This window comes from Rhodococcus sp. I2R, assembly GCF_020889545.1.
Lineage (GTDB): Bacteria > Actinomycetota > Actinomycetes > Mycobacteriales > Mycobacteriaceae > Rhodococcoides.
In genome coordinates this window covers 1-57,671 of record NZ_JAHUTG010000003.1, presented here as the reverse complement: position 1 = coordinate 57,671, position 57,671 = coordinate 1, and the positions used below count along the sequence as shown (strand labels likewise).

The 57,671-nt window shown below is 64.6% G+C and carries 40 protein-coding genes (1 of these 40 running past the window's edge); 30 read left to right on the top strand and 10 right to left on the bottom strand.

Features of this window, described 5'->3' with window-relative positions:
- The 4 genes in view from KVY23_RS03465 to KVY23_RS03450 are tightly spaced (at most 10 nt apart) and all read left to right on the top strand, a layout consistent with a single transcriptional unit that may run on beyond the window.
- Positions 1-384, top strand: partial view of an ABC transporter permease gene (locus KVY23_RS03465; protein ID WP_230555499.1) — the 3' end only. Its footprint begins 693 nt before the window's first position; the window shows 384 of its 1,077 coding nt (coding positions 694-1,077); its start codon lies beyond the left edge, outside the window; its stop codon occupies positions 382-384.
- Positions 377-1,198, top strand: coding sequence for an ABC transporter permease (locus KVY23_RS03460; RefSeq protein ID WP_206509603.1), 822 nt, complete (start codon positions 377-379; stop codon positions 1,196-1,198). Before KVY23_RS03465 ends, KVY23_RS03460 begins: the two co-directional genes overlap by 8 nt.
- Positions 1,199-1,208: 10 nt before the next feature.
- Positions 1,209-2,120, top strand: coding sequence for an ABC transporter ATP-binding protein (locus KVY23_RS03455; protein ID WP_230555307.1), 912 nt, complete (start codon positions 1,209-1,211; stop codon positions 2,118-2,120).
- Positions 2,117-2,758, top strand: a complete 642-nt coding sequence (locus tag KVY23_RS03450; RefSeq protein WP_230555306.1) for an ABC transporter ATP-binding protein — start codon at positions 2,117-2,119, stop codon at positions 2,756-2,758. The genes KVY23_RS03455 and KVY23_RS03450 overlap by 4 nt, the downstream gene beginning before the upstream one ends.
- A gap of 28 nt (positions 2,759-2,786) precedes the next feature.
- On the opposite strand, the gene KVY23_RS03445 is transcribed toward KVY23_RS03450, so the two are convergent.
- Positions 2,787-3,830, bottom strand: coding sequence for a ferredoxin--NADP reductase (locus KVY23_RS03445; protein ID WP_230555305.1), 1,044 nt, complete (start codon positions 3,828-3,830; stop codon positions 2,787-2,789).
- Between the two features lie 235 nt (positions 3,831-4,065).
- Between KVY23_RS03445 and KVY23_RS03440 the strand changes: the two genes are divergently transcribed.
- The 3 genes from KVY23_RS03440 to KVY23_RS03430 are packed head-to-tail and all read left to right on the top strand — an operon-like array spanning position 4,066 to position 7,264.
- A complete protein-coding gene (locus KVY23_RS03440) occupies positions 4,066-5,274 on the top strand; it encodes an iron-containing alcohol dehydrogenase (protein ID WP_230555498.1) in 1,209 nt (402 codons plus the stop codon).
- Complete coding sequence (locus tag KVY23_RS03435; RefSeq protein ID WP_269418561.1) at positions 5,271-6,617, top strand: histidine kinase; 1,347 nt, start codon at positions 5,271-5,273, stop codon at positions 6,615-6,617. Before KVY23_RS03440 ends, KVY23_RS03435 begins: the two co-directional genes overlap by 4 nt.
- Positions 6,614-7,264: a response regulator transcription factor gene (locus KVY23_RS03430; protein ID WP_075839696.1), complete on the top strand. Its 651-nt coding sequence runs from the start codon at positions 6,614-6,616 to the stop codon at positions 7,262-7,264. The genes KVY23_RS03435 and KVY23_RS03430 overlap by 4 nt, the downstream gene beginning before the upstream one ends.
- On the opposite strand, the gene mftM is transcribed toward KVY23_RS03430, so the two are convergent.
- Together mftM and mftR are read right to left on the bottom strand one after the other, a co-directional pair.
- Positions 7,257-8,081 (bottom strand): mycofactocin oligosaccharide methyltransferase MftM, encoded by an 825-nt coding sequence (gene mftM / locus KVY23_RS03425; protein ID WP_230555304.1) that lies wholly within the window; start codon positions 8,079-8,081, stop codon positions 7,257-7,259. The genes KVY23_RS03430 and mftM overlap by 8 nt on opposite strands.
- A 15-nt stretch (positions 8,082-8,096) precedes the next feature.
- Positions 8,097-8,717 (bottom strand): mycofactocin system transcriptional regulator, encoded by a 621-nt coding sequence (gene mftR / locus KVY23_RS03420; RefSeq protein ID WP_230555303.1) that lies wholly within the window; start codon positions 8,715-8,717, stop codon positions 8,097-8,099.
- Positions 8,718-8,831: 114 nt separating this feature from the next.
- Here mftR and mftA point away from each other — a divergent pair, with 114 nt between their 5' ends.
- The 5 genes from mftA to mftD (KVY23_RS03395) all read left to right on the top strand — a co-directional run bounded on the left by mftA (position 8,832) and on the right by mftD (KVY23_RS03395) (position 12,902).
- Positions 8,832-8,945 (top strand): mycofactocin precursor MftA, encoded by a 114-nt coding sequence (gene mftA, locus KVY23_RS03415; RefSeq protein ID WP_075839718.1) that lies wholly within the window; start codon positions 8,832-8,834, stop codon positions 8,943-8,945.
- Positions 8,946-8,947: 2 nt separating this feature from the next.
- Complete coding sequence (gene mftB / locus KVY23_RS03410) at positions 8,948-9,247, top strand: mycofactocin biosynthesis chaperone MftB (RefSeq protein ID WP_075839699.1); 300 nt, start codon at positions 8,948-8,950, stop codon at positions 9,245-9,247.
- A gap of 64 nt (positions 9,248-9,311) precedes the next feature.
- A complete protein-coding gene (gene mftC / locus KVY23_RS03405; RefSeq protein WP_230555302.1) occupies positions 9,312-10,544 on the top strand; it encodes a mycofactocin radical SAM maturase in 1,233 nt (410 codons plus the stop codon).
- Between the two features lie 13 nt (positions 10,545-10,557).
- Positions 10,558-11,736 (top strand): pre-mycofactocin synthase MftD, encoded by a 1,179-nt coding sequence (gene mftD / locus KVY23_RS03400; RefSeq protein ID WP_230555301.1) that lies wholly within the window; start codon positions 10,558-10,560, stop codon positions 11,734-11,736.
- Between the two features lie 17 nt (positions 11,737-11,753).
- Complete coding sequence (mftD, locus tag KVY23_RS03395) at positions 11,754-12,902, top strand: pre-mycofactocin synthase MftD (RefSeq protein WP_230555496.1); 1,149 nt, start codon at positions 11,754-11,756, stop codon at positions 12,900-12,902.
- Between the two features lie 29 nt (positions 12,903-12,931).
- On the opposite strand, the gene KVY23_RS03390 is transcribed toward mftD (KVY23_RS03395), so the two are convergent.
- Positions 12,932-13,693 carry an IclR family transcriptional regulator gene (locus KVY23_RS03390; RefSeq protein ID WP_230555300.1) on the bottom strand — a complete coding sequence of 254 codons (762 nt, stop codon included), beginning with the start codon at positions 13,691-13,693 and terminating at the stop codon, positions 12,932-12,934.
- The gene (locus KVY23_RS03385) at positions 13,693-15,198 is read right to left on the bottom strand and encodes an APC family permease (protein ID WP_230555495.1); all 1,506 of its coding nucleotides are present in this window, start codon (positions 15,196-15,198) and stop codon (positions 13,693-13,695) included. Before KVY23_RS03385 ends, KVY23_RS03390 begins: the two co-directional genes overlap by 1 nt.
- 260 nt (positions 15,199-15,458) lie before the next feature.
- Between KVY23_RS03385 and KVY23_RS03380 the strand changes: the two genes are divergently transcribed.
- Together KVY23_RS03380 and KVY23_RS03375 are read left to right on the top strand one after the other, a co-directional pair.
- Positions 15,459-17,036, top strand: a complete 1,578-nt coding sequence (locus tag KVY23_RS03380) for an FAD-dependent oxidoreductase (protein ID WP_230555494.1) — start codon at positions 15,459-15,461, stop codon at positions 17,034-17,036.
- Between the two features lie 29 nt (positions 17,037-17,065).
- Positions 17,066-17,716: a Rid family hydrolase gene (locus tag KVY23_RS03375; protein WP_371829864.1), complete on the top strand. Its 651-nt coding sequence runs from the start codon at positions 17,066-17,068 to the stop codon at positions 17,714-17,716.
- On the opposite strand, the gene KVY23_RS03370 is transcribed toward KVY23_RS03375, so the two are convergent.
- The 4 genes from KVY23_RS03370 to KVY23_RS03355 form a co-directional block, all read right to left on the bottom strand.
- Positions 17,639-18,334, bottom strand: coding sequence for a nucleoside/nucleotide kinase family protein (locus tag KVY23_RS03370; protein WP_230555299.1), 696 nt, complete (start codon positions 18,332-18,334; stop codon positions 17,639-17,641). The genes KVY23_RS03375 and KVY23_RS03370 overlap by 78 nt on opposite strands.
- Positions 18,335-18,379: 45 nt before the next feature.
- The gene (locus KVY23_RS03365) at positions 18,380-19,117 is read right to left on the bottom strand and encodes an aspartate/glutamate racemase family protein (protein ID WP_230555298.1); all 738 of its coding nucleotides are present in this window, start codon (positions 19,115-19,117) and stop codon (positions 18,380-18,382) included.
- Between the two features lie 9 nt (positions 19,118-19,126).
- Complete coding sequence (locus tag KVY23_RS03360; RefSeq protein ID WP_230555297.1) at positions 19,127-20,686, bottom strand: NCS1 family nucleobase:cation symporter-1; 1,560 nt, start codon at positions 20,684-20,686, stop codon at positions 19,127-19,129.
- 123 nt (positions 20,687-20,809) lie between these two features.
- The gene (locus KVY23_RS03355; protein ID WP_206509613.1) at positions 20,810-21,526 is read right to left on the bottom strand and encodes a GntR family transcriptional regulator; all 717 of its coding nucleotides are present in this window, start codon (positions 21,524-21,526) and stop codon (positions 20,810-20,812) included.
- Between the two features lie 111 nt (positions 21,527-21,637).
- On the opposite strand from KVY23_RS03355, the gene mftE reads away from it, so the two are divergent.
- From mftE to KVY23_RS03295, 12 genes are all read left to right on the top strand, one after another.
- Positions 21,638-22,315, top strand: a complete 678-nt coding sequence (gene mftE / locus KVY23_RS03350) for a mycofactocin biosynthesis peptidyl-dipeptidase MftE (protein ID WP_230555492.1) — start codon at positions 21,638-21,640, stop codon at positions 22,313-22,315.
- 103 nt (positions 22,316-22,418) lie between these two features.
- On the top strand, positions 22,419-23,816 hold the full coding sequence (gene mftF, locus KVY23_RS03345; protein ID WP_230555296.1) for a mycofactocin biosynthesis glycosyltransferase MftF: 1,398 nt from the start codon (positions 22,419-22,421) through the stop codon (positions 23,814-23,816).
- Positions 23,813-25,273: a mycofactocin system GMC family oxidoreductase MftG gene (gene mftG / locus KVY23_RS03340; RefSeq protein ID WP_230555295.1), complete on the top strand. Its 1,461-nt coding sequence runs from the start codon at positions 23,813-23,815 to the stop codon at positions 25,271-25,273. Before mftF ends, mftG begins: the two co-directional genes overlap by 4 nt.
- 80 nt (positions 25,274-25,353) lie before the next feature.
- The gene (locus tag KVY23_RS03335; protein WP_230555491.1) at positions 25,354-26,646 is read left to right on the top strand and encodes a transcriptional regulator; all 1,293 of its coding nucleotides are present in this window, start codon (positions 25,354-25,356) and stop codon (positions 26,644-26,646) included.
- 109 nt (positions 26,647-26,755) lie between these two features.
- Positions 26,756-28,279, top strand: coding sequence for an aldehyde dehydrogenase family protein (locus tag KVY23_RS03330; protein WP_230555294.1), 1,524 nt, complete (start codon positions 26,756-26,758; stop codon positions 28,277-28,279).
- Positions 28,279-28,854: a DUF779 domain-containing protein gene (locus KVY23_RS03325; RefSeq protein WP_230555293.1), complete on the top strand. Its 576-nt coding sequence runs from the start codon at positions 28,279-28,281 to the stop codon at positions 28,852-28,854. Before KVY23_RS03330 ends, KVY23_RS03325 begins: the two co-directional genes overlap by 1 nt.
- A gap of 105 nt (positions 28,855-28,959) precedes the next feature.
- Positions 28,960-30,594 carry a GMC oxidoreductase gene (locus KVY23_RS03320; protein ID WP_230555292.1) on the top strand — a complete coding sequence of 545 codons (1,635 nt, stop codon included), beginning with the start codon at positions 28,960-28,962 and terminating at the stop codon, positions 30,592-30,594.
- Between the two features lie 218 nt (positions 30,595-30,812).
- Complete coding sequence (gene eat, locus KVY23_RS03315) at positions 30,813-32,252, top strand: ethanolamine permease (RefSeq protein WP_230555291.1); 1,440 nt, start codon at positions 30,813-30,815, stop codon at positions 32,250-32,252.
- Positions 32,249-33,661 (top strand): ethanolamine ammonia-lyase subunit EutB, encoded by a 1,413-nt coding sequence (locus tag KVY23_RS03310; protein ID WP_206509618.1) that lies wholly within the window; start codon positions 32,249-32,251, stop codon positions 33,659-33,661. The genes eat and KVY23_RS03310 overlap by 4 nt, the downstream gene beginning before the upstream one ends.
- Complete coding sequence (gene eutC, locus KVY23_RS03305; RefSeq protein WP_230555290.1) at positions 33,658-34,446, top strand: ethanolamine ammonia-lyase subunit EutC; 789 nt, start codon at positions 33,658-33,660, stop codon at positions 34,444-34,446. The genes KVY23_RS03310 and eutC overlap by 4 nt, the downstream gene beginning before the upstream one ends.
- Before the next feature lie 32 nt (positions 34,447-34,478).
- Positions 34,479-36,101 carry an AMP-binding protein gene (locus KVY23_RS03300; protein ID WP_230555289.1) on the top strand — a complete coding sequence of 541 codons (1,623 nt, stop codon included), beginning with the start codon at positions 34,479-34,481 and terminating at the stop codon, positions 36,099-36,101.
- A gap of 91 nt (positions 36,102-36,192) precedes the next feature.
- A complete protein-coding gene (locus KVY23_RS03295) occupies positions 36,193-38,181 on the top strand; it encodes an acetoacetate--CoA ligase (RefSeq protein WP_230555288.1) in 1,989 nt (662 codons plus the stop codon).
- Here the strand turns inward: KVY23_RS03295 and KVY23_RS03290 are convergent.
- On the bottom strand, positions 38,148-38,582 hold the full coding sequence (locus KVY23_RS03290; protein WP_269419126.1) for a thioesterase family protein: 435 nt from the start codon (positions 38,580-38,582) through the stop codon (positions 38,148-38,150). The genes KVY23_RS03295 and KVY23_RS03290 overlap by 34 nt on opposite strands.
- A gap of 57 nt (positions 38,583-38,639) precedes the next feature.
- On the opposite strand from KVY23_RS03290, the gene KVY23_RS03285 reads away from it, so the two are divergent.
- From KVY23_RS03285 to KVY23_RS03270, 4 genes are all read left to right on the top strand, one after another.
- Positions 38,640-40,088, top strand: coding sequence for an amidohydrolase (locus tag KVY23_RS03285; RefSeq protein ID WP_230555287.1), 1,449 nt, complete (start codon positions 38,640-38,642; stop codon positions 40,086-40,088).
- Positions 40,085-40,714 carry a TetR/AcrR family transcriptional regulator gene (locus KVY23_RS03280; protein WP_230555286.1) on the top strand — a complete coding sequence of 210 codons (630 nt, stop codon included), beginning with the start codon at positions 40,085-40,087 and terminating at the stop codon, positions 40,712-40,714. The genes KVY23_RS03285 and KVY23_RS03280 overlap by 4 nt, the downstream gene beginning before the upstream one ends.
- A gap of 11 nt (positions 40,715-40,725) precedes the next feature.
- Positions 40,726-41,151, top strand: a complete 426-nt coding sequence (locus KVY23_RS03275; protein ID WP_206511370.1) for a PPOX class F420-dependent oxidoreductase — start codon at positions 40,726-40,728, stop codon at positions 41,149-41,151.
- 441 nt (positions 41,152-41,592) lie between these two features.
- On the top strand, positions 41,593-57,671 hold a 16,079-nt coding region (locus KVY23_RS03270), incomplete at its 3' end, for a non-ribosomal peptide synthetase (protein ID WP_230555285.1).

Genomic DNA, 57,671 nt, shown 5'->3' with positions numbered 1-57,671 from the left:
GCGGTGTCGCAGGTGCCGTGGCTGTTGCTCGTTGTCCGCGAGTCGGTATCGGCCTCGCGGAGCGAGGACTACGTCGCAGGAGCGCTGGCGCGGGGTATCCCCGATTCCACGGTGACCCGCCGACACATCGTGCCGACATCGTTGGCTCCGTTCGTCAATGTCGTGGGAGTGCGGTTGCCCGAGCTCGTCGTGGGCGCGGTGCTGGTGGAAGAGGTGTTCTCCTGGCCCGGTATAGCGGGCGCAGTCGTCACCTCGGCCCGCGATCTCGATATGGCACTGCTGGCCGTGCTCACCGTGGGCACCACGCTGGCGGTGATGATCGGCTCTCTCTTCGCCGACGTCGTGGCGGCGATGCTGGATCCGCGGGTGGCCACCGATGGGTAGGCGCAGGCTCGTGGTGGCGGCGGTGCTTCTGGGTCTGTTGACGCTCTATGCGATCGCAGTTCCGTGGTTGTCCGGCGTCGACGATCGGATCACCGATTTCGCCTCCGCCCGGCAGGGGCCATCGGCCTCGCACTGGTTCGGTACCGACTCCGCAGGCCGAGATCTGTTCGTTCGCAGCGCCTCCGCCATCCGCACCTCGCTTCTGATCGCGGCGGCCTGTGCGGTGCTCGCGACCGTGCTGGGCACCGTGGTCGGAGTTTTCGCAGGCGTGTGGGGCGGATGGGTCGACCGGGTGGTCATGCGCTCGACCGACGCGATCAATGCGCTCCCACACCTGCTCCTCGGGATCGTCATCGTAGCGATGTTCCGCGGGAGCATCACGGCGATCGTGCTGTCGATAGCTCTGACGCATTGGACCCAGGTGGCGCGGATAGTCAGATCGGAAATCCTCGGCCTACGCGGGCGCCCCTTCGTCGACGCCGCCGTCGCTGCGGGTGCGAGCCGAGCGCACGTCATCGGACGCCACATGTTCCCGGCCGTGATGCCGCAGGCACTGATCGCCGTGGTACTGCTGCTGCCACATGCCATCTGGCACGAGTCGACGCTCTCGTTCCTGGGTTTCGGTTTGCCACCGCACGAACCGAGCCTGGGCACATTGCTGTCGGAGGCGCGCAGCTCGCTGCTTCTCGGTGGATGGTGGACCCTGGTCTTCCCGGCCGGCATCCTGGTGCTGGCCACGGTGTCGGTGGCTCTCGCCGGGTCCGCGCTGCGAACCGCCGTCGCACCGCCTGCCCCCGCCGAACTGCGATTGTGAGAACCCTGCTGTGACCGCGCTGCTGATCGAGAACCTGACGGTACGGATCCCGCTGCCCGGGGGCGCGAGCGTGCATGCGGCGAGCAATGTGGACCTGGCCGTCGACGCCGGCACAGTTACGGCGCTGGTGGGCGAATCGGGTTGCGGCAAATCGGTTCTCGCATCGGCGGTGTTGGGCATGCTGCCACCGGGGTCGAGCGTCACCGGCTCGGTCACCGTCGTCACCGCCGACCGACGCATCGACCCGTTCACCGACTCCTCGTTCCGTGGCCGCGACGTCGGACTCGTTCCGCAGTCCGCGTCCTCGTACCTGACGCCGGTGCGGACGGCTCGGTCTCAGCTCGAAGAAACGATTCGGGTACTCGGGTCCGGCCGCACCTCCGAGGAGTTGGCGCGCATGGTCGGTCTGGACCCCGCGCATCTGGACTGCTATCCGCACGAGTTGTCCGGCGGGATGGCTCAGCGGGTCGCTTTCGCGGGTGCGCTCGTCGGAGATCCCGCGGTGATCATCGCGGACGAGCCGACGGCCAACCTGGACCGCGAGCTCGCAGATCGCGTGCTGGGACTTCTCCGCCGATCCGCCGACGACGGTGCTGCCGTTCTGCTCGTCACCCACGATCTGGCGTCGCTGATGCGCTCGGAGGTAGCGGACAGGGTTGCGGTGATGTACGCCTCGCGGATCATGGAAACAGGACCGGCCTCACTCGTGTTCGAGGACCCACTGCATGACTACACACGAGATCTGCTGGGCGCATTGCCTTCTCGCGGATTGATACCGATTCCGGGGATGCCGCCGCAGTTGACCGATCTGCCGGACGAGTGCGTCTATCACCTCCGTCGTCCCACCTCCGTGCACTCCGGGGGGCGCACCGCTCTCGTCACGGTCGGGCAGCGGAGCTACCGGACCAGGGTGAGCGCGTGAGCCTCGAGGCCGTGGGAATCGCGGCGGGCTACCCCGGCCGAGCGGACGTTCTCCGCGGCCGCTGCTTGTCCGTTCCCGCCGGTGAGTTGGTGGGATTGACTGGGCCGTCGGGAACCGGCAAATCGACGATGGCCAGAGTGCTCGCGCTGCTACTCGAGCCCCGCGCCGGATCGGTGAGGATCGACGGGACGCTCGTGCGCGGTGCCGGGTATGCCGTTCCGTCACAGGTGCGACGGCAGGTGGCGTTGTTGTTCCAATCACCGCGGGCCGCGACGGACCCGCGAATGGCGCTGCGCACCATCATCGGACAACCTGCCGCGATCGCCCGCCGCGCCATCGACGTCGACGAGCTGGCGTCGCGGGTGGGGCTGACCCCCGATCTGCTCGGGCGTCGACCGCACCAAGTCAGCGACGGACAGTTGCAGCGCGCGTGCATTGCCCGCGCCCTCGCTCAGCAGCCGCGGTATCTCATCTGCGACGAGGCGACCGCGATGCTCGATGCCGCGACGACGGCGTCGATCATGCGGCTCGTTCTGCACGAGGCGAGCGAGGCTGGAATGGGTGTACTGATGATCAGCCATGACCTCGAGCTGCTCGATGCAGTCGGCGCGGCTTCGCCGCCCGTGTTCGCATGGTGACCGCCGATGGTAACCATGCGAACACGGGTCAGAACTCGATGCGCACAATGTCGCTGACGGGACGTGCCTGACATCCGAGAATCAGCCCGTCGGCGAGGTCTTCGTCGTCGAGGATCTCGGAGTTGTCCATGGCTACTTCACCATCGAGGACGGTGCAGGCACACGAACCGCATTCTCCCTCCCTGCAGGAGTAGGGGACATCGATTCCTTTCGCCAACATGATGTCCACCAGGGTGTGCTGCCGCGGCCAGTCCAGAGTGTGTGTCTCGCCGTCGAGTGAGACGACGGCACTCGCCGCAGACGCACTCTCGGCGTCCGAGATCTCCAAATCGGGTGCGTCGGCGAAAGGGTCGCCCGAGAGGGATTTGAAGAGCTCGCTGTGCATCCGGTTGCGCGGGAACCCGCTGAACTCGAGCGCTTTGTGGACGGCGTCCATGAAGGGGCCGGGGCCGCACACGAAAGCCTGATGATCGCGATACGGGCCCACGAGCGTGGCCAGTTGATCGACGGTGGGCAAACCTTGAATCGACTCGAGCCAGTGGTGCACCGTCAGCCTGCGCGGGTATTGCGCTGCGAGAGTGCGTAGTTCGCCGGCGAAGATCACCGACCTCTCGTCGCGGTTGGCGTAGACCAGCGCGATCTTCCCCACCCCTTCGCTCAGGGCGGACTTGAGGATCGACATGACCGGGGTGATGCCGGACCCGGCGGCGAGAAGCAGGAAGTCCTCGTCGAGGTCGGCCGGGGTGAACAACCCCGACGGCGGCAGGGCTTCGATGGTGTCGCCGGGTGCCAGGTTGTCGCAGACCCAGTTGGAGCCGTACCCGTCGGCGGTGCGTTTGACGGTGACCTTCGGCCGCTCGTCGTGATGAGGGGAGCTGGCCAGCGAGTAGCAGCGAGCCACCGAGCCCGTGCGCTCGCTCGGGATGCGCAGCGTCAGGAACTGCCCCGGGCGATAGTCGAATGCTGCTGGAGTGTCGAAGACTATCGATCGGGCGTCGGCGGTTTCCTCGACAACATCGGCAACGGTGAGGGTCACCGAACGAGAACCGTGCGGTGCTTGAGCTGTGACCATCGACGTCCTCTCGTAAAACTGTAACGTGTTCTAGTTTAACCTGCCGGCCTTCGGCCGCGCCACCCCCCGCCGCCTACCTACCCGATCGGGTAGGTAGGCGCCCCGCCCGGAAGCTGGTGGGCATCCGGGCCGAATGCGGATAGGGTTGTAACGTGCATCACAGGTGCCAGTGCATGTGAGGGTGGCAGATCACGCTGCCGCCCGGAGTCAGAAGAGGCGAGAAGTCATGATCGAGATGGCAGCGACAGGCCAGGCGCTGCACGACTTGCATTCACATCGCAGTTCGGTCGAGGCACCGCGGGTGCTCAAGTTCCATGCGCCAGAGATCGTATTCGGCCAGCATTCGCTCGGCGAGGTCGCTCACGCGGCGCTGCGGTTGGGCGCGCAGCGACCGATGGTGGTCACCGATCCGGGCCTCATCGAGACCGGCTGGGTTGCGCAGTTGATGAATCTGCTCGAGGAGCAGGGCTTGGCGCCGACGATGTGGAGCGGCTCGACACCGAATCCCAAGGATTTCGAGATCGAGGCCGGGCACGAGATCTACCAGGCCTCCGAATGTGACGTTCTCGTGGCGATCGGTGGCGGCTCGGTGATGGATGCGGCGAAGGGTATCGCCGTCCTCGCCGGCAACGGCGGATCGATCCTCGACTACGAGGGAGTCGACCAGGCGAGACGACCGATTCCTCCGCTCGTCATGGTCCCCACCACCTCGGGTACAGGTGCGGACGTCTCGCAATTCTGCATCGTCACCGATACTGCGCGGTCCACGAAGATCACCATCCTCGGACGCGCACTCGTTCCGGATATCACCGTCATCGATCCCCGATTGCTGACGACGATGCCCGAATGGCTCAATGCGGCAACGGGCCTCGATGCGCTCACGCACGGAATCGAGGCGTTCGTCTCGCTCGGGCACAATCAGTTGACGGATCATCACGCATTGCGGGCGGTGACCTTGGTGACCACTCACCTCGCCCACACCATGGACGTGCCGTCGGACATGCGGGCCCGCACCTCGATGGCGCAGGCAAGCCTGGAGGCGGGACTGGCGTTCACCAACGCGATACTCGGGGCGACGCATGCCATGAGCCATCAGGTCGGTGGGTTGCTCGACCTTCCACACGGTGTCATCAACGGCGTCCTCCTGCCGCACGTCATCCGGTTCAACGCTGCTGCCGATCCGATGCCCTACGTGGCGATCGCGGCGAGCCTCGGTCTGCCGGAGGGTCGAGCGTCCGCCGAGGAGGCTGCCCTGGCAGTCGCGGAGCGGGTCGAGCAGTTGGCCCGCCAGGTCGGTGTGCCCGTCGGACTCCGCGAGATCGGCGTCAGCGACGCCGATATCGATGTGCTCGCCACCAACGCCCTGCGGGACGCCTGTATGTCGACCAATCCCCGTCAGGCCACCCACGCCGAGATGGCGTCGCTGTTCAGGGCAGCGCTGTGAACGCGCCACCGCCGGACCTTTCGCTGCTGACCGGTCTGCGGTCGGGGAAGAGCACCTTCTATCCCCAGTACCGCGGAGCGGCCGAGAGACTCGAACGGGTCGTGCACGCGTTGGAGCTGATTTCACGCGCGCTGGTGCGCACCGTCGACGGACCCGAAACGCTCATCTGCGCGGTGGCCGAAGCCGCGAGGGCGCACCTGTCGGCGCAGTGGGTGGTGTTCGCGCTCGCGGACGGCGCCCTTCCCGACGCCGGTCCGCGCAGGCTGGTTCTCGGTCCCGACGCCACGCCGTTCCTGGTCGGCGACGTGGTGGGTCCACCGTTGCCCGATGACGTGGTCGACTGCCTCGAATCGATTCGGCTGGCCAGGATCGGCGGGGGGCGTGAGCCGCAGATCGAATCGCACCACGCGTTCGTGCCCATCGCCCTCGACGGCGGCGTGGTCGGTGCGTTCGCCGCGTGGACACCGCAGCGGCGGGTGCTCGACGCGACGGACTCGGCAGTGCTCAGTATCCTTGCCAGCCAGACGGCTGTGGCCCTGCAGAACTCGGCGCTGTACCAGAGTCGCCGCGTGTTGCTGGAGCGGACCGAGAGCGCCTACGCCGAGGCACATCGCACTGCCGCAGACCTCGCCGTTCGCAACGCCGAACTCGAAGCGACGCAGCGCCAACTCGGTGCCGCACACCGGCATCAGGTGCTCGACGACGAACGCCACCGTATCGCCCGTGAACTGCACGACAGCGTCACCCAGGCCGTACTGTCCGCGGGAATGCAGATCGAGGTGTGCCGCAACGAGATCCCGGCCGAGGAGCGTCGCGAAAGATTGGATCTGGCAAAGGAACTCACCAGGCGTGCCGTCGAGCAGTTGAGATCGGCGATCTATGCGCTCAATCATTCGCAGGACGCGGACCGTACGACGCTGCCGGAGATGCTCGAGCAACTGTCGGTGGTGCACATGCCCGACGAGTTGCAGGTCTCGTTGAGAGTGGAGGGAACGCCGGTGGAGCTGAGCAGTGAGTGCGAGCACGGGCTGCTGCGCGTCGCCGGAGAAGCGCTGTTCAACACCGCAGTTCACGGTCGAGCCAACCGCGCGGTCATCCGTCTGGCCTACCGCGAGGATTACGTGTCACTCTCGATAGCCGACGACGGCCACGGCGATCCGGCGCATCTGCGGCTGATGCTGCGGATGGCGGAGAACAACGATGTGGACGGTAGGCATCGCGGTCTCGCGAACATGGCTGCACGGGCACGCGAACACGGCGGACTGCTCGAAATCCGTAGGGCCCGCATCGGAGGCGTACGAGTTTCCGTGCGTGTTCCGTCGAAAGAGAGTGAGCAATCGTGACCGTGAACACCGCTTTGGTCAGGATCGTGCTCGTCGACGATCACGCAATTCTCCGCGACGGCCTCAAATCCGTCCTCGAACGCGAAACGGATCTCTCGGTCGTCGGCGAGGCATCCTCGCGCGCCGAAGGGCTCGCGGTGGTCGAACAGGTCAAACCCGATATTGTGCTCATGGATCTCAAACTGTCGGCCAGCACCGACTACGAGGGTTTGGCACTGTGTGCGCAGCTCTCCGGCGCCCATCCCGGACTCGGGCTGCTGGTGCTCACGACGTTTCTCGACGACAGGCTCGTCGTGGAGGCCGTGCATGCGGGCGCCCGTGGATACGTGGTCAAGGATGTCGACACCACCGAACTCGTTCGGGCCATCCGGGCTGTCTCTCGGGGCGAGAGCGCCTTCGACTCCAGGAGTGCGTCGGCAGTGATCCGCTCGCTCAACGGGCAGGGATCGACCAGCGAACGATTGACCGATCGCGAGCTCGAGGTCCTGCGGCTACTGGCAACAGGTCTGTCCAACAGCGGAATCGGGACAAGGCTGTTCATCTCGGCGACGACGGTGAAGTTTCACGTCAGCAACATCATGCGAAAGATGGGTGTGAGTCGGCGGGCCGAGGCGGTGTACGCCGCAAGCAAGCAGGGACTCATCTAGGCGCGACCACGCGGGAGGTGTCGAGTACCAACCATCCACCGTGGAAGGTCTCGACCTCGAACAGTAGCCCGGTGCGAGACCCCATGACGCGCAGCGCCTCGGCGTCGAAGGTTCGGATGTGTCCGTGGCACGCGGTGGCGTGTGTCTCGAAGGGCACCGCAACGACCACTCGTTCGCGCGCGATTCTGATGGCCTCGGCGAGGATGCGGTCCCCGAGCGCGTCCTCGACGTGTTCGAGCAGGTGCAGGGCAGTGACGGTGTCGGCGTACCCGTCGGCAACCGGTATACCGGCGGCATCGGCCGTCAGGACGTCGATGGTCGCACCGAGGTGCGGCGCTACCGTGCCCAGCAACCGCATCGTGCCCTTCGACAGATCGGTGGCGGTGACCTCGATACCGGCCATGGCGAGGCGCAAGGGGAAGAAGCCGAAGCACGATCCCAGGTCCAGCACGGATCCGCGTACGAGGGCCTCGGCTCGCTCGTGCACCGGCGCGAAATCGGCGCTGCCGGAGAGGAGATCGTCGAGCGAGTTGCGGTAGTACGTGGTCCAGGCCTCGACGGGATCGGTCACCGTGGAGCGAACGAGTCCGACCAGGGCCAGTTCGAACTCCCGCTGCGAGAGGTTCATATCGGTGAGCCTGTGCACCAACGCCTCCCCGATATCGGTCGAGGAAAGCCGGTGCCGAATCGAGAGCGACCCGTCCTGACGGTCGAGCACCACCTCGCCGGGCGCGAGATGCTCACTGAACTCGACAGCGGTGTTCTCGTGTGTCCACCGCCCGGCCGTGCCCGGCGCAAGGGCGTCGATTTCGGTCATGTGCGCAACTTCCGATCAGGTTCCGGGGGCGTGCTCTGGGGCGTGTACGCCGACCTGGAGCGTGCGAGCGCCCTCGGTCAACAGCTGGGCGAGCTCGAGGGATTCGTCGGTCAGCCACTGCTCGTACGCTGACATTGCCACACCGAGGACCATCCAGCCAACAGTTCGAGGAAAGTGGTCCTGTGGTCCGGAATCGGTTCGTGCGGCTACGTATTCGGCGATCACCTGACGCCACCCCTCGTACATCACCATCGAGTAGCCCTGCAGCGCGGGATTTCGCAGAATCAGCTCCATGCGCTGGCGGTGCACCGGCTTCTCGTCCTCGGGAAAGGTGTTGAAGTGCAGCAGCGCAGTACGGATGCTGTCGGCCAGTGGCATGTCCTCGGGCAGATCGGCCAGCAGTGTCCGCAGCGCGGCGAGCTGCTCGTCGAAATCACCCCAGGGCACTGCGTTCTTGGACGGGAAGTACCGGAAGAACGTGCGCCGCGCGATACCGGCGGCATCGGCGATGTCGTCGACGCTGGTTTCGTCGAACCCGTTCCGCGCGAAGAGTTCGATACCGAGATCACCGATCTGGCCCCTCGTTGTGGACGGGCGCCGACCTACCCGGCTGGACGGTTTCGCACCTCTGGGCAATTTTCCCCTCCGATTGCTGTCTTTCTGCACTCGATGCCATTATGGTGGTGAACCAGGTCACTGTCACTACCGACTGTGGTCGAGACAACAATTCTCTCCGATGGAGGTACCTCGATGTCCCAGAACCCCAAGACCGACGTAGTCGATGCTGCCGTGGTCGAGTCCGATCTGGTCGAAGAATCGTTGGTGGAAGAGGTCTCCATCGACGGCATGTGCGGCGTGTACTGATCATGTCCGCTCCCGCTCGGCCGGCTGAGATGTCCAGCGTGCTCGATCTCGATGCACGCTGGGCCCTTCACCCGCAGGTGGCGCTGCGTCCCGAATCGTTCGGGGCGCTGCTCTACCACTTCGGAACTCGCAAGCTCTCCTTTCTCAAGAATCGCACCATCGTCGCGATCATCGAATCCTTTCCCGAGCACACCGACATGCGGTCGGCCATCGCGGCCGCGGGTATCGACGAATCCGGTATGGCGCCCTACGTGAAAGCCCTGGCCACGCTGGCCGATTCGAAGATGATTGCCCGGGTCTGAGCATCGTACGACGCTCGGAGCCTCTCGGCTCATCGCCCACCGATCTCCGGAAAGAGGACAGACCATGACCTCCATGCTCGAAAGGCCGTCGCCGCCCCCCGCCGTCGGCAAGTTGGTCGACCAGTTCGAACTCGGACTCGACGCCCCGATCTGCTTGACCTGGGAACTGACGTACGCGTGCAATCTGTCGTGCGTGCACTGCCTGTCCTCCTCCGGACGGCGTGACCCGCGCGAACTGAGCACCGAACAGTGCAAGTCGATCATCGACGAACTGCAGAAAATGCAGGTGTTCTACGTCAACATCGGTGGCGGCGAGCCCACCGTGCGCTCCGACTTCTGGGAGCTGGTCGACTACGCCACAGCACACCAGGTGGGCGTCAAATTCTCCACCAACGGTGTCAAGATCGACAAGAAGGTCGCCGCCCGTCTTGCGGCGTCGGATTACGTCGATGTGCAGATATCCATCGACGGTGCCACCGCCGAGGTCAACGACGCAGTTCGCGGTCCCGGCTCCTTCGACATGGCCGTCCGTGCGCTCGAAAACTTGCGTGAGGCGGGATTCACGGACGCCAAGATCTCCGTGGTCGTCACCCGTCACAACGTCAGCCAGCTCGACGAGTTCAAAGCGCTCGCCGACAAATACGGTGCGACACTGCGTATCACACGACTGCGCCCCTCGGGCCGCGGCGCCGATGTGTGGGACGATCTGCATCCGACCGCCGGTCAGCAGCGTGAGCTCTACGATTGGCTGGTCGCCAACGGTGAAGGGGTGCTCACCGGCGACTCCTTCTTCCACTTGTCCGCATTCGGGGACGCACTGCCGGGGCTCAACCTGTGCGGGGCGGGACGAGTCGTCTGCCTGATCGACCCGATCGGCGACGTCTACGCCTGCCCGTTCGCCATTCACGAGCAGTTCCTCGCCGGCAACATCGTTCGTGACGCGAAAGACGGTATGGGCGGGTTCCAAACTGTGTGGCAGACATCGGAATTGTTCCAAGAACTGCGCTCGCCGCAGACCTCGGGCGCCTGCACCAAGTGCTCGCACTTCGACGCCTGCCGCGGCGGCTGTATGGCCGCCAAATTCTTCACGGGCTTGCCGATGGACGGCCCGGACCCCGAATGCGTGATCGGCAACGGTGAATTGGCGTTGGCTGCAGCGGGGGAGATCCCCAAGTCCAGCGTCGACCACTCCCGAACCGGGCAGCGCAAGACACCGAGAAAGTCGGTGCCGCTCACGCTGATGATGCGGCCACCGGCCAAGATCTGCGACGAGAATCCGCTCGCAGGAATGGAATAGGAAGAACAACACCATGACCAACTCCGCGTGGTTCGAGACCGTTGCCGAGGCGCAGCGGCGAGCGAAGAAACGTCTACCCAAGTCCGTGTACGCCGCCCTGGTGGCCGGTTCCGAGCGCGGCATCACCATCGACGACAACATGGCAGCCTTCGGCGAACTGGGATTCGCCCCGCACGTCGCCGGATTGTCGGACAAACGCGACCTGTCGACGACGGTGATGGGGCAGCCACTGTCCTTCCCCGTCATGATCTCCCCGACAGGTGTGCAGGCGGTACACCCCGACGGCGAGGTGGCCGTGGCCAGGGCAGCAGCCGCGCGCGGCATTCCCATCGGTTTGTCCTCGTTCGCGAGCAAATCCGTCGAGGAAGTCGCTGCGGCCAACCCACAGACCTTCTTCCAGATGTACTGGGTCGGGTCCCGCGAAGTGCTCCTCCAGCGGATGGAACGTGCCCGCGCGGCCGGCGCCGTGGGTCTGATCATGACGCTCGACTGGTCGTTCTCCAACGGTCGCGACTGGGGCAGCCCGTCCATTCCCGAGAAGATGGACCTCAAGGCGATGGCCAAGTTCGCCCCAGAGGGCATCACACGGCCGAAATGGTTGTGGGAGTTCGCCAAGACCGGCAAGATCCCCGATCTCACGACGCCGAACCTGACCCCACCCGGTGGCGGCGACGCGCCCACGTTCTTCGGTGCCTACGGCGAATGGATGGGCACCCCACTACCGACGTGGGAGGACGTCGCCTGGCTGCGGGAGCAGTGGGGTGGACCGTTCATGCTCAAGGGCGTCATGCGCGTCGACGACGCCAAGAAGGCCGTGGACGCGGGTGTCACAGCGATCTCGGTGTCCAATCACGGTGGCAACAATCTCGACGGCACTCCGGCGCCTATCCGTGCGCTGCCGGCGATCGCAGAGGCGGTGGGCGATCAGATCGAGATCACCCTCGACGGCGGGATCCGGCGCGGTAGCGACGTGGTCAAGGCCATCGCTCTGGGCGCGCGGGCGGTACTGATCGGACGCGCCTACCTGTGGGGCCTCTCGGCGAACGGCCAAGCCGGGGTGGAGAACGTGCTCGACATCCTTCGCGGTGGCGTCGACTCCGCGGTGCTAGGGCTCGGGCACTCGTCCGTTCAGGATCTGACGCCGTCCGATGTCGTGATGCCGAGGGGCTTCGACCGGAAGCTGGGCGTCTGACCGGCCCACGCTCGATGATGTCGACGCCGGAATGGTTCGAGACCGTTGCCGAGGCGCAACGGCGGGCCGAGAAACGTCTCCCGAAGTCCGTGTATGCCGCGCTGGTGGCGGGCTCGGAGCGGGGTATCACCGTCGACGACAACACGGCGGCCTTCGGTGAGCTGGGATTCGCCCCGCATGTCGCCGGGTTGTCGGACAAGCGCGACCTGTCGACGACGATCATGGGACAACCACTGTCGTTTCCAGTGATGATCTCGCCGACGGGTGTGCAGGCCGTGCACCCCGAGGGTGAGGTCGCCGTTGCACGAGCGGCCGCGGCACGAGGGATTGCGATCGGGCTCTCGTTGTTCGCGAGCAAACCGATCGAGGACGTCGTTGCCGCGAATCCACACACGTTCTTTCAACTGCACTGGGTCGGCTCACGCGAGTATCTGCTGCAGCTCGTGGAACGTGCCCGCGCGGCCGGTGCCCTCGGACTGATCCTGACGATGGATTGGTCGTTCTCCGAGGGGCGCGACTGGGGTAGCCCGTCGATTCCGGAGAAGGTCGACCTGAAGGCGATGTGGCAGTTCGCGCCGGAGGCCATCGCGCGGCCGAAGTGGTTGTGGGAGTTCGCCAAGACCGGCAAGATCCCCGACCTGACCGTGCCGAATCTGACTACTCGTGATGGCACACCGCCGACCTTCTTCGGCGCGTACCGCGACTGGAAGTCGACGCCGCTGCCGAGCTGGGAGGATATCGCCTGGCTGCGCGAGCAGTGGGGCGGACCGTTCATGCTCAAGGGCGTCATGCGCGTCGATGACGCGAAGAGGGCCGTGGACGCGGGTGTCACGGCGATCTCGGTGTCCAATCACGGTGGCAACAATCTCGACGGCACCCCGGCGTCCATTCGTGCGCTGCCGGCGATCGCGGCGGCGGTGGGTGATCGGATCGAGATCACCCTCGACGGTGGCGTCCGCCGGGGCAGCGACGTCGCGAAGGCTCTTGCCCTCGGCGCGCGGGCAGTGCTGATCGGTCGCGCCTACCTGTGGGGCCTGTCGGCGAACGGGCAGGCTGGGGTGGAGAACGTGCTCGACATTCTTCGCGGTGGCCTCGATTCCGCAGTACTCGGGCTCGGACATTCGTCGGTCCATGAGCTCGAGCCCTCGGATATCGTCAGGCGCTGACGCGCATGTGCGCGGAAATACATAGCGGGCTATGTATTTCCGCGCACATAGGCCAAGCGCACCTGACTGGCGGTCGACCTGAGCAGACCGATCAGATCGGGGTCGTCGTGCACCAACCTGCCCGTCCGCCCGATCACCGCGAGAGCGCCGGATACTCGTCCATCGTCGTCGCGGATGGGGACGGCCACCGACGATCGCCCTACCTTGATCTCGTTGGTCTCGACGGCGATGTCGGTCGTGCGGATTCGGCTCATCTCGATCGCGAGTTCGGCCAGATCGACGATGGTGTGCGCCGTGAATTTCCTGAGATCGGACAGAACGGTGCCATCGGGTCTGTGGGCCAGTAACAGTTTACCGATCGCCGACGCATGGATATGAGTTACCAGTGCAGTCTCGCCGGACAGTTCGTGGTCGGGGTCTCGGTCGATCAACTGAATTCGATCGTTCTCGTACGACGCCAGGTACACCCCGAACCTGATGCGGGCACGAAGCTCGTCCACGATGTGGTGATTGTCGACCTCGCTCGCGGGGGCCGCTGTGGCAAGTTCTCTCGTTCGGCGACCGAGAGCGAAGCCCGACAGGTCTTCGATGCGCACCAGGAAGCCGTCGGCGACCAGAAGATTGAGCAGTCGGTACGCGGTGGCAGGTGGAATTCCTGTGGCGTGCGCGACCTCCTTGGCCGTTGCCCCCGAACCTAGATGTGCGACGGCTTCGAGCAGCGCAAGCGCCTTCTGGACGGCACGCGGTTCGTGTCCTCCGACTTCGCTCGTTCGCACCGTCCGCACTGCCATCAGCGGGCGTCGGTCCAGGGACTCTTCACCACGGCAACCGCGCCGCGCGAGTTTTCCCCGTACGCGGCAGCACCCGGTAGGACGTCGCGGCTTTCTGCGCTGTCGAACACCCCGACGGCGGCGAGGGCGGCCGGTCTGTGTACGTGCAGATAGACGCGCCAGCAGAATCCGGACAGTGCGAGCACGCCGAGCATGATCAACATGGTGACGTTCTGCGCTAGCCCCACCGTCACGACGAGGTTGGCCAGGACGGCGCATCCGGCGGTGCACGCGAGCACTCCGGCAAGCACTACCGTCGCAGTGAGTTCTCCTATACGCCTGAGGAAGACCACTGCGGCGATGGCGACGACGGCATATCCGACGATGAGGGCCGCCCGAGCCAGAAGCCGCGTGTCGTCGAGCACAGCCGAGCTGCTGAACACCACGAAAGTCGAACTGACTACGACCAATCCGCCGAGGACGACGCAGAGTGCAACGTACGGGGTGCGGAAGGTCTGGTGGACGCGGGCGAATCGATCGGGAACGACGCGCTCGATCCCCATCGTGTAGAGCAGTCTCGACGCCGCGTTGGACGAAGCCATGGCCGAGGCGAGCCACGAGCAGCTCAGTCCGAGATTCAATGCGACGACCAGCCACACATCGATACCCGTCGAGGAGCCGTGTTGGTACGCACCGATCAGCACACCGCCTCGACCGGACCACGCTGCCCACGCCGCGAACGTGAAGAGCGCGCCGCAGATCATCGGGGTCAACAGAACCGTCCTGGTCACAGTGACGAGTGGACGTTTCGCCTCGGGACCGAAGAACGTAGCGCTCTCGAATCCTGCGAGGGCGAACATCGCACCGAGAGCGACGAGGAGCAGACCATTCGGTGCCCCGGACGGTTCGACGGTAACCGGTTGACTCTCTGGCAACAGGAGTAGTGCGGTGATGAACACCAGCGAGCACAGCTCGACCACCAGAATTGCGGCAGCCGCGAATCTGACTCCGCGGACCAGACATCCGAGTATTCCCAGAGCGATTACGGCGTGAATCACCACGGCGCCAACGACTCCACCGGTGGGTATTCCGGTCTCACGGAGCACGGTGCGCACCGCCTGGCCGCCGAAATAAAGCGTCAGCGCCCCACTGGCGCAGTACTTGCACAGCATCGCAATACCGACCGTCAGGGCCCCGCGCGATCCCGAACCCTTCACCGCGAAACTGTAGAGACCGCCGGAGGACGAGAACCGCCTCGTGAACTGCGAGACGCAGAACGCGATCAGCGACACGACGATCGTGGCGGCGAAGACTGTGAGCAGACCGCCGAGCATCGTCTCGTTGGTCAACATCGTGATCGGCAGGATCACCATCGATGCAGCCGGAGCGGTCGTGGCTACCGATTGCGCGAACACTTCGATACCCGACAGCTGGCGGCGGCCGAGTGCGCGCAGTGGTGACAGTGCCGGCCGCTCCGGCTCCCGAGCGGCGAAGGAGGCCGCGATGGCCTGTTCGAGTGCAGACATGATGGCCGAAAAGTAGCTGCGCATTGTTGCGGCCGCATTGCGTCGATGCTTCGCCTGAATTCGATCGAGTGAGAACTCCAGCCGAGTCGTGGTCGAGTTCTCACCCGGAGTCGAATGAACGTTTCGCGTGCTACGCATTCTCGAATTCTCGAGATTCCACCATTGACCGAACTCGAAACCGGTCGATTTCGGCCGGTAATTCGAGTGAAGGCCGGCAGAAGGAGTGGAAGAAACCCATGGCAGTAACACGGAGATCGTTCATGCGTGGCCTCGGTGTCACAGGTGGTGCAGGACTTGCCTACGGAGCGATGTCGTCGATCGGTCTTGCGCCGTCGGCCGCAGCGGCGCCCAAGCGGTTTCGGTCGCCTGCGATGGCCGACCTGATCGGAAGGGTCGAAGGAAGCCCTAAGGTCGTCGTCCTCGGCGGCGGGCCCGCTGGTCTCTGCTCAGCGTACGAGCTGCAGAAGGCCGGATACGCAGTGACCATTCTCGAGGCGCGGCAGCGGCCGGGCGGGCGAGTGTGGTCCATCCGCGGTGGGGCCGAGGAGACCGACCTCAATGGGGAGACTCAGAAATGCACCTTCTCCGACGGACACTTCTACAACATCGGCGCAACCCGAATCCCGCAGAGCCACATCACGATGGACTACTGCAAGGAACTCGGCGTCGAGTTGCAGACATTCGGCAACCAGAATGCGAACACGCTCGTCAACTACAAGAGCGGCACTGCGTTGAATCAGCAGTCGGTGTCCTACCGCGCGGCCAAGGCCGATACCTACGGCTACATGTCGGAGTTGTTGCAGAAGGCCACCAGCAGAGGTGCTCTCGACGACGTCCTGACGCCCGACGACAAGGACGCCCTGTCGGAGTTCCTGTCCAGCTTCGGAGACCTCTCCGACGACGGACGCTACATCGGGTCGACCCGTCGTGGATACAGCTCGGAGCCGGGTGCAGGCCTGAACTTCGGCGACCAGACCAAGCCCTATGGAATGTCCGACGTCATCCAGAGCGGCATCGGACGAAACTTCAGCTTCGAGTTCGGCTACGACCAGGCGATGCTGATGTTCAGCCCGGTGGGGGGCATGGATCGGATCTACTACGCGTTCTCCGATGCCATCGGTGCCGACAACATCGTCTACGGCGCCGAGGTCACAGCACTGAAGAACACCTCCGACGGGGCGACGGTGGAGTACGTGAAAGATGGATCCGCGGAGTCGATCTCAGCCGACTACGTCATCTGCACGATCCCGCCCGCACTCGTCACGCGGCTCGAGAACAATCTGCCCGCCGAGGTGCTGCTCGCGTTGAAAGCGGCCAAAGCAACACCGTCCGGGAAGATGGGTATCGAGTACTCGCGGCGATGGTGGGAGACCGACGAGCGCATCTACGGTGGCGCCAGTAACACCGACATGGATATATCCCAGATCATGTTCCCGTACGACCACTACAACTCCGATCGCGGTGTCGTCGTCGCCTACTACAACACGGGCAAGCGTCATCAGGCGTTCGAATCGCTGACCCACAAACAACGTTTGGCCAAGGCCGTCGCTGAAGGATCGATGATTCACGGCGACAAGTACACCAAGGACATCAGCTCGTCGTTCTCCGGCAGTTGGCGCCGAACGAAGTACTCCGAGAGTGCGTGGGTGTCCTGGGCCGGGGCCGGAGACTCCCACGGCGGTGTCGCCACGGCCGAATACTCCACGCTCCTGAAGCCCGTAGAGCACATCTACTTCGCGGGCGATCACCTGTCCAACGCCATCGCCTGGCAGCACGGAGCCTTCACCTCCGCGCGCGACGTGGTCACCTCCATTCACGAACGCGTCACCGCGTCCTGATCTCTGTTCGTTCTCGAAAGGAAAATCTGATGTCCAAGAACACACGTTCGTTCGCTGCCGCCCTCGCAGCCGGAGCCATCCTGTTCACTGCGGCCTGCTCGTCGGATTCCGATACGGCGCCCGCCGGCACCGAATCCGCCTCGGGGGCCCGATCGGTCATCGAGCCGGGTGAAGCGAATCCGATGATCGCGCAAGGCGTCGAGATCTCCGGTGATGCAACGGTCTACAAGTCCAGTGGACTCGGACCGACCGCGCTGAACGAGGAGGCGGCGGAGGGAAGTCCGGAGTCGTATATCGACACCGAACAATTCTCGGGTGGAACCCTGCCGTCCGGTGTCACTGTCACCGAGGCTCAGGGAATCGGCGTGCTGAAGAAAATCCGCGACAACCTCGAAGGCCAGGGTTATGCGCTCGAGGATGTCGTGTCTATGCGGGTGTTCCTCGACAATGCGCCCGGAACCGATCGTGCCGACTATGCGGGGTGGAACCGCGCCTATCGCCAGTTCTTCGCGAACACCAATCTCGATACCGACGAGACCGAGCTCGTGCCGATGGGGACCGCCGAGCCCGCAGCCCCGATCGAGCGTAATTCTGCACGACCGTCACGGTTCGCCCTCGAGGTCGCCTCGCTTCCCGTGCCGGGGTGGCTTGTGGAGGTCGAGGTGGATGCGGTGAAGTGACGGTTCTGCCGGAGCCGTGATCGCCAGATCTGCACGGTGAGCCGTGGACGCGACGAGCGAGGCATTGTGCTCGTCGCTGCCATGCGCCCACGCCCGGGCTTCGAGGTCCGTCTTGCCGAACAGGCTGTGCCTCTCGACCAACCGCTCTCGACGGACGTCGTCGTCGATGTCGAGATACCACACCTCGTCCATCGCTGCGCGGGCGTCCGGCCAGTGACCCGAGTCGAGTAGGAGGTAGTTGCCCTCGGTGACGACGAGTGGGACGTCGGCTGATACCGCGATACCGGCAGCGATCGGTTCTTCCAGCGCTCGGTCGAAGTACGGCGCGTACACGATGCCCGTGGTCTGTTGCGCGAGCCTGCGCAACAGGTGTGCGTAACCGGCCGCATCGAAGGTCTCCGGTGCGCCCTTGCGTGAGCGCAGGCCCAACTGGACAAGCGTGCGCTCGGCGAGGTGGAAGCCGTCCATCGGCACCAGAATCGCAGTCTCCGGTCCGAGTGCTGCGACGATGGCTTCGGCGAACGTCGATTTTCCCGCTCCGGGCGCGCCCGCGATACCGAGGATGCTGCGGCCGGGGCGTCCGGCCATCTCCGTAGCCCGTGCAATGAACTCGTCCACCACTCGACCATAGGCCCGGTGCCCAGGCGGGGGCGCGTCGACCATCTATTGGGAGCCGTCTCCGAAACCTGCCAGCAGTCCCGTGTAGCGCTTGGGGAGCGGGGTGGCGTATTCGTTTCTCTTGCCGGTGCGCAGCCCCATCGTCACGAGCGATTGCACAATCAGTGTCGCCGCGGCCACCCCGTCCACCACCGGCACTCCGATTTCCGAGGAGATGTGCTCGCACAGGTCCGCCATGCCTGCGCAGCCGAGGACGATCGCGTCGGATCGGTCCTGTTCGACGGCGTCGCGGCACGCCTCGGTGATGATCTTGCGGGCGTCGGGATCTGTCTCCAGTTCGAGAACCGGTATCTCACATGCGTGCACGCCGCCGCACCGCTGCGACATCCCGTAGTGGGCTACCAGATCCCAAGCACGACCGGTGGTTCGTTCGAGTGTGGTGACGACGGAGAAGGCGCGTCCGAGGAAACTCGCGGCGTGCATGGCAGCCTCGGCGATTCCGACGACCGGTCCGCGCGCCGCCTCGCGTGCGGCGTCCATTCCGGGATCACCGAAGCACGCGATGACGTAGCCGTCGGCGTTGCGCTGCTCGCCGAGTGCTATCTGTTCGAGGATGCCTGGAACGCTGAGCGCCTCGTCGACGTGCGATTCGATGGAGGCCGGCCCCATCGTCGGAGTGACCGCCTCGACGCGTGTGCCCGGGCCTGCGACGGCCCGGGCACACTGTTCGATCGTGGCGGTCATCGACGCCGTGGTGTTCGGGTTGATGACCGTGATGAGCACGTGCGCGTCCTATGCCTTCGCTGGGGTGTCGAGATGGTTCGTCACGGCGAGCCGGGTCCTGGTGGCCAGCACGTGGTAGAGCGCGAAGCCGACACCGCAGCCGATGAACCAGCTGTACTTCGAGACCGTCGACATACCGGCGATTTCCATGCCGTCGATAGCGCCGTTGAACAGCACGGGGAACATCGCGAGCAGAGCGCCGACGATGGTTGCGTAGACTGCGGCGGGGTTGTAACCCTTCGAGTACCAGTACTTTCCGGTCGGCGACATCGTGAACATATCGTCCACGTCGACCTTCTGTTTGCGCACCAGGTAGTAGTCGGCGATGAGCACACCGAACAGCGGCCCGATGAATGCGCCGAGTGTTTCGAGGGTGAGGTGAATGACCTCCGGATTGTTGTACAGGTTCCACGGCGTGATGAGGATCGAGCCGACGGCTGCGATCATTCCGCCTGCGCGCCAGCTGATCTTCTGTGGGCTGACGTTCGAGAAGTCGAAGGCCGGGGAGATGAAGTTGGCGACGATGTTGATGCCGATGGTGGCGATGGTGAAGGTCAACGCGCCGAGCACGATTGCGAAGGTGTTGTCGATTCGGGCGACGGTTTCCACCGGGTCGGTGATGAGCTCGCCGAACACGGGCAGCGTCAGGGACGCGGTGATGACGACCAGGATGGAGAATACGAGGAAGTTGACGGGAAGTCCGAGAAAGTTGCCCTTCTTCACTGCCGCATAGGATTTGCCGTAGCGGGAGAAGTCGCCGAAGTTGAGCATCGGGCCGGAGAAGTAGGAAACGACAAGAGCGATCGCGCCGAGCATCACCGGTACCGCACCGAATCCGGTGTACTGGACATCGCCGAGGGTCAGATCGATTGCACTCCAGCCGGCCTTGTAGATCAGGTATCCGCAGAGAATGAACATCACCACGTAGACGGCGGGGCCGCAGAAGTCGATGAACTTGCGGATCGATTCCATTCCGCGCCAGAACACCGCGGCCTGCAGTACCCACAGAAAGAGAAAGCTCGCCCAGCCGAGCGCGGACAATCCGGCGAATCCGTAGTCCGCTGTGATCGCATAGGGCGCGAGGGACGGAAAGAGTTTGATGAGAACGATATCGAGTGCGGCCGATGCCAGAAATGTCTGAATTCCATACCAGGCAACGGCGATGAGACCGCGAATGATCGCTGGAATGTTGGCGCCGAGGACGCCGAAGGATACGCGACACATCACGGGGTAGGGGACTCCCGTGGCCTGGCTCGGTTTCGCGACGAGATTGCAGAAGAAGTAGACGATGGAGATGCCCACGAGAAGGGCGACGAGGACCTGCCAGCTGGCCAGTCCAAGCGCGAACAGGCTTCCCGCGGTGACATATCCGCCGACGGAGTGCACGTCGGACATCCAGAATGCGAACAGATTGTACGAGGTCCACGACTGCTTCTTCAGTGGAGCGAGGTCTTCGTTGGTCAGTCGCGGGTCGTAGCTGTCCTTGATCAAGCCGCCGCCGACCGGATGGCCTGCGGCCTCGATCAAGTCGCCGGTCTGCGTCCCCGGGGTATTCGCTGTTTCTGTCATCGATGCTCCTGATGCTCGCGAAGTGCGTATCGAACGGTCCCCGTCATGGCGCGAAGACCGGCGAAACAAAAGGTAGCGACGAAGTATTGCCCCTGCGTGACGGAATGGATATATCTTTTGCCGTCAGTCGGGCGGTGATTCCGCGAGTAGTCCGGATTCCGACGATATGGACGAAATGACCGAGTTCAAGCGAGTCGAATGCTCCTGCGCGATGAGTAGCAGAGCGTCCGCGTCGCGCGCCAGAAACGCTTCCAGCATGGTGCGATGGTCGGAATGCAAACTCGCACGGTCGGAACCGGCCACCTGCACCATCGGCTGCACCGGCTCGGTGATGTTCCATGCCGCATCCAACATGTGCAGCAACCGCTTCATCCTCGACGGACGGGTCAGCGACATGTGGAATTCTCGGCTGCGACGGTGGTACTCACGCGGGTCGTCGGCCGTGATGGCCTCTTCGAGAAGGCGATCGGCTTCGATGGCTCGCGCCCGATCTTCGTCGGTGGCAAGTTCCACGGCCGTCGCGAGCGCTGCGGTTTCGAGTACCTCTCGGACGACGTACATCTCATGGAGCTCGGCCGAAGTCAGCTGTGCCACTGTGTATCCGAGATTGGGGCGATGGTCCACCAGCCCTTCGCCTATCAGAGTTTTCAGCGCTTCGCGAACCGGAATGCGACTGACGCCGAAGATCTCCGCGACCTCGTCTATCGGGACGGGTGTGTTGGGTGGGGCGTCACCGGAGAGGATCACCCGTCGTAGTTCGTCGAGTATCTTCGGCTGCCGTCCGCCGGGTTCGGCAATGCTCAACTTTGCAAGGAGTACCGATCGCCGACGTGGGGGCATGAGAGTCCTTTCGAGGAACGCACTGCACGCTAGCCCGGCCGTGTTTCGTCCGTGTGAAGCTGTGGGAAGACGCACTCCGATAGCATCGTTGTGGTGTCCTCGACCGAATCCATGCCCTTGGGCGAACACACGTGCTCGCAGGTGCGGCGAGAGAGAACCGTCGCTGTCCCGCTCGGCGCGTTCGAGCAACATGGACCCCATCTGCCGCTCGACACCGATACTCGGATCGCCGAGGCGCTTGCACGCAGACTGCCCGGCACCGTTCTCGCGCCGTCGATCGCCTACGGGGCGAGCGGCGAGCACGAGGGCTTTCCGGGGACCATTTCCATCGGCAGCGACGCGTTGCGGACGATTCTGGTCGAGTACGGCCGCTCGGCCTGCCGGTGGGCCGAGCGCGTGGTGTTCGTCAACGGTCATGGCGGAAACCTCGAGACACTGATTTCTGCGGTGACGCTACTGCGCTACGAGGGACGCGAGGTCGCCTGGTTGCCGTGTGCGGTCCCCGGCGCCGATGCGCATGCGGGTAGAACCGAAACCTCGCTGCTGCTCTGCCTTTCACCGGAGGTCGTGGACTTCGCTCGCGCCGAGGTCGGGAACACCGATCCCATCGAGGAGTTGCTCCCTCGCCTGCGTGCGGGCGGCGTCGCGGCGGTTGCGCCGAACGGGGTGCTGGGCGATCCTCGCGGTTCCACCGCAGCCGAGGGGGCGGCGATCCTGGCCCAAATGTGTGCGCGAAGCGTCGCTGCGCTGGGGCGATGGCAGCCCAACTCGAACGGAATGTTGGCTTGATCGACCGGTCTGCAAAAGGCCACCAAAACGGACGTAAGGTATGTTTCATAAATTCTCCGGCGCTGGCGAACACTTCGGCACGTTGTCCGTTTACCATCGTCTGATGGGTCAAGGTCGGTTGCCCGACGGCTTCGGGGTGCGAGTGGACCCACGTGTACGTACTTACTCCGACGGACGTGTCCTCATCGGCGGTTCGCCGAAGCGCATGCTCACCCTCGCGCCCACCGCGGCGGCCATGATCGGCGACGGATTCCTCGAGGTCACCGACTCGCAGTCGGCGCTCGTCGCGCGCAAGCTTCTCGACTCCGGCGTCGCCAATCCGCGACCGATGTCGATTCCGTCGCCGCGCGATGTCACCGTCGTGGTCCCCCTCAAGAACAACGCCTCGGGCCTGGTTCGGTTGCTGCCGGCCCTGCACGGTCTCGATGTCATCGTCGTCGACGACGGTTCCGACGAGCCGGTGACGGCACCGACTATCGCGTGGCCGGTCGGTGCCGTCACCGTCGTCAGGCATGAGGTCTCCCGCGGTCCAGCGGCTGCGCGCAACACCGGACTACGCAGTGCAAGAACTGATTTCGTGGCGTTCCTCGATTCCGACGTGGTTCCGCGCAAAGGATGGCTCGAGGTGATGCTCGGGCACTTTTCCGATCCCGCGGTCGCCCTGGTTGCCCCGCGCATCGTGGCGCTCGAGCCGGAGGGCAATGCGCTCGCCCGGTACGAGCACGCTCGATCCTCGCTGGATCTGGGCCGCCGCGAGGCCGCGGTGCGGGCCGGCAGCTCGGTGTCCTATGTACCGAGCGCGGCCATGCTCATTCGCCGCCAGGTGGCACTCGAGTGCAACGGCTTCGACGAGTCGTTGCACGTTGCCGAGGACGTGGACCTGTGCTGGAGACTTCAGGAAGCCGGCTGGCGGCTGCGCTACGAACCCGTCGCGCACGTCGCACACGATCATCGGGTGACGTTCGGGCGGTGGTTCGGGCGCAAACTGTTCTACGGCACCGGTGCGAGCCCCCTCGCTGATCGGCACCCGGGGATGGTGCCGCCGGTGTCGATGTCGCCCTGGACACTGGTGGCCTGCCTGCTCGCCGCAAGCTTCACCAAACTAGGCCTGTTGGGCGCTCTCGCGACCCTTGCCGTGACGATCGGCCGGCTGCGATCGATGTTCGCCGGGCTCGACCAGCCCACCCGCATCGCGGCAATCCTGGCCACCGAGGGCTTCGTCGGCGGCCTGTGGCAGTTGGCCTCGGCTCTGTGTCGTCACTATTGGCCCATCACGCTGATCGCGGTGGTGTTGTCGAGTCGAATTCGCAAGATCGCTCTGGGTTTTGCTGTGGCCGAGGCGATGTCGGATTGGTACAACCACCGCGAACTGGGTGGTCTCGATCCGGTTCGATACGCCTTCTTCAAGCGTATGGACGACATCGCGTACGGTACCGGCCTGTGGGTGGGGGCCTTCGAGGGGCGCAGCCTTCGAGCGCTGACACCCCGAATGGATACATGAGGGCTTCACGCGACCCGGATGTGCGCGACCCGGATGTGATCGTCGTGGGGGGTGGGTCCTGTGGATCGGTGGTGGCGGCACGGCTCAGTGAAGATCCGGACTGCACGGTCACCGTCGTCGAAGCGGGTCCAAGTTTTCGGTCGGCGGCGGAGTTTCCACCCGAGGTGATGGACGCGCGCGTGCTGCCTATCGGCCCGGGCAGTGAGTGGGTGGATTCCTACGCCGCGGAACTGACGTCCGCTACGGTGCGCACGGTCTCTCGGGGGCGCATCATGGGCGGCTCCGGCGCGATCAACGGGGCCTACTTCATCCGCGCACGCCCCGCCGATTTCGACGCCTGGCCGTCGTCCTGGTCGTTCGGCGATGTCCTTCCGTACTTTCGCGCACTCGAGTGCGATGTCGATTTCCGTGGCTACGTCCACGGCGCAGCCGGTCCCGTGCCGGTCTCTCGCACAGCGAGAGCATCGTGGTCGAGGTTGACAGAGAGCTTCGTCGGTGCGGCGCTCGCGGCCGGCTTCGAGTACGACGCGGACAAGAACGACCCCGGCCCGAGCGGGGGCGTAGGTCCGGTTCCGCGCAACACGATCGATGGCCGAAGAGTGAATGCCGCACTGGCATACTTGATTCCGGTGATGGGACGCCCCAATCTCGAGGTGCTCGGGCGAGCGACTGCCCTGAAGGTGGACATCGAGGGTGCTCGCGCGAGCGGCGTGACCATCACTCGGGACGGTGTTCTCTCGCGGTTGCGCGCGAACAGGGTGGTTCTGTGTGCCGGCGCTGTGCGGACGCCACAGCTGATGATGCTCTCCGGCCTCGGTCCGGCGAAAGAGCTTCGACGCCATGGCATCTCCGTCGTTCTGGATCACTCTCATGTCGGCCGCGGATTCAGTGACCATCCGGAAGTCGGTGTCTACTATCGACCTTCGGTCTTCGATACGTCCGGTGTCTGCTCCTCGCCCATCGAGGCTGTGCTGCACGTCGACGATCTCGAAATCCGTCCTTACGCAGCATCGTTCGACAGGTTCATCTCGGGTCTTCCCGCGGGCGATCCTATGGTGGGAGTCGGACTCATGCGACCGGACAGTCGCGGTGACATCACGCTCGCATCCGGGGATCCTTTCGACTCTCCGCGGGTTCGCTACCGCTATCTCGAGTCGGTCTCGGACAGGGCAGCACTCGAGCGGGGGATCGATCTCGTTCGAGAACTTCTGAATGGCTCGGCCGCCTCCGTCGATGTACGGGAGGAGGCGCTGGGGACCTCGCTGCATCTTTCCGGTAGTTGCGCCATGGGTGAGGGCGACAGCGTCCTCGACGAACGGTGTCGTGTGCGCGGCATCGACGGGCTCCATATCGTCGACACCTCGGCCTTCCCTCTGGTCCCCTCGCGGGGTCCGCACGCGACGGCGATCATGCTCGCCGAGCGGGCATCGGGGTTCGTCCGGGAGAACCCGGTCTAGATGGTGACGTGGGGTGGGCATTGCGGCCCCTGTGAGCTGCGTTACAGTAGGGGGAACGCTCCAGAAGGGGTAATTGGGTGATGACTGCAAGTGCGCCGAGACAAGGCAATCCCTGGGTCGCTGTTCGCCCTGGTGACGACGTCGATCTCCTCGCTCGCCGGGTCTCGACCGCTCACCGCTCGTTCGTCGAGGACAGGTCGTCCTCCGGCAATGTTCGGTCGGTCATCCTCGACTCCTGGCTCCGTAGCCGGATCAAGGGAGTCGATCCGGATGGCGGTAGCGAGCAGCCCGCGCTCTCGGGCGCCGAATTGGATCGGTATCGCGACGCCCACCCTATGGCGATCATCCGGCCGGTCATCCGGAAGCTGCTCGTCGAGGATGCCGCCGAAACCGGACTACTGGTCGCCATCTCCGACGCGGACGGTCGGCTGCTGTGGGTCGAGGGCGATACCGCGGCGAAGGATCGTGCGTTGTCGATGAACTTCGCCGAGGGAACGGACTGGAGCGAGGAAAGCAAGGGCACCAACGCGCCCGGCACTGCCCTCGCCGTCGACCACTGCGTACAGATCTTCGCGGCCGAACACTTCACGCGCACAGTGCACGAGTGGAGTTGCTCCGCTGCTCCCGTGCACCACCCCACCAGCGGGCACATTCTCGGAGCGATCGACATCACCGGCGGACCGCGCGTGGCCGTCCCCGAGGTGCTCTCGCTCATTCGGGCCACAGTGGCTGCCGCCGAGTCGGAACTGCGTGTGCACCTGATGAATTCACCGAAGTCTTTGGGAGACACCGCGCCACGTCTCGAGGTCCTGGGCTCCGGGCGGGCAGGTCTGGTGCGCGGCAGCGGCCGCCTCCCGCTGTCGCAGCGGCACGCAGAGATATTGCTGCTCCTGGCCGATCATCCCGAAGGGCTCAGCTCCGACCATCTTGCGGTGTTGCTGGATGAACAGGAACTCGATTCGGTGACCATCCGTGCGGAGATGTCGCGACTGCGCAAGACGTTCGGCTCCGCGGGACTTGCGTCGCGTCCGTACCGGCTGGTGGGGGAGCTGACCTCCGATGTCGGCGATATCCGTCGTGCCTTGGATCGGGGAGACGTCGAGTCTGCGCTGCGCATCTACACCGGGCCGGTGCTACCGGGTTCCTCGGCACCGGGCATCGAGGAGATCCGCGAGGAACTGCGTTCTCGAGTTCAGGCCGCGCTGCTGCGGGTCGGCGATCCGGTGCTGCTGGCGCAGTGGACGTCGTCCATCCATGGCCGCGCCGACATCATCGCGTGGGAAGCCTACCGCTCGACGCTGAGCCGAGATTCTGCACTGTACGGCCAGGTCAGCGCCCGGATAGACCTACTCGATCGGCAACTGGGCGTCTGAGCTTTTCCTGCACGCGGTGCAGCAACGTAGATGCAACGTTGCAGACTCTAGTGTTCTGAATCACACACAGTCACATCGAAGCATGTGTTGATCAGGAGGAGTCACCAAGATGACCGTCTACGCCCGTCCAGGTACCGCCGATTCCGTTATGTCCTTCCAGCCGCGTTACGAAAACTGGATCGGGGGCGAATGGGTGCCGCCGGTCAAGGGACAGTACTTCGAGAACCCCACCCCCGTTACCGGCGAGAACTTCTGCGAGGTTGCTCGCTCGACATCCGAGGACATCGAACTCGCACTCGATGCTGCACACGCAGCGGCACCCGCCTGGGGCAAGACGTCTCCAGCCGAGCGCGCAGTGATCCTCAACAAGATCGCCGATCGCATCGCCGAGAACCTCGAGTCCATCGCCCTTGCCGAGTCGTGGGACAACGGCAAGCCGATTCGCGAAACGCTCAACGCCGACATCCCGCTGGCCGCCGACCACTTCCGCTACTTCGCCGGATGCATCCGTGCGCAGGAAGGCTCGCTGTCCCAGATCGACGAAGACACCGTGGCATACCACTTCCACGAGCCCCTCGGCGTGGTCGGTCAGATCATTCCCTGGAACTTCCCGATCCTCATGGCGGTCTGGAAGCTCGCCCCCGCGCTGGCGGCAGGAAACGCGATCGTCCTCAAGCCCGCAGAACAAACACCGGCATCGATCCTGCACCTGATTTCGATCATCGGCGATCTCCTGCCGCCCGGAGTCCTCAACATCGTCAATGGATTCGGTGTGGAGGCAGGCAAGCCGCTCGCCTCGAGCCCTCGTATTTCGAAGATCGCGTTCACCGGTGAGACCACCACCGGACGACTGATCATGCAGTACGCCTCGCAGAACCTGATTCCGGTGACTCTGGAACTGGGCGGAAAGAGCCCCAACGTCTTCTTCTCCGATGTGCTCTCCGCCAACGACGACTACCAGGACAAGGCGCTCGAAGGCTTCACGATGTTCGCGCTCAATCAGGGCGAGGTCTGCACGTGCCCGTCGCGTTCGCTGATCCAGGCCGACATCTTCGACGAGTTCCTCGCTCTCGCCGCCATTCGTACCAAGGCCGTCCGTCAGGGTGATCCGCTCGACACCGAGACCATGATCGGCGCGCAGGCATCCAACGATCAGCTCGAGAAGATCCTCTCCTACATCGAGATCGGTAAGGGCGAGGGCGCTCAGGTCGTGACCGGCGGCGAGCGCGCACAGCTCGGCGGCGATCTCAACGGTGGTTACTATGTTCAGCCGACCATCTTCACCGGCAAGAACAACATGCGCATCTTCCAGGAGGAGATCTTCGGACCGGTCGTGTCGGTGACCTCGTTCAAGGACTACGACGAGGCGATCTCGATCGCCAACGACACCCTCTACGGGCTCGGTGCGGGCGTCTGGTCCCGTGACGGTGGCGTCGCGTACCGCGCTGGACGTGACATCCAGGCAGGCCGGGTGTGGACGAACACTTACCACCAGTACCCCGCGCACGCAGCTTTCGGCGGGTACAAGCAGTCCGGCATCGGGCGCGAGAATCACAAGATGATGCTCGATCACTACCAGCAGACCAAGAACCTTCTCGTCAGCTACGCCCAGAAGGCTCAGGGCTTCTTCTGATGAGCGACGGTCCGGCTTCGGCTCCGCCGTCGCGTCTACGGGCCACCGCCGAGGCGATGGAGCTTCTCCGTCGCCTCGGCGGCATTCACGGGGAACTGATGATGCATCAGTCCGGTGGATGCTGCGACGGATCATCGCCGATGTGTTATCCCACAGGCGAATTCATCGTTGGAGACCGGGACGTGCTGCTGGGTCTGTTGGATCTGCGTCTCGGCGTCGGCGAAGTGTCGCAGTCCCTCCCCGAGGGTGCGGATGCGGTGCCGGTCTGGATCTCGGGCTCGCAGTTCGAGGCATGGAAACACACGCAGATGATCCTCGACGTCGTACCGGGCCGCGGATCAGGCTTCTCGTTGGAAGTGCCCGAGGGTCTTCGCTTCCTGAGCCGCGGAAGGGCCTTCACCGAGGACGAAACCGCGATGCTTGCTCTCGACCCACCTCTGCTGGGTGCCGACTGGGAGCAGGGCCGCCGCCCAGCGGTGCCGGGTGAGGCCTCGGTGGTCGCCGAAGCTGCCGATGCCTGCCCGGTTCCTGGGTCCACACCACAACCGCCACTGGATGTGACAATCACAACTTGACGTAACTCTGCGTAGACAGATACCGGCCGGTCGTTGATTCTTGGACGGCAGAAATCGCATCGAAGTCTTTTCGGCGGTTCGGGTTTGTCTATGGCGGGGGCGTGCATGGAAATCAGTCGCAGACGATTGCTTCAAGCGAGCGCAATCATGGGGTTGGCCGGTGCGTCCTCGCTGCTGGCCGGTGGACGCCAGGTCGGGGCGGAACCTGTGCTCGGCGCGGCTTATCGGACGTTCGTCCCAGAGTTGTTCGATACGCCTCGTCGAGCGCCCGCGCACTCGGAAACGATCGTCATCGGGTCGGGCTTCGGTGCTGCCGTCGCGGCGCTGCGGCTTGCGGAGTCCGGTTCGGCGGTCACGGTGCTCGAACGCGGTGCGCAGTGGCCGCTCCATCCTCGCCGCCAGGTCTTCGCCAACGATTTCGCGCCGGACGGGCGGGCGTTCTGGCGTCGAGGCGGACTCGCACCGTTGACGGGACTGCCCAAAGTGCCGACCGATCTGTTCGGCGGAGTTTTCGACGTCACCGAGCACGGCTCGATCGATGTATGGCGGGCAGCTGCCGTCGGCGGCGGGTCTGTGGTTTTCACCGGAGTCATGATCGCGCCGGAGCGCAGATTCTTCGACGCGGTCTTCGGTTCCACCGTCTCCTACGACGAGATGAACTCGATCTACTACCCGCGGGTGCGCTCGGCGTTGCGTTTGTCGACCATGCCCGAGGATGTCTATCGGTCCGTTCCGTTCACGCATTCGCGGATATGGGACGAGCAGGTTCGACTGGCGGGCTACTCGCCATCACGAATCGACGGTATCTGGAACTGGGATGTGGTGCGCGCGGAGATCTCCGGGGCCTCGCGCCCATCCGCGATCGTCGGTGAATCGAACCTCGGCAACTCCAACGGGGCCAAGTTCGATTTGACTCAGAACTACCTCGCCGATGCCCAGCGCACCTCTCGCGCAACGATTCACGCCAGACACGAGGTCACCTCGATCGGGCGTGCATCCGACGGCCGATACGTACTCGAAGTCGACGTTCTCGATCCCGCCGCCATCGCGGTCGAATCTCGTACCCTCACTTGTGATCGACTCTTTCTCGGTGCCGGATCGATGGGCACATCCGAGCTACTCGTCACAGCCCGGGACACCGGAGCATTGCCCCGGTTGAACGAGCACGTCGGGCAAGGTTGGGGGACAAACGGTGACGCCGCTCTCGTCCGCGGCATGAGTCCCGAGGGCAACGGACTGGTTCAGGCCTCGCCGTCGGCCTCGCGCATATTCGACGAATCGGGAGCGCCAGTTACGCTGGAGAACTGGTACGTACCAGGATCACCCATCGATATGTCTCTCATCGGATCTCTTGGAATGGTGCTCGATCCGACTCGTGGAGAGTTCGTCTACGACCGCGATACAGGCGCAACGCGATTGCGCTGGCCCGAACGCGGCAACCGCAATGTCGAAGAGGCGTTGCGCGCGGTGCACACTCGGATCGCTCACCGGTCCAACATCGGCGTCGGATTCCCGATGCTCGGTGTGCCCGACGTCAACGCGACCTTCACCGCCCACCCTCTCGGCGGTGCCGTACTGGGACGGGCAACCGATGCGTTCGGTCGCGTGATCGGGTACGACGGTTTGTATGTCGTCGACGGTGCACTCGTTCCCGGTAGTACCGGAGCGGTCAATCCGTCTCTGACGATTGCCGCTCTCGCGGAGCGAAACATCGAGGAGATCATCGCAAGCGGACGATGACATGAAAGACGGTGACTTCAAAAACACCGGTAGCGAAATTCACGATTCCAACACGTCTGCCCCTACTTGCGAGCATCATGGACAGCGGCAGTTCCGAATCGCTCAGCGTTCGCCGTAATTCGCCCGTCATGTGTCCATGACCCGGCGCTTACACCGCGGGCCTATCTTGAGTCGATCGTTCAACCCGCAAGTAAGTATCTCGCTTCGAGAGGCCGGCAATGTCCGTCGAAAAACCAGCAATCATCCATCACGGCGGTGCCGACTCCCATGTGGAGGGCAGCGACTACCTGGCCAAACGTCAGTTGAAGAAGGGCACTGCCGGGTGGGTGCTGCTCGCCGGCCTCGGCGTCAGCTACGTCATCTCGGGTGACTACTCGGGGTGGAACTTCGGGTTGGAGCAAGGCGGGTTCGGCGGGCTCCTCATCGCCGCTGTGGTGATCGCAGCCATGTACCTGGCGATGGTCCTCGGTATGGCCGAGATGTCCTCGGCACTTCCGGCCGCCGGTGGCGGCTACACGTTCGCTCGAAGAGCGCTCGGTCCGTGGGGCGGATTCGCCACCGGCACGGCAATTCTCATCGAGTACGCGATCGCACCCGCAGCCATCGCGACGTTCATCGGGGCATACGTCGAATCGCTCGGACTGTTCGGAATCACAGACGGTTGGTGGGTCTATCTTGCGGTGTACGCAATCTTCATCGGTATCCACTTGTCCGGTGCCGGCGAGGCATTGAAGATCATGTTCGTCATCACCGCCATCGCGCTCGTCGGTTTGGTAATTTTCGCCTTAGCGGCCCTCGGTCAGTTCGAGGCATCGAACCTCACCGATATCGCGCCCGGCGACGCGGCCGGCGCGTCGAACTTCCTCCCGTTCGGTTACCTGGGTATCTGGGCTGCTGTTCCCTTCGCAATCTGGTTCTTCCTTGCCATCGAGGGTGTGCCCCTCGCTGCGGAGGAAGCGAAAGACCCGAGCAAGAACGTGCCGCGGGGCATCATCGCCGCGATGGTCATCCTGCTGATCACCGGTGCAACCGTATTGATCCTCGTCACGGGAGCAGGCGGGGCACAGGCGATGCAGGATTCGGGTAACCCACTCGTCGAGGCGCTCGGCGACGGGACGGCAGCGACGGTGGTCAACTACATCGGTCTGGCCGGACTGGTCGCGAGCTTCTTCTCGATCATGTACGCGTACTCGCGTCAATTGTTCGCGCTCTCGCGGGCCGGATACCTGCCGAATGTCCTGTCGATCACCAACTCGCGCAAGGCGCCGACGCTCGCACTCGTCGTCCCCGGCGTCATCGGCTTCCTGCTCTCGCTCACCGGACAGGGCGCGATGCTGCTCAACATGGCCGTCTTCGGGGCCGCAGTGAGTTACGTTCTGATGATGGTCAGCCACATAGTGCTGCGCCGCCGCGAGCCGCACATGGAACGCCCCTACCGCACACCAGGAGGCGTCGCGACCACGAGCTTCGCCCTGGTCATCGCTGCGCTGGCTGTCGTGGCAACCTTCCTGGTCGACAGTACGGCTGCGCTGTGGTGCCTCGGTGTCTTTGCCGCATTCATGCTGTACTTCGGCGTCTACAGTCGGCACCACCTCGTCGCGAACTCGCCCGACGAGGAGTTCGCTGCACTCGCGGAAGCAGAAGCCGAACTCGAATGAGCATCTACACACAGCAGGTGTCGGGAACCACCTACCGGTTCGACGGGTTGGTGGAGCTGATGGCGAAGGCGACGCCGCTGCGATCCGGGGACGAGTTGGCCGGGTGCGCAGCGGAGTCCGACGCCGAACGAGCCGCGGCCCAATGGGTGCTGGCCGATATCTCTCTCGATGTGTTCCTGCACGATCTCCTCGTACCGTACGAGAGTGACGAGGTCACCAGGCTGATCGTCGACTCGCACGATCGGGCAGCGTTCGAACCCATCTCGCATCTGACGGTCGGCGGCCTTCGGGACTGGCTGCTGAGCGTTGCGGCATCACCGGATTCGGCATCGGTGCTGCGGTCGGTGGCCGCAGGCCTGACGCCGGAAATGGTTGCGGCGGTGAGCAAGATCATGCGGAATCAGGATCTGATCGCGGTCGCTCGCGCCGCCGAGGTGACCTCTGCTTTCCGAACCACGATCGGATTGCCGGGAACGCTCAGCACCCGGCTGCAACCCAATCATCCGACCGACGATCCCCGCGGCATCGCCGCCGCCACCCTGGACGGGTTGCTGCTCGGGTCCGGCGATGCCGTCATCGGAATCAATCCCGCGACGGATTCGCCACACGCCACCTCGGATCTGCTGTACCTGCTCGACGAGATCCGTCAACGCTTCGAGATCCCGACGCAGTCGTGCGTTCTCTCCCACGTGACGACGACGATGGAACTGATCGACAAAGGGGTCCCGGTCGATCTCGTGTTCCAGTCCGTCGCCGGCACCGAAGGCGCCAATTCCGGTTTCGGAGTGCATCTGTCGCTGCTTCGCGAGGCCAACGAGGCGGGGCGGTCGCTGCACCGCGGAACCGTCGGCGACAACGTCATGTACCTGGAAACAGGCCAGGGATCCGCACTCAGTGCCGGCGCGCATCTCGGGACCGGTGGCAGACCCGTCGATCAGCAGACACTCGAGACGAGAGCGTACGCGGTGTGTCGCGATCTCGAACCGTTGCTGGTCAACACCGTCGTGGGCTTCATCGGACCCGAATACCTCTACGACGGAAAGCAGATCGTTCGCGCTGGACTGGAGGATCACTTCTGTGGGAAGCTTCTCGGCCTGCCGATGGGGGTGGACGTGTGTTACACCAACCATGCCGAGGCCGACCAGGACGATATGGACACGCTGTTGACGCTGCTCGGAACGGCCGGTGTTGCATTCGTCATCGCCGTTCCCGGAGCGGACGATGTGATGCTCGGATACCAGAGCCTGAGCTTCCACGACGTCTTGTACGTCCGGCAGGTGCTGGGTCTGACACCGGCACCAGAGTTCGCTGCCTGGCTCGATCGTCTCGGCATGGTGGACGCACGCGGCAGAATCCTCGAGGTCGACGCCCCGGGGTCACCACTGCGAGCTCTGACGGGGTCGAGATGAGCGAGAACAGCCCGCACACGCAATCAGCGGACTTCTGGGACGAACTACGCCTCAGTACCCAGGCACGCATCGGACTGGGACGGGCAGGGGACTCGTTGCCGACCCAGCGCGTACTGGAGTTCAGATCGGCGCATGCCGCAGCACGCGACGCGGTACACATGCCGCTCGAAACCGATGCGTTCGCAGCAGAGATCGAACGGGTGGGCATCGGCGCCCCCATTACGGTGACATCCCAGGCGAACTCGCGGGCGGAGTACCTGCGCAGGCCCGATCTGGGCAGGGTGCCCGAGGATCTGTCGGCCATCTCTGCGGGCGAGTTCGACCTGGGATTCGTTCTCAGCGACGGTCTTTCACCGCGAGCGCTGATGGATCACGGTGCGCCCATGCTCGAGGCGTTGGTTTCGGAACTGTCGCAGACGTACACGTGCGCTCCACCGGTGATCGCGACTCAGGCCCGGGTCGCGCTCGGTGATCACATCGCCGCCGCGATGGGGGTCCGCACCGTCGTCGTTCTCATCGGCGAACGCCCCGGCCTCTCGGTGGCGGACAGTCTCGGGATCTATCTGACGCACCTGCCCGGGCCGGGGAACTCCGATGCCGACCGCAACTGCATCTCGAACATCCATCCTCCGGACGGTCTGGGGTATCGGCAATCGGCGAAGATCGTGGCCGGTCTCGTCGCGGGCGCACGCAGGTTGGGCAGATCCGGCGTCGCCCTGAAGGACACTTCGCGGGCGGACACGCTCGATGCTTCGGCTGGTGGGAACACCCCGATTCGGGGGTAGTCGGCGGTGACGGGCGTCACTACCCTGGGGGCATGGAGTCTTCGAGCTACTCGTCCGGTCCGTCGTCCACGCCGCTGTTGACGGAGACGATCGGCGCGAACCTCGACCGCACGGCAGCCGAGCATCCGGGCCGAGATGCACTGGTCGATGTTCCGTCCGGTCGACGGTGGACGTATTCGGAGTTTCTCGCCGACGTCGAACTGCTCGCCGCCGGATTGCTCGTTGCGGGCGTCGGCACCGGCGACCGCGTCGGCATATGGGCGCCCAATTGCCCGGAGTGGGTCCTGACGCAGTATGCGACGGCAAAGATCGGCGCGATCCTGGTCAACATCAACCCGGCCTACCGCACCCACGAACTCGGGTTCGTTCTGAAGCAGGCCGGCGTGTCGCTGCTGCTGTCCGCGCAGGAGTTCAAGGGCTCGGACTATGCAGCCATGATCGAGGAGGCTCGCACCGACGCGCAGGCGCTGAGGCAGGTCGTGTTCGTCGGAAGCTTCGGGTGGGAGTTGATGACCGATCGAGGTCACCGCGCCCTCGCCGAGAATCCACGGATGGTTGCCGAGGTGCAGGACCGATTGACCGCGGACGATCCGATCAACATTCAGTACACCTCGGGCACTACCGGCTTTCCCAAGGGCGCGACATTGAGTCACCGGAACATCCTGAACAACGGTTACTTCGTCGGAGAACTCTGCCACTACACCGCTGACGATCGGGTGTGCGTCCCGGTGCCCTTCTACCACTGCTTCGGCATGGTGATGGGCAATCTGGCCTGCACTTCGCACGGTGCAGCGATGATCATCCCCAGCCCCGCATTCGATCCCGTCGCGACGCTGGAAGCCGTCCAGACCGAGAAGTGCACTTCGCTGTACGGGGTGCCGACGATGTTCATCGCCGAGTTGGCGGTGCCGGAGTTCGAGTCCTTCGACCTGTCCACCCTGCGTACCGGAATCATGGCGGGCTCGCCGTGCCCGACGGAGGTGATGAAGCAGGTCATCGAGCGGATGGGCATGACGGAGGTGTCCATCTGTTACGGGATGACCGAGACCTCCCCGGTGTCGTTGCAGACGCGCAGCGAGGACACCATCGAGCAGCGAGTATCGACAGTCGGTGCGGTGGGACCACACCTGGAAGTGAAGATCGTGGACCCCGTCGACGGTTCGACTTCGGCGCGCGGGGAGTCCGGGGAACTTTGTACGCGTGGGTATTCCGTGATGCTCGGGTACTGGGAGCAACCGGACAAGACCGCCGAGGCCATCGACGACTCGGGGTGGATGCACACCGGCGACATCGGGGTCATGGACGAGCTCGGCTACGTCAGCATCACCGGTCGCATCAAGGACATGGTGATCCGCGGCGGCGAGAACATCTACCCGAGGGAGATCGAGGAGTTTCTCTACACACACCCAGACGTCCTCGACGCACAGGTCGTCGGAGTTCCCGACGACAAGTACGGCGAGGAGCTGATGGTGTGGATCCGGATGCGAGAGGGCGCCGAGCCGTTGACCTCCGAGAGCGTTCGAGCTTTCGCCGCAGGCAAGTTGGCGCGCTACAAGATTCCCCGGTACGTCCACATCGTCGACGAGTTCCCGATGACCGTCACCGGGAAGGTGCGCAAGGTCGAGATGCGTGAGCGATCGATGGATTTGATCTGACCATGCACAACGTTGCCGTTCGTTCACAACACAAGCTTGGGTTGTAAACGAACGGTCGGGTTGTGACAACGGCTCGAGCGATACTGGACCCATGACCGAACCCCATCCCCCCGAACCCCAACCCCCCGAACCGCAGTGGATACCGTCGGCGGCAGATATCGACGTTGCCCGGATCACCGACTTCGCTCAGCGTGTGCAGGAGCGGCATCACGTCACGTTCGAGGACTACACGGGGTTGTGGGAGTGGTCCGTGGCGAACCTCGAGCAGTTCTGGCAGATGGTGTGGGACTACTTCGGCATCAGCTCGGAGACCGCACCGACTGCGGTTCTGAGCGAGTCCGGTATGCCCGGAGCGCAGTGGTTCCCGGGCGCGACGCTCAACTACGTCGATCAGATCGCCCGACACGCCAGCCGAGACACCGCAGCCATTCGCTATGTCCGTGAGGACGGGACGCGATCCCAGCTCACCTGGAGTGAGCTGTCCAGGCAGGTGGGTGCGTTGGCGCACACGCTGCGCGGCAGTGGGGTGAGCAGCGGTGACCGTGTCGTCGGCTACCTCCCCAACATCCCCGAGGCCGTGGTGGCTTTCCTGGCGACGGCGAGCATCGGTGCGATCTGGTCTGCCTGTGGACAGGATTATTCCGCCTCCGCTGCGCTCGACCGGTTGGGTCAGCTGAACCCGAAGGTGCTGATCACGGCCGACGGTTACCTCTACGGGGGCAAGTTCCGCGACAAGTCCGAGGACTTGCGGATGCTGCGCGACGGCTTGGCCACCGCCTCGACGATCCTGGTGGGCGAGCAGGTCGCCGAGGGATCGACCGATTGGGCGACGGCGACTGCGGGGGATCACGAGTGGGCCCCGGCTGCCGTACCGTTCGACCATCCGCTGTGGGTGGTGTTCTCGTCCGGCACGACAGGCTTGCCCAAGGGGATCGTGCACAGCCATGGTGGGGTGCTGCTCGAACACCTCAAAGCTGTTGCGCTGCAGTCGGACATCGGCCCAGATGACACGTTCTTCTGGTATACGAGCCCGAGCTGGATGATGTGGAACTTCCAGGTGTCGGGGTTGTTGGTGGGTTCGACGATCGTCTGCGCCGACGGCAACCCCGGTTACCCGGCGTCGGACGCTCTGTGGTCGATCGCTGCGGAGGAGGGTGTGACCTTCCTGGGTACCAGCCCCGGATACGTACTCTCGTGCATCAAGGCGGGTTCGCACCCCGCGCGCGAGCATGACCTGAGTGCCCTGCGGGGGGTCGGGATCACCGGCTCCAGCCTCCCGGCGTCCTCGTCGATGTGGTTGTCGGACCACGTGGGAGCAGACATTCCGGTGTTTTCGATCTCCGGTGGCACCGACGTCGTATCCGCATTCGCGGGGGGTGTGCGCACCATGCCGGTGTGGCCCGGTGAGCTCTCTGTGCCGTACCTCGGAGTGGCGCTCGATTCTTACGACGAGAACGGACGGCCCGTCCTCGGTGACGTCGGAGAACTCGTCGTCACGAAGCCGATGCCGTCGATGCCCGTGCGATTCTGGAACGACCCGGACGGGATTCGCTACCGCGACGCCTACTTCGACACGTTCCCGGGGATCTGGCGTCACGGCGATTGGATCACGCGCACGGAGCGGGGCAGCATCGTGGTGCACGGCAGATCCGATTCCACGCTCAACCGCAACGGTATTCGTATGGGTAGTGCCGATATCTATCAGGCGGTCGAACTGCTACCGGAGATCGTCGAATCCCTGGTGCTCGGAGTCGAGTCCGAGGACGGCGGCTACTGGATGCCGCTGTTCGTCGTCCTCACCGAGGGCACCGAACTCGACGATGCCCTACGGCAGAGGATCAACGGTGTCATCCGCGAGCACGCTTCACCGCGTCACGTTCCCGACGAGATCATCGCCGCGCCGGGGATCCCGCACACCCGGACCGGAAAGAAGCTCGAAGTCCCCATCAAGCGCATCTTTCAGGGCGGGGAGAGCGCCACGAGCCTGGACCGCAGTGCCGTCGATGTACCTGAATTAGTGGACTGGTACATCGAACGAGGACGCGATCACGACGAGGGGCGAGTCCACCGGGCCAGGTAGGCCTTCTCCTCCGCGGTGATTCTGCGCAGGGTTTCCGAGCCGACGTCGACCATCGCCATCTGCGTCGTCGCGACCACCGCGGGCGCGGAGTCGGTGGGTGCGTCTGCTGCGCGCACCTCGTATCCGATGGTGAAATCGACCGATCGCACCCGGTCGAACCACAGGGTGATGTTCAAGGGGCTGTCGCTGTGCCGAAGTGGCTTCTTGTAAGCGATGTTGACGTTCGCGATCAACGCGCTCTTGATCAGTGATTCGTTTGCATTTTCCTCGCTCAGCAGCCAGTCGATCCGAGCTTCCTCGAGGAGTGTGACCATGCGGGCGTGGTTGATATGGGCGAAGGCGTCCATGTCCGACCAACGGACCGAGACGCGGGCGGTATAGCCGATCTGGGGGCGTGTCACCGCACCACCGTCTCACGCCGCCGGTCCCGATACGTCCTTGTGTTCTAGAGTCCGGGTGTGCTGATCAGAAATGTGGTCCTGACTCCCGGCGACTGCGCGCTCGACGTGCAGACCGTCGGTGGTGCAATTGCCGAGATTTCTCCGGTGCAGCCGAACTCCCGCGCCATCGAGGGGGATGTGCTCGACGGCCGAGGTGCCGCGCTGCTCCCGTCCTTCGTCGACAGTCATCTTCACCTGACACAGTGGGCCGCGTCGCTCTCACGTATCGATGTCTCCGGGGCGGATTCCGCAGTCGATCTGGTCGACATTCTCGCGCGATCGAACGAGCGGCACGGGCATGGGATTCTCCGTGCGCAGGGTTTCCGAGACGCCCTGTGGTCGGATGCGCCGCACAAGGATCTGCTGCAGAACGCATTGCCGGGACGTCGAGCTGCCGTGACGAGCATGGACCTGCACACACTGTGGCTCAGTCCGTCCCTTCTTGCCGAGCTCGGCATCGATCACCCGACCGGGGTCTTGCGTGACCACGACTGCATGGAGGGGCTGAACGCACTCGACAAGCTGGCCGACACCGACGAGACCGACCGGGCCACGCTGGCGGCGACGGCAGAATTGGCCAGACGCGGCATCACAGCGGTGACCGATTTCGAGTACGCCGACAATCGAGCGGTGTGGAGCCGGCGATCGGAGATCGCCGCCCCGGCGGTCGACATCGACTGTGCGGTGTGGCCGGAATGGCTCGAACACGAGCTCGTCCTCGGCGCCGCCACCGGCGACATATTCGCCGAGCACGTCGCGCTCGGCCCGCTGAAAGTGATGTTCGACGGTTCGCTCAACACCCGAACAGCGTGCTGCCACGACCCCTATCCGGGCGGCGCGTCGACGGGACTGCTGCTCGAGACTCCCGAGGATCTGCACGCGATGATGGCACGGGCTCGCGGCGGGGGTATCCGTTCGGCGATCCATGCCATCGGTGACCGCGCGAACTCGCTCGCCCTCGATGCGTTCGAGTCGGTCGGTGGGGGTGGCCGCATCGAGCACGCACAGCAGCTGCTGCCGACAGATGTGGCTCGTTTCGCGAGGGCCGGGGTGACGGCCTCGGTCCAGCCCCAGCACGCCATGTCCGATCGGGACGTGGCCGACGAACTGTGGGGTGATCGTCGCTCGATTGCGTATCCGTACCGTTCGCTGCACCGTGCGGGTGCGCGCCTGCTCTTCGGTTCCGATGCGCCGGTGAGTCCGCCCGCGCCGTTGGACGCCGTCGCCGACGCGGTGTGGCGCACCGACGACGAGCGGGCTGCGTGGCGTGCGGACGAGGCGCTGGCGCTCGATGTCGCACTGACGGCCGCCTGTGGGGGCCGAGCAGCGGTCGAGGTGGGTGCGGCCGCCGACTTGGTCCTTCTGGCCGAGCACCCGGCTCTGCTGGTCAACAACGACCTCCGCGCAGTCGAAGTCCGCGGCACGATACGAGCGGGCAGGCTCACGTTCGACGGTGAAGCGCAATGACGGCGGCCGGCTCCGAGCCAGGGGACTGGCGCATCTACGACGGCACGGCTCTCCCAGCTCCGTTGGCTGCCGCGCTCGCTGCATTCGTCGAGCAGGGATATCACGGCACATCCGTCCGAGACATCGCCGCCCGCGCCGGACTGTCGGTCCCCGGTCTCTATCACCACTACCCGTCCAAGCAGGCGCTGCTCGTCGGGCTCATGAACGCCGCCATGGACGAGTTGCTGCGGCGCTCGGAGGACGCGCAAGCGCAGGCGGGATCGTCACCTCGCTCGCGGTTCGACGCCGTCGTCGAGTCCCTGCTTCTGTTCCACATGCACAGGCGTGATCAGGCCTTCCTCGGCTCGACCGAGATACGCAGCCTCGAGCCCGAGAACCGAGAGCGCTACGTCGGCCGTCGCGACGAGCAGCAGCGCATGCTCGACGCCATCGTCCGGGCCGGGATCGACAGCGGAGACTTCGAGTTGGACGATGCCGAGGATGCCTCGCGTGCGGTGACCACCATGTGCGTCGGGGTGGCCGGCTGGTACCGACCGGACGGAGCGTTGGAACCCGATGAGCTCGTCCGCATCTATCTCGGAATCGCGCGGCGAATCGTGGGGGTCGGTGTCGGGTCCGCCGGGTAACGTTTGCGTTCATGGGATCCTTCGCTGACACCGACGTCCGGAACTTCCTCGGCCAGGGCACGCGGACCGGCAAACTCGGCTGGGTTGCCGCCGATGGACGCCCACTCGTCGCACCGGTGTGGTTCATCCTCGAGGACGAGACGATCGTGTTCAACACCGGTGCCGATACGGCCAAGGGGCGCGCGATCGCGCGCGACCCGCGCCTGGTGTTGACCGTCGATCTCGAAACACCTCCGTATGCGTTCGTCCAGGTTCAGGGGGTGGCCGAGACGTCCGAGGATCCGCAGGAGCTGGTGCGTACCGCGACGGCGATCGGCGGTCGATACATGGGTGCCGATCGCGCCGAGGAGTTCGGCAAGCGCAACGGTGTCCCTGGCGAACTGGTTGTTCGGATCCGACCGACGAAGGTGATCGCGTCACTCGACATGACCGCCTGAGGCGGCTGGCGTTTTGGTCAACCAGAAGCGGTGCCCTGTAGATTGGACCAGTGATTGCTCGGGACGACAGGGGAAGGACCGCTCCAGTGTTCGCACGCGCGCGGCGGACGTCTCGAACCAGAATCTCCGGTTCTGCAGCGCAGCCGGACCAGCCGCTATGGCAAATTCGTTGCCACCTGTAACGATCGACCTGCTCATCGAAGATATACCGAAGAGTAACTTCAATCGTCCCGGAGTGGCAGTTCGTTCCAATTGTGACAAAGACTTAGGTTTGTGTGTTCGGTGCTCGAACGGTGTCAGTGACACCGAGCGAGGGCGTGTGATTGTGGGAAAGAGAGGATTCGATTGGACCCGCTAGGTAGGGATGAATCAGCCAACGGCGGAGCTTCGGGTCACCGAGCACCGGAGTCGTCGTTTCCGCTCTCTCCCGCACAGCTGGGCATGTGGTTCGCCCAGCACGTCGATCCGTCCGTACCTGCCAACATCGCTCAGTACGTCGAGCTTCGCGGTGACCTGGACCGGGACCTTCTGCAACGGGTCTCGTCCGAGGCTGCAATGGAGATGCAGTCCGGATTCGTCCGCATCGTCGAGGTCGATTCCGAGCCGCACCAGTTCGTCGACCCCACGCTGGAAGACCCGCTGGGATACGTCGATCTGCGGACCGAGTCCGACCCAGATCGGGCAGCGCAGGAATGGATGCGCGCCGACTACAGTGCACCGATCGACATCCTTCGGGATCGGCTGATCGCTGCCACCGTTCTGCACCTCGAGGACGACCGCTACTTCTGGTTCAACCGTGTCCACCACGTGGTTCTCGACGGATTCGGTGCCGTCACGTTCATGAATCGCACGGCCGAGCTCTACACGGCCGCGGTTCAGGGGACCGAGCCCAGCGCAAACAAGTCCTCCGACCTGCGCAAGGTGTACGAGATCGACCTCGCATACCGGGATTCCACCCGCTTCGAGAGCGACCGCAAGTACTGGGCCGAGCGCATCGCCGGCATCGATGAGGCGACCAGCCTCACCGGACGGAGCGCCGCGCCGGCGCCCGTCAGCCAGATCGACACCGTCGCCCTGGGCGAGAACACGGTCGCGCAGCTCGACGGCCAGATCTCGTCGACCGAGAGCACTTTGGCTACCGTCGTGGTGGCCGCGTTCGCGAGCTACATGGCGCAGATGACGGGCAAGGAAGACGTCGTACTGAGCCTGCCGGTGACGGCTCGAACCACCGCTGTGCTCCGGCGCTCGGGTGGCATGGTGTCCAACGTCGTTCCATTGCGACTGGCGATTGCCTCCGATACGACGGTCCAGCAGCTTCTCACCGAGGTGACCACGGCGGTATCCGGGGCTCTTCGGCACCAGCGCTACCGACACGAGGACATCCGACGCGACGCGGGCGGTGCCAGCGGGCAGGCGTCGTTCTTCGGTCCGTGGGTCAACATCATGTTGTTCTTCGGCGAGGTTCGGCTCGGCGACATGGTCGGCGGGATCAACATTCTCTCCACGGGCCTGATCGAGGATTTCGGTCTCAACCTGTATCAGAGCGTGGCCGGCAGTACGACGCACATCGATTTCGAATCGAACCCCAACCTGTACTCCTCGGAGGAGTCGGCGCGCAATCACGCGAGGTTCGTCGAGTTCCTCGACAGGTTCGTTGCGGCGCCTCCGAGCGCGCGAGTATGGGACCTCGAACTCGTCACCGCAGCCGAGCAGAAATCGGTCCTGACGCTGTGGAACGAGACCGACCACGAGATCGCTCCGCGCACGCTGCTGTCGGACTTTCACGCCCGGGTCGACGCAGATCCGGACGCGACGGCGCTGATCTACGAGAGAACCACGCTGAGCTACGGCGAACTCGGTGCCCGGGTGAGCGCGGTGGCTCGATTGCTGATCGAGCAGGGTGTCGGGCCGGAAACGCTCGTCGGGCTCTCCATCCGTCGTTCGCTCGACCTCGTCGTCGCGATGTACGGCATCGTCGAAGCGGGCGGTGCGTGGGTACCCATCGACCCCGATCACCCGGCCGAGCGCACTGGGTACATCCTCGAATCCGCGCAACCCCTTTGTGTTCTCACGGTCGCTCGGGACGGCATCGAATTGCCGGCCGGCACCGAGGTCATCGAGATCGATCGCCTGGACTACGAGTCGATGGACTCCGCCCGCGTCGAGGACTCGGACCGGGCCGGGCCGCTGCGGCTCGACAACACCGCCTACGTCATCTACACCTCGGGTTCGACCGGTCGTCCGAAAGGCGTGGCGGTCTCGCACGCTGCGATCGACAACCAGTTGCAGTGGATGCGCACCGAGTACGCCCTCGACGCGTCGGACGTGTATCTGCAGAAGACAGCCACGACGTTCGACGTCTCGCTGTGGGGCTTCTTCCTGCCGCTCCAGGTCGGTGCCAGCATGGTGCTGGCCACCCCGGACGGCCACCGCGATTCGATCTACGTGGCCGACAAGATCGCCGAACACGCAGTCACCGTCACCGACTTCGTCCCGTCGATGCTCACCGTGTTCGTCTCCAACGCTCCCGTCGGCACCTGCAGCAGTCTGCGCCACGTCTTCGTCATCGGGGAGGCGCTGCCCGCCGAAACTGCCGCTGCCTTCCGTGAGCTCACCGACGCCGGATTGCACAACCTCTACGGTCCCACCGAGGCCGCGGTCTCGGTCACCTATTACCGAAGCGGGCCTCAGGACACCCGCACCGTTCCCATCGGTGTTCCGGAATGGAACACCAAGACTTACGTCCTCGACAGTCGACTACGTCCCAGTCCCATCGGCGAGGCCGGGGAGCTCTACCTCTCGGGTGTGCAGCTCGCGCGCGGGTACGTGGGCCGCCCCGACCTCAGTGCGGACCGCTTCGTTGCCGACCCGTTCTCCAGCGTCGGCGATCGGATGTACCGCACTGGCGACCTCGTCCGGTGGCGCGCCGACGGCACCATCGACTACATCGGACGTACCGACTTCCAGGTCAAGTTCCGCGGCCAGCGAATCGAACTGGGCGAGATCGAGACGGTTCTGCTCGCCCACGAGGCCATCTCGCAGGCGGTGGCGCTGGTGGTTCCCACCGCAACCGGTGAGCAGCTCGTCGCCTATGTCGTGCCCGGCCCCGGGGCCACGGCCACGGCCGCCGAGGCCATCGAGTTCGCCGGACGGTCGTTGCCGTCCTATATGGTTCCCGCCTCGGTGATGGTGCTGGAGGCGCTTCCGCTCAACACCAGCGGCAAGTTGGATCGAAAAGCGTTGCCGGAACCGGTGTTCACGAGCGCGAAGACCTATCGTGCCCCGCACAGTCACGCCGAGTACGTCGTGGCCGGTGTGTTCGAGGACGTCCTCGGCGCCGACCGCGTCGGACTCGATGAAGACTTCTTCGAGCTCGGTGGCAACTCGCTGATCGCCACCCAACTCGTCACCCGGGTGGGTACCGCGCTGGGCATCAGACTCGGTGTGCGCGAGTTGTTCGAGGCCCCCACGGTGGGCGCACTCGCGGCGCGTGCCGAAACTGCGCTCGAGCAGGGCTCCTCGAGCCCTGAGCTCGTAGCGGGCAAGCGTCCGGACGTGCTACCCCTGTCGCTGGCGCAGCAGCGGATGTGGTTCCTCAACCGCTTCGACCCCGAGACCGCCGCATACAACCTGCCGTTCATGGTCCGATTGACCGGCAAGGTCGACGCACGCGCGCTGTCGCAGGCGTTCGGCGACGTAGTCGCGCGGCACGAAACTCTGCGCACCATCTACCCACAGGTCGATGAGTCGCCGCAGCAGATCATTCTGCGCACCGAGGACGTGTTCTCCGAGCTGCAGGCCACGAGCGTCGACGAGGCTGCGTTGATGCCCGCTCTGGTCGAGTTGGCCCAGGGTGGGTTCGACGTGTCGAGCGAGGCACCCTTCCGGATCGAGCTGTTCCGACTCACCGAAACAGATCACGTCCTGGCGATGGTTCTGCACCACATCGCCGCCGACGGCTCCTCGTTCGGTCCCCTCGCACGCGACATCATGGTGGCCTACGCCGCCCGCGCGAACGGTGACGCGCCCGGCTGGGAGCCGCTGGACATCCAGTACGCCGATTACGCGCTGTGGCAGCGGCGGGTGCTGGGACAGGAAAACGACGAGACGTCGCTGTCCGCGCAGCAGATCGGGTACTGGTTGCGGACGCTCGACGAGTTGCCCGACCAGCTCGACCTCCCGTCCGACCGGCCTCGTCCGGCTGTCGCCACGAACGGTGGAGCCAAGAGCCGTTTCGTCATCGACGCACGAATTCACAAAGGCCTGAGCGAGGTTGCTCGGTCGCATCAGGCATCGCTGTTCATGGTCGTTCAGGCTGCCTATGCCGCATTGCTCTCGCGGCTGAGTGGTACCACCGATATCGCGATGGGTGCTCCCATCGCCGGTCGAGCGCACGAGCAGCTCGACGACATCATCGGCATGTTCGTCAACACCCTCGTCTTGCGTGCTCGCGTCGAGCCGCAGCATTCGTTCGACGAGTTGCTCGATCAGGTTCGCAACACCAACCTGTCGGCATTCGCGCACGCAGACATCCCCTTCGAACGCCTCGTCGAGGTTCTCAACCCGGCACGCTCGTCAGCCCGTCACCCACTGTTCCAGGTTGCTCTGTCGTTGGAGCGGGCCCGCGAACGCGAACTGAACTTCGCCGGCCTGCGGGCCTCCGCGGAGGAGCTGGACGTACCGATAGCCAAGTTCGATCTGCAACTGTGGCTCACCGAGAACCACGACGAGTCGGGGCGGCCAGGCCAGATCGACGCAACCTTCGAATACGCGACGGATCTGTTCGACGCTGCCACGATCGAGGGCTTCGCCGACCGATTCCTGCGCATCCTCGATGCCATCGTGACGGATTCCTCGGTGCCCGTCGGTGCCATCGACATTCTTGCGCCCGACGAGGCCGACAGGTTGACTTCCGTGCACGGCGGAGTCGTGCAATCGCAACGTTTGCTGCCGGAGTTCCTTGCCGCAGGTGTGAGCACCAATCCTGGCGGAGTGGCGGTCCGAACCGCGGACGGCGAGTTGAGCTACCGCGAGCTCGACGCGATCACCGATCGACTCGCCCGCTATCTCGTCGACCGCGGTATCGGCCCAGAGAAGATCGTTGCGCTCGCATTTCCACGTTCGATGGAAATGGTCGTCTCGATCTGGGCCGTCGCGAAGTCCGGGGCCGCATGGGTTCCGGTCGATCCGGAGTACCCCGTCGACCGGGTGCGTCACATCCTCTCCGACTCGGGAGCGGTCGTCGGCATCACCTCCTCGGCGCGCATCGAGGAACTGCCGGGCACCTGCGACTGGTGGGCCATCGACGACGCCGCTCTCGGCAAAGCGGTGGAGAGCTACCCGGCCGAGACGGTCTCCGATGCCGATCGAACCACGCCGCTCCGGCTCGATCATCCCGCCTACGTCATCTACACCTCCGGGTCCACGGGCCTACCCAAGGGTGTCAGTGTCACCCATCGCGGGCTTTCCGGTCTGGTGGATCAGTCCCGCGAGCTCTACCGGGTGACGCCGCAATCGCGCTTCCTGCACGTCATTTCACCCAGCTTCGACCCGTCTGTGCTCGAATGGGCACTGACCGCCTCGGCCGGCGCAACACTCGTTGTGGCGCCGCCGTCGATCATCGGTGGCCCCGAGCTACGCACGTTGTTCGCCGATGCCGGTGTCACCCACGCCATCATCACCCCGGCGGTTCTCGGGTCGATGGACCCCGCCGGCCTCGACGACCTGGAACTGCTCTCGGTCGGTGGCGAGGCCTCGGCGCCCGATCTGGTCTCACGCTGGGCCCGTGGTCGACGCTTCTTCAACGCGTACGGGCCGACCGAGACAACGATCGTCTCCACCCGAGCCGAGCTGTTCGTGGGCGAGCCGATCACGGTCGGCGCGCCCGTTCCCGGCGTCGGTGCCCTCATTCTGGATTCGCGCCTGCAGCCCGTCCCCACAGGTGTCGCAGGTGAGCTCTATCTGTCGGGCGAAGCCGTCGCTCGCGGCTACTACCAGCGCGAGAAGCTGACAGCGGAGCGCTTCGTCGCGGATCCGTACGGGCCCGCCGGTAGTCGCATGTATCGCACCGGAGACGTCGTCCGGTGGACGAAGGATTTCGCGATCGAGTACGTCGGTCGCTCCGATTTCCAGGTCAAGGTCCGCGGGTTCCGCATCGAGCTCGGTGAGATCGACGCGGCCCTGGAAACATTCCCCGCAGTCACGTTCGCGGCGACGCTCGGTCACACGATGGCCTCGGGGCAGACGGCCCTGGTGTCCTATGTCCACGGATCAGTCGGCATCGACAGTGACGAGCTGACGAAGTACGTCGCGCGGATTCTGCCGAGCTACATGGTTCCGTCGTCGGTCATCGTTCTCGACGAGGTGCCGCTGACGCCGATCGGCAAGCTCGATCGGCGGGCGCTGCCGGAACCGGAACTGGGCATCAGCTTCCGCCAGTTCCGGGCTCCGACCACGCCCATCGAGGAGACGGTCGCGAACGTGTTCGGCGACGTCCTCGGTGCACCCGTCGTCGGCCTCGACGACGACTTCTTCGAACTCGGCGGTAACTCTCTGATCGCCACGCAGGTGGTCGCTCGACTGGGGGCCGCTCTCGACGCCCAGGTGCCGGTGCGCGCGATCTTCGAATCGCCCACGGTGGCTCAGCTGGCGATCCGGGTCGAGCAGGAAGCCGGCCGGGGCGCGCGCATCGCGCTGTCGAGGAGCGTTCGCCCCGAACGTATTCCGCTGTCGCTCGCGCAGCAGCGCATGTGGTTCCTCAACCGGTTCGACACCGAGTCGGCGACGTACAACCTGCCGATCGCGCTGAGGCTGTCGGGTGTGTTGGACGTGCCTGCACTGCAGGTCGCGATCATGGACGTCATCGATCGGCACGAATCGCTGCGCACGGTGTTCCCCGACTCGGCGGAAGGCCCGCATCAGGTCATTCAGGACGCGGCGCAGATCGTACCGAATCTGATGCCGGTGGAGACGACGGCGCGCGACCTGCAACGTGCCATCGCGCAGATCGCCTCGGGCGGATTCGACGTCACCGCCGATGTTCCCGTGCGAGCTCAGCTGTTCGAGATCGCCCCCACCGAGCATGTGTTGACGATTGTCGTGCACCACATCTCTGCGGACGGCTGGTCGTTGGGGCCGCTGGCACGCGATGTGATGGTCGCCTATGCCGCCCGTACGGAATGGGAATCGCCGGGCTGGGTGCCGCTTGCGGTGCAGTACGCGGATTACACCCTGTGGCAGCGCGCGACGCTCGGATCCGAGGACGACGCGCACTCGTTGATCTCGCAGCAGGTCGAGTACTGGAAGAATGCTCTGCGCGGTGTTCCGGACCAACTGGATCTGCCGACCGATCGGCAGCGGCCCGCGCGTCAGTCGTTCGTCGGTGGCACAGTCGGTTTCGAGATCGAGCCGCGCATTCACCGTGGTTTGTTGGACCTGGGGCGCGAGCGAAATGCGTCACTGTTCATGGTGGTCCATGCGGCACTGGCAGTTCTGCTGGCCCGCTTGTCGGGCACCGATGACATCGTCATCGGTACGCCGGTCGCAGGCCGAGGCGAGCAAGCGCTCGACGATGTCGTCGGCATGTTCGTCAACACGCTCGTGCTGCGGACCGAGGTGGACGGGCACGAATCGTTCAACGAGCAGTTGGCGCTCGCCCGCGAGGCCGCGCTCGGTGCCTTTGCGCACTCGGACATTCCGTTCGAGCGACTCGTCGAGGTGCTCAACCCGGCGCGGTCGACGGCTCGTCACCCGTTGTTCCAGGTGATGCTCTCGTTCGAGAACCTCGGTCCGACGCATCTCGACCTGCCTGCGCTGAGCATCGACAGCGTGGATCTCGATGTCGCCGTGGCGAAGTTCGATCTTCAGTTGACGTTGACCGAGCAGCTGACCGGCAGCGGTCACGCCGACGGTCTGTCTGCCGAATTCACCTACGCCACAGATCTGTTCGACGAATCGACGGTTCGCGCCTTTGCTGATCGATTCCTGCAGGTACTCGATGCGGTCATCGAGGACTCGTCGGTGCCGGTCGGAGACATCGAGCTCTACGATGCGGTCGAGCGTGGCCTGATTCTCAAGTCCTGGAACAACACGGCCCACGATCTCGATTCCAGCGCAACAGTTCTCGATGCATTCGATGCGCAGGTGGCCGCGCAACCCGACGCCGTAGCCGTGGTGTTCGACGGCGTGTCGATCACCTACGCCGAGCTCGACGCACGAGTCAACCGTCTCGGTCGATACCTGGTGACGCTGGGTGCCGGGCCCGAGGTTTCGGTTGCGGTAGCAATGCGCCGTTCGCTCGACATGATCGTGGCGCTCTACGCGGTTCTGCGTTCAGGTGCCGCGTACGTCCCGGTCGATCCCGACCAGCCACTCGAGCGCAACGACTACATTCTCTCCGTCGCGGTCCCCGTGGCCGTACTCACCACCGCCCACGAGAATTTCGCTGCGCCGAGCGGGGCGGATGTCGTCGCGGTGGACCGGATCGAGCTCGGTGGGTTCTCCGCCGAGGCCTTCACCGCGAGCGACCGTCGTGCGCCGCTTCGCGGAGACAATCTTGCCTACGTCATCTTCACCTCCGGCTCGACAGGCCGACCCAAGGGTGTCGCAGTCTCACACGCCGCCGTGGTGAACCAGGTGTCCTGGCTGGTGGCCGAGTACGGCCTCGACTCGAGTGATGTCATCCTGCAGAAGACACCGTTCACCTTCGACGTCTCGGTCTGGGAGCTCTTCGGCGCTCTTGCCTGCGGCGCGCGACTGGTGGTCGCCGAGCCCGACGGTCACCGAGATCCGGGCTACCTCGTCTCGGTCATCGAGTCCCAGGGTGTAACCGCTACATCGTTCGTTCCGTCGATGCTCTCTGCTTTTGTCTCCTCGGTCGGTGCCGGTGGGTGCGCTTGCCTGCGGTCGGTGCTGGTGGCGGGTGAGGCTTTGCCGGTATCAGTGGTGGAGTCCGCCGCTGCGGCGCTACCCGGTGCCGCCATTCACAACCTTTACGGGCCGACGGAGTTCGCGGTGCACGCCACTGCCCGCCCGGTCGCCGGTGTGGACGGATGGTCCGTCACAGGTGTTTCCGTGCCGATGGGTACGCCGGTCTGGAATGCGCGCGTGCTGGTGCTGGATTCGCGGCTGCGGCCCGTGCCCATCGGTGTCGCAGGTGAGCTGTACCTGAGCGGTGCGCAGGTGGCGCGCGGCTACTTCGGTCGGGCAGACCTGTCGGCTGATCGATTCGTGGCCTCGTTGTTCGATGATGGTGCGCGGATGTATCGCACCGGTGACCTCGTTCGATGGACCGCGGCAGGGGAGCTGGAGTACCTGGGCCGCACCGATTTCCAGGTCAAGCTGCGCGGTCTGCGGATCGAGCTCGGCGAGATCGAATCGGCGCTGAACGGGCACGATTCGATCGCTCAGGCGGTGGTGCTGGTTCGCTCGGAGCAGTTGGTCGCGTACGTTGTTCCTGCCACTGGCACGGCAATCGACACAGGCGCCTTGCAGAGCGCGGTGGGCCGCGGCCTGCCGTCCTACATGATCCCGTCTGCGTTCGTGGTGCTGGATGCTTTGCCGGTGGGCGCTTCCGGCAAGCTCGACCGGGCTGCTCTGCCCGACCCGGTCTTCGAATCCAAAGAGTTCCGTGCTCCGCGCACACCGGTCGAGGAGATCGTCGCAGGCGTCTTCGCGCAGGTCCTCGATGTGCCGCGCGTGGGACTCGACGATGACTTCTTCGAACTCGGTGGCAACTCACTGGTCGCGACGCAGGTTGTCTCCCGCGTCGGCGCAGCCCTCGGCGCACGCGTGCCGGTTCGAGTTCTGTTCGAGGCCTCGACTGTCGAGGCGCTGGCCTCGCGCGCGGAATCGCACATCGGCGGCGGTCGAGTTCCGCTCGTTGCCGGTACCCGTCTGGACCGCATTCCGCTTTCGCTCGCTCAGCAGCGCATGTGGTTCCTCAATCGCTTCGACACCGAATCGGCGGCCAACAATCTCCCGGTCGCCATCCGGCTGTACGGGGCCCTGGACGTGTCGGCTCTGCAGGCCGCCATCGCGGACCTGCTCGAACGGCACGAGTCTCTGCGTACGGTCTACCCGGAATCGGATGGTGTTGCCGCGCAGGTGATTCTGCCGACCAACGCGGCAGTGCCTGTCCTGACGCCGGTGTCGGTGACCGAGAGCGAACTGCCCGCTCGCATCGTCTCCGTCATGTCGCGAGGATTCGACGTGACAACCGAAGTGCCGCTGCACGCCGAATTGTTCGCGATCTCCGACCAGGATTTCGTGCTGGTGTTCGTTGCGCACCACATCAGCGCCGACGGTTGGTCCATGGGTCCGCTCACCCGGGATGTGATGCTGGCGTACGCGTCCCGCACTGTGGGCGAGGCACCGGGCTGGCCACCGCTGCCCGTGCAGTACGCCGACTACACCCTTTGGCAACGCGAGGTTCTCGGCGATGAGAACGACCCGGCTTCGCTGATTTCGACGCAGGCTGCGTTCTGGAAGAAGGAACTCGCCGGCCTCCCCGAGGAACTCGTGTTGCCCTTCGATCGGCCGCGCCCCGCCGTCCAATCGTTCGAAGGTGGGACGAGTCGGTTCCGCATCGACGCTGAGCTCCATCGCGATCTCGTCGCCATGGCACGCCGAACCGGAACCACACTGTTCATGGTGGTTCACTCAGCCCTCGCGGTACTGCTCGCGCGGTTGTCCGGCACCTCGGACATCGCCATCGGCACACCGATCGCGGGCCGCGGCGAGGCCGAACTCGACGATGTCATCGGCATGTTCGTCAACACGCTCGTGTTGCGGTCGGATGTGGAGAGCAGCCGAAGCTTCGTCGAGCTGCTCGACGCCAACCGCGAGAGCGACCTCAAGGCGTTCGGCCACGCAGACATCCCGTTCGAGCGACTGGTCGAGATTCTCAACCCGGAGCGGTCCACGGCCAGACACCCGCTGTTCCAGGTCGCACTCTCGTTCCAGAATCTGCCCGAGACCAGTTTCGAGCTACCGGGTTTGAAGATCAGTGCTGTCGACTTCGACGTCGACGTGGCCAAGTTCGACCTCTCGCTGTTGTTGTCCGAACACACCGACGACACCGGTGCGCAAACGGGCATCTCGGCCGAGTTCACATATGCGAGCGCTCTGTTCGACGAGGACACGGTCGAGGTCTTCGCTCGACGGTTCGTACGCATCCTGCGCGCCGCGGTCTCGACGCCACAGCGCCCGGTCGGAGATCTGCCGATTCTCGGCGACGAGGAATACGACTGGTTGACGCATGTGCACGGTGACGCGGTCACCCACGGTGGAACGCTGCCCGAGATCTTCGGTCGCGGCGTCGCGATCAATCCGGACGGCGTGGCGGTGCGCGCTGACGGCCGCTCGATCACCTACCGCGAACTCGACGCGGCGTCGACTCGTCTGGCACGAGCATTGATCGCGCGTGGGGCCGGCCCGGACAGTATCGTCGCGCTCGCTTTCCCTCGGTCGTACGAGATGGTGCTCTCGGTCTGGGCCGTTGCCAAGTCCGGTGCTGCGCATCTGCCCGTAGACCCGTCCTATCCCGTCGGTCGCGTCGAGCACATGCTCGCCGATTCCGGCGCGATCCTCGGAATCACCTCCACCGAATATGTCCACGCTCTCCCGGCGACAACCGACTGGATGTCGATCGACACGACCGAATTCGCGGCAATGGTGGGCGCGCAATCCGAGGCGCCCGTCACGGACTCGGACAGGACCTCGCCGCTGGCCATCGATCATGCCGCTTACATGATCTACACCTCCGGTTCGACCGGGCTGCCGAAGGGCGTCGTGGTGACGCACAGTGGACTCGGCGGTGTTCTCGATGCAGCCACCGATCTCTACCACCTCGATGCGACCTCGCGTTTTCTGCACATCTGTTCACCGAGCTTCGACCCGTCGGTGCTCGAATGGATGGCGGCCTTCTCCGAGGGTGCAACCCTTGTGGTGGTGCCCTCGAGGATCATCGGCGGCGACGATCTCGCTGACCTGCTCAAAGCGGAGCAGGTCAGTCACACGATCATCACTCCGGCCGTTCTCGGAACGATGGATCCGTCCGGTATCGACAGCCTGAACGTGGCCTCCGTCGGTGGCGACGTCACCACCCCCGATCTGCTTGCCCGCTGGTCGGCGGGGCGCAAGTATTTCAACGGTTACGGCCCCACCGAGACGACCATCATCTCGACATTCGCCGAGCTACGACCAGATATGCCGATCACGGTCGGACGCCCGATCCACGGAATGTCCGCGCTCGTTCTCGACAACCGTCTCAATCCGGTGCCGGTCGGTGCTGCGGGTGAGCTCTACCTCGCCGGTGGCGCGTTGGCGCGTGGCTATCACGCACGCGAGGATCTGACTTCTTCTCGTTTCGTGGCCAATCCATACGGTGCTCCGGGTGCCCGGATGTACCGGACCGGTGACATCGTGCGGTGGACCTTCGGATCCGACGCCGTGCTCACCGACCCGAGCACAGTGAACATCGAATTCGTCGGCCGATCCGACTTCCAGATCAAGGTGCGCGGATTCCGCGTCGAGCTCGGTGAGATCGACGCGGCACTGGTACAGCACCCGGACGTTTCCTTCGCGGCCACCCTGGGCCGCGAGCTACCCAACGGCACAACAGGACTCGTTTCGTACGTGTTGCCTGCCCGCAACTCCACTGTCGACACAGCCGAGCTCGCGTCCTTCGTTGCGCGCATGCTCCCGAGTCACATGGTGCCGTCCTCGATCATCGTTCTCGATTCGGTACCGCTGACACCGGTCGGCAAGCTCGACCGGGCCGCGCTGCCGGAGCCGGTATTCGAGCAGCAGGAATTCCGCGGCGCGAGCAACGAGATCGAGTCGATCATCGCCGAGGTGTTCGCCGATGTTCTGAACATCGAACGGGTCAGCGTCGACGAGTCGTTCTTCGCGCTCGGCGGTGACAGCATCGTTTCCATTCAGCTGGTGTCGCGGGCTCGGGCTCGGGGCATTTCGTTCACCCCGCGCGATGTCTTCGAACGTAAGTCGGTCGTCGGTCTCGCCGAGGTAGCGACCGTGCTCGGTGAGACGCTCGAACGCCCGACGGTGGAGGAATTGCCGGGCGGGGGAGTCGGTCCGCTGGCTCTGACTCCGATCATGAGGTCGATCGTGGAGGGCCCGGGAGGCTTCGGACGCTTCGCGCAGTCCGTGGCCGTCGTACTTCCCACCGGCATCGAACACGGACTGCTCACCCGAACGCTCGCAGCCGTGGTCGATCACCACGACGTGCTGCGTTCGGTGGTCGAGCGAGCAGCGGGCGGGGAGTGGACGTTCCGTGTCCGCGAGTCCGGCACCGTCGATATCGACGCCCTGCTGGTCCGTGTGACCTCGGATCCGTCGATCGAGGACGCGGCACTTCGCGCACGCGCCGAGGAAGCGCTCGACTCGGCGAAGAGTCGCCTGGATCCGGAATCGGGACGGATGCTCGAAGTTGTTTGGTTCGACTTCGACGATAATGGCGGGGCGCCGCGGCCGGGACTTCTGCTCGTCGTCGCGCACCACTTCGTCGTCGACGGCGTGTCGTGGCGAATTCTCCTGCCCGATCTGGCGATCGCGTGGGGACAGGGTGCCGCCGAACAGGCCATTGCACTGGCTCCGGTCGGCACCTCCATGCGTCGATGGGCGCACGGGCTTGTCGACGCGGCGCACGAGCGCACACGCGAGGCCGAGGTCACGCTGTGGACCGAGATTCTCGCGGGCGCCGACCCACTGCTGGGTGCGCGTGCGTTCGACCCACGCGTCGATACGTTGTCGACCACCGACCGTGTCGATGTCGAACTGTCGGAATCGGTCACCGAGGCCGTTCTGACGCGTGTCCCAGGCTCGTTCAACGGTGGCGTGAACGACGGTCTGCTCGCAGCTCTTGCGCTGGCACTGACGAAGTGGCGTGCGCGCAGAGGCACCGAATTCGCCGAGGTGCTCATCAAACTCGAGGGGCACGGCCGCGAGGAGGACATGGTGCCCGGCGCCGATCTCTCCCGCACGGTCGGGTGGTTCACCAGCGCTTTCCCCGTCCGCCTCGACCTGAACGGCATCGACGTTCGCGATGCGTTCGCCGGCGGCCCGGCAATGGGCTCGGCCGTCAAGGCGGTCAAGGAACAGTTGCTCGCCATCCCCGACAAGGGCATGGGCTTCGGACTGCTTCGGTATCTCAATGGTGAGACCGGGAAGATTCTCGAATCAGCGGCGAGCCCGCCTCAGGTCAGCTTCAACTACCTGGGACGTGTGTCCACCGAGGGCATCTCGGAGGAACTCACCGGGGGTGCGTGGCTGCCGTCCAAGATTCTCGCCGACGTCGGCGCGCCGGGTGATCCCGATATGCCGGCCAACGCCGGTGTCGATATCAACTCGGCAGTGGTGGATACGGTGGACGGGCCACGGCTGACCGCGAGTCTCACCTTCCCGCAGGGCTTTCTGTCCCGTGAAGACGTCGTCGAACTCGCCGACCTGTGGAGCGAGGCTCTCACGGCACTGACCGACCACGTCGTCGGCGGTGATGCCGGAGGTCTCACGCCCTCGGACGTGCCGTTGGTTTCGGTGTCGCAGAAGGACATCGACACGTGGGAAGCGAATTTCGAGCGTGTCGCGCAGTCGCGTCTCTCCGACATCTGGTCGCTCGCCCCGCTGCAATCGGGTCTGCTGTTCCACGCACTGATCTCGGCCGATTCGGTGGACGTCTACACCATGCGGGTGTTGCTGAAACTCAGTGGCATCGTCGACCATGACCGGTTGCGTGCCGCCGCGCAGGCGTTGCTCGACCGGTACGAGAATCTGCGGACCGCGTTCGTACAGAATGCCGACGGCACGTCGGTGCAGATCGTCCTCGAACGCGTCGACGTTCCCTGGCGCGAGGTGGATCTGAGCGATCGGACCGTCGACGATCGGGAAGCGGCTTTCGACGAGCTTCGTATCCGCGACAAGGCCGAGCACTTCGATCTGACCGCTGCGCCGCTGATGCGGTTCACGCTGGTGAAGATGTCCGAGTCCGAACACCGGTTCCTCGTGTCGAGCCACCACCTTCTGCTCGACGGCTGGTCGACCCCGCTGCTGATGCGGGACCTGTTGGCGCTCTACGCCTTTCGCGGAGACGCCGCAGCGCTGCCGCGGGTGCGCTCGTACCGCGCTTTCCTGGCCTGGGTTGCCGAGCAGGACGCCGAGGCGTCCAAGCAGAAGTGGATCGACACCCTCGCTGGTGTCGAAGAACCGACAATGTTGTCCTCGGTCGATCAGAACCGCGCCGTCTCCGCCGTTGCCGCGAAGATCGAGCTCGATCTGAGCACGCAGCTGACAGCGTCACTGCAGTCGGTGGGTGCACGCCTCGGCGTCACCCTCAACACCATGGTGCAGGCAGCGTGGGGTCTGCTGCTGGGACGCTCGGTCGGCAGCGAAGACGTCGTGTTCGGCGCAACCGTCTCCGGTCGCCCTGCCGGTCTCGCCGGTGTCGAGTCGATGGTCGGGCTTTTCATCAACACCCTGCCCGTGCGGGTTCGCTACGACGGTCACGAGTCGATCGAATCAATGCTGCTGCGCTTGCAGGGCGAGCAGGCAGATCTGCTCGAGCACCATCACGTGGGTCTCAACGAGATCCAGCGAGCAGCCAACCTCGGAGCACTCTTCGACACGTTGACCGTGTTCGAGTCCTACCCGGTCGATCAGGCTGGTCTCGCCGAACAAGCGAAGAACATCGACGGCATGTCCGTCGCCGACGTGGCCCTCGAAGACGCAACGCACTACCCGCTCACGCTGCTCATCGCCGCGGATACCCGCGTGCATCTGCAGCTGAAGTACCTGACCGACGTGTTCGCTGCTGCGGACGTTGCCGCCATGATGGACCGGCTGGGGCGCATCCTCGAGGCCTTTGCCTCCGATCAGAGTGTCCCCGTTGGCGACATCGATCTGTCCGGTCCGCACGAGCGGGCGTTGGTGGCGGGGGTCAATGATACTGGTTTCGAGGTTGATGGTTCGGCGACGTTGGTGTCGTTGTTTGCTGCGCAGGTGGCGGTGTCTCCGGATGCGGTGGCGGTGACTTTCGAGGGTGTGTCGTTGACGTATGCGGAGTTCGATTCTCGGTCGAATGTGGTGGCGCGTGCGTTGATTGCGCGGGGTGTGGGTGTGGAGTCGTTGGTGGGGTTGGCTTGTCGGCGGTCGTTGGATTTGATGGTGGGGTTGTATGGGGTGGTGAAGGCTGGTGCGGGGTATGTGCCGGTGGATGTGGATCAGCCTGCGGATCGGGTGCAGTACATTCTCGAGTCTTCGGGTGTTGCGTTGGTGTTGACGACTTCTCGTGATGGTTTTGTTGTTGATGGCGGTGCCGATGATGTGTCGGTGTTGTGTGTGGATGAGATTTTGGGGGGTTCGTTTTCTGATGCTGCTGTTTCCGATGGTGATCGGATCGGTGTGTTGCGGCCGGGGAATGTGGCGTATGTGTTGTTCACGTCGGGGTCGACGGGTCGGCCGAAGGGGGTGTCGGTCTGTCATGGGGCGATTGTGAATCGGTTGGT

Excerpts from the sequence above, each read along its gene's own strand:
- KVY23_RS03460 (WP_206509603.1), top strand. The coding sequence starts at position 377 with ATGGGTAGGCGCAGGCTCGTGGTGGCGGCGGTGCTTCTGGGTCTGTTG.
- KVY23_RS03445 (WP_230555305.1), bottom strand. The coding sequence starts at position 3,830 with ATGGTCACAGCTCAAGCACCGCACGGTTCTCGTTCGGTGACCCTCACC.
- KVY23_RS03440 (WP_230555498.1), top strand. The coding sequence starts at position 4,066 with ATGGCAGCGACAGGCCAGGCGCTGCACGACTTGCATTCACATCGCAGT.
- mftM (WP_230555304.1), bottom strand. The coding sequence starts at position 8,081 with ATGACCGAAATCGACGCCCTTGCGCCGGGCACGGCCGGGCGGTGGACA.
- mftA (WP_075839718.1), top strand. The coding sequence starts at position 8,832 with ATGTCCCAGAACCCCAAGACCGACGTAGTCGATGCTGCCGTGGTCGAG.
- mftB (WP_075839699.1), top strand. The coding sequence starts at position 8,948 with ATGTCCGCTCCCGCTCGGCCGGCTGAGATGTCCAGCGTGCTCGATCTC.
- mftC (WP_230555302.1), top strand. The coding sequence starts at position 9,312 with ATGACCTCCATGCTCGAAAGGCCGTCGCCGCCCCCCGCCGTCGGCAAG.
- mftD (WP_230555301.1), top strand. The coding sequence starts at position 10,558 with ATGACCAACTCCGCGTGGTTCGAGACCGTTGCCGAGGCGCAGCGGCGA.
- mftD (WP_230555496.1), top strand. The coding sequence starts at position 11,754 with ATGTCGACGCCGGAATGGTTCGAGACCGTTGCCGAGGCGCAACGGCGG.
- KVY23_RS03390 (WP_230555300.1), bottom strand. The coding sequence starts at position 13,693 with ATGGCAGTGCGGACGGTGCGAACGAGCGAAGTCGGAGGACACGAACCG.
- KVY23_RS03385 (WP_230555495.1), bottom strand. The coding sequence starts at position 15,198 with ATGTCTGCACTCGAACAGGCCATCGCGGCCTCCTTCGCCGCTCGGGAG.
- KVY23_RS03380 (WP_230555494.1), top strand. The coding sequence starts at position 15,459 with ATGCGTGGCCTCGGTGTCACAGGTGGTGCAGGACTTGCCTACGGAGCG.
- KVY23_RS03375 (WP_371829864.1), top strand. The coding sequence starts at position 17,066 with ATGTCCAAGAACACACGTTCGTTCGCTGCCGCCCTCGCAGCCGGAGCC.
- KVY23_RS03360 (WP_230555297.1), bottom strand. The coding sequence starts at position 20,686 with ATGACAGAAACAGCGAATACCCCGGGGACGCAGACCGGCGACTTGATC.
- KVY23_RS03355 (WP_206509613.1), bottom strand. The coding sequence starts at position 21,526 with ATGCCCCCACGTCGGCGATCGGTACTCCTTGCAAAGTTGAGCATTGCC.
- mftE (WP_230555492.1), top strand. The coding sequence starts at position 21,638 with ATGCCCTTGGGCGAACACACGTGCTCGCAGGTGCGGCGAGAGAGAACC.
- mftF (WP_230555296.1), top strand. The coding sequence starts at position 22,419 with ATGGGTCAAGGTCGGTTGCCCGACGGCTTCGGGGTGCGAGTGGACCCA.
- mftG (WP_230555295.1), top strand. The coding sequence starts at position 23,813 with ATGAGGGCTTCACGCGACCCGGATGTGCGCGACCCGGATGTGATCGTC.
- KVY23_RS03335 (WP_230555491.1), top strand. The coding sequence starts at position 25,354 with ATGACTGCAAGTGCGCCGAGACAAGGCAATCCCTGGGTCGCTGTTCGC.
- KVY23_RS03330 (WP_230555294.1), top strand. The coding sequence starts at position 26,756 with ATGACCGTCTACGCCCGTCCAGGTACCGCCGATTCCGTTATGTCCTTC.
- KVY23_RS03325 (WP_230555293.1), top strand. The coding sequence starts at position 28,279 with ATGAGCGACGGTCCGGCTTCGGCTCCGCCGTCGCGTCTACGGGCCACC.
- KVY23_RS03320 (WP_230555292.1), top strand. The coding sequence starts at position 28,960 with ATGGAAATCAGTCGCAGACGATTGCTTCAAGCGAGCGCAATCATGGGG.
- eat (WP_230555291.1), top strand. The coding sequence starts at position 30,813 with ATGTCCGTCGAAAAACCAGCAATCATCCATCACGGCGGTGCCGACTCC.
- KVY23_RS03310 (WP_206509618.1), top strand. The coding sequence starts at position 32,249 with ATGAGCATCTACACACAGCAGGTGTCGGGAACCACCTACCGGTTCGAC.
- eutC (WP_230555290.1), top strand. The coding sequence starts at position 33,658 with ATGAGCGAGAACAGCCCGCACACGCAATCAGCGGACTTCTGGGACGAA.
- KVY23_RS03300 (WP_230555289.1), top strand. The coding sequence starts at position 34,479 with ATGGAGTCTTCGAGCTACTCGTCCGGTCCGTCGTCCACGCCGCTGTTG.
- KVY23_RS03295 (WP_230555288.1), top strand. The coding sequence starts at position 36,193 with ATGACCGAACCCCATCCCCCCGAACCCCAACCCCCCGAACCGCAGTGG.
- KVY23_RS03280 (WP_230555286.1), top strand. The coding sequence starts at position 40,085 with ATGACGGCGGCCGGCTCCGAGCCAGGGGACTGGCGCATCTACGACGGC.
- KVY23_RS03275 (WP_206511370.1), top strand. The coding sequence starts at position 40,726 with ATGGGATCCTTCGCTGACACCGACGTCCGGAACTTCCTCGGCCAGGGC.